Raw genomic sequence first — 57671 nt, forward strand, 5'->3', positions numbered from 1 at the left:
CGGTGATCTGAGTCGAGCGGCGCCGCCCCGGTTCACGGTTCAGTGGACCGTGACCAACGAGGGCCAAGAGCCGGCAACGGGAGGCTGGGTCGATCGCATCATCGCCTCGGATGACGACGTCATCGACGCATCGGATCCCGTGATTGCTGAATACCGGCATGATCCAGCGGCAGTGTTGCAGCCGCGTGACGTCGGCCTGCCAGAGAATGCCTATCGGTATCAGCGTTCGATCGATCTGGCGGCCATCGTCAACCGGTCGATTTTTGACGGACGCGTCAACGTGTTTGTCGTGACCGATGCCGCTGACTCGATCTACGAAGGCGTGGTGGCGACGAATGATCCCCTGCGACCGCTGGTTCCCGACGAGACGAACAATGCCGCCGCTTCGGATTCGGCAATCGATCTGGTCAAGGGCGTCTACGCAGATCTACAGGTAACCAGCTTCACGGCGCCATCTGCCGCACAAAGCGGTGTCCCCACCGCGGTCTCCTGGACCGTCACCAACGTCGTCCCGCCGGACGGCCAGGCGATCGCAGCGACCAGCGAAGACCTATGGACCGATACGGTCTCGCTGGTTCGCAACCCCGATCCGTCAACGTGGCGGGACCATGATAATTTTGTCGCGACCGTGGGTCAGGTCATCCACAACGGCGGACTGGGCGTCGGCCAATCCTACGCCGCGGCTGCGACGACAGACGTCACGTTGCCCGATGGGCTGGAGGGGACGTTCTATTTGGCGTTTGAGGCCAACAGCAATTCGAACCAATCGCGAAAGCCGTACGAGTTTGTGTTCGGACCTCGCAACGATGGCCGGTTCGCGAGTTTTAACAACAACGTCGTGTTCTCGGGGCCGATCGACGTCAGCTTGCGACCGCTGCCCAACCTTTCGGTCGACGCGGCGACGATTGTGACCCCCGACTTGCCGGTCGATTCGGGGACCCTGATTGACGTGAGTTGGGCCGAACGCAACGACGGCGCCGCTGCGACCGACAACGCCTGGACGACCGAAGTTTGGCTGCGCGAGGTCGTCGCCGCCGGTGAAACCGCCGAACGGTTTCGTTTGGGAAGCATCCGACAAACGTCGGTGTTGGCGATCGGCGAATCGGTTTCCCGGACGGAACAGTTTCGACTGCCGTCGAATCGATCAGGGGTTTTTCGCGTCGAAATCATCAGTGACGTTGGCTTCGGACACGGCAGCGTGTTGGAGTCGGCCGAAGACGACAATGTGACGCTGGATGATGATGTTTTGGAAATTCGACTGCCACCGCGACCCGATTTGTTTGTGCCGTCGGACTCCATCCTGGTTCCGAACGACGTGCGTGCCGGAGGCGAGATTGACATCAGTTTTGTCGTCCGCAATCAAGGAACGCAAGCCACCGGGAACACGCGTTGGTTTGACGAAGTTTACCTGTCACTGGATCCGACGCTTGGCGCGGGCGACGTTCTGTTAGGACGTGTCGAAAACGGCCGTGCCCTGCCCGCCATCGATGCGGGCAATCCGGCGCTCAGCGAATATCGCACGACGATCACCGGCATCCAGATTCCGCTTTCGCGTGGTGGCGATCAATACATTTTGGTCAAGACCGACGCCGACGACGTGGTGGGGGAATTTCCTCGCGAAGACAACAACGTCCAATTCAAACGCTTTGACGTCCAGCCGATCCCGCCGGTTGATCTGGTCACCAGTCATGTCGTCTCCCCCGATCAAGCCTTCGAAGGCAGTCAGATTGAAGTTCGTTACCGCGTCACGAATCGCGGTATCGCAGCGACCAGCACCGACACCTGGTCGGACAGCATTTGGTTGACGACGGACAAGGATCGGCCGAACTTCAGCCGGGATTACCTGCTCGAACAGTCGGTGCATGTCGGCACTCTCGATGTCGGTGAATTCTACGAGCGCGTCGTGTTGGTCACGCTACCGACCGGGCTGCCATCACTGCAATATTTCATCACGCCGTGGGCCAACTGGAGTGAATCGCCCGATCTGATCGAGCAGACGCGCAGCCAGTACGTCAATCCGGATGACCCCACCGAAAAGAACAACAACAATTACCGGGCGCGGCCGATCGCTGTCGCGGGTGTGCCGCTGTTCCACGATTTGCAAGTGACATCGGTATCGGTGATCGATCCGAACGGAATCCCGATCGATGATTTGGTCGGCGGGGAATCGGTCACCGTTCAATGGGAAGTGACCAACGTGGGTAACGGCCCAAGCCCCGTCAACCGACCGGCTTGGTTCGACACGATTCACTTGAGCCAGTCGGCCGATTTTGACGACCCGCTCGCCATGCGTCGGCAACTCGGCATCGCTCGGCACGTCGGCGTCCTGCAACCGGGCGAAAGCTACACGGGCAGCCAAACGTTCCGATTGCCTCCCAATGCAGAGGGCAGTCACGTCTTCGTCCAGACACCCCACTTCCCGGCTGATCCTGACCGGCAAAACAATCATCTCGCCGATCCGACGATCGTCACCCCACGCCCGCCGGCAGATTTACGCGTCACCAATGTGCAGGTGAACGCAACCAGCGGGGACGGTGTCATTCGCAGTGGCGAACCGGTTCGGGTTCAATGGACGGTGACCAATTTTGGTCACGACACGTGGGACGGCACGGAGTACTGGACGGATCAAGTTTACTTTTCCGGCGTCAATCCCTTTCTCAACTCCTTGGCCGAATTCTCAGGCAGTGTGCCACATCCCGGTGATCACGTCATCGCTGCGGGCGAGTCTTACACGACCGAGCTGATCGTCGATTTGCCCGCCGGTATTCCACTCGATCAAACGACCTTCGATTATTTCTTTCATGTTCGCGCCACCACGACACCGTTCTTGGTGGAGACGTACTCGGATGGGTATCAGAACGTCGCCTATCAAGCGCCCGATGACTACGCCAACGACTGGGGCAGCGTTGAGTTTACGGTGCAGTACGCCGAACCGGACCTGGAGATCACATCGGCGTCGTTGCAAGGGGTCACGGATCCGCAACCCGGCGAAGCCTCATCGCCGCGCGGTGGAACCTTGGATGTGCAATACCAGGTCACCAACACGGGCACTCGATCGGTCCGCGAAACGCTTTGGTCGGATCTCGTTTTTCTATCGCAGGACGCGACACTGGACCCAACGGATTTGCAACTCGGCGCGCTCAAGCAATTCAGTCGACCGATGGACATCGGCCAGTTCTATGACACGGGAATCTCCGTCGAGTTGCCGGTCGACCTGGTGGGTGAGTATTACGTGTTGATTTACACCGATGCACCGGGCCGTCGTGATCTGCAATTTGCCGATCGCGTGCCAGAGTTCTTGGACGAAGACAACAATGTCGTGGCGATGCCGCTGACGATCACTCAAGTCGTCGCGCCGGATTTGCAGATTCGCGATCTCGTCGTGCCCGCTCAAGTCACGCAAGCACAACCGCTGGAATTCAGCTATCGCGTGTTCAACGATGGGGGTGCGACAACGTTGCGACAGCGATCGTGGCAAGACGTCTTCTATCTTTCACGCGATGAGTTTTTGGACACCGCCAAGGACCGTTTCTTGGGAAGCGTTTCGCACGGAAACGGTCTCGGCGCCGGCCAGGGCATTGACGTGACCTGCGAAGTCAGTGACGACCAGATGGTGACTTGTGTGGCGCCGCGGCTGCCACGGGACCTCACAGGGGCCTATTACTTGCTGGTGGCCGCCGACTTGGGATCCTTTAACAACCCCCGCGGCCAGGTTTTCGAACTGGAAAACGAAAACAACAACATCACGGCCAGCGCCCAACCGATCATCGTCAACCCGCCCGCCCCTGGCGATTTGGTGATCCAACCGGATTCGATTACATCGCCCTCTGGAAATTTCGTTTCCGGGAACGAGTTCACGGTCGAGTTCACCGTGGCAAACGGAATCGGTGCCAATGCGATCACGGGACGTTGGGCCGACGCCGTTTATCTGTCGCCCGATGGTCAATGGGACTTGGACGATATTCGTCTCGGTCAAGTCCCGCATACGACGCGGCTGACCGGATCAAATAATCATGATCCACTCGATCCCGGTGAAACTTACACCGCGACGTTGACCGGCGTGATCCCGCCGGTCAGTGCGGGTGATTATCGGTTACTGGTCCGGACCGACATCTTCGATGAAGTCGTCGAGGGTGTCGGCGAAGGGAATAACCAAGCCGTCTCCGGCAACAGCTTCAGCGTTAGCACCAACACGCTGACATTGGGCATGCCGCACAACACAACCCTCAAGCGTGAGGGCGTCCAGTTGTACGAGATCGAGGTGCCACGCGATCAAACGATTCGGGTGACGCTGGAAAGTGACGCGCCCGACGTCTTTAATAACGTCTTGGTTCGTTACGACGACGTGCCGCGACCGGGGACCGCCCAGTTCAATCCGATCGGTCGAATTGGACCAGACGCCACGCTGTTGATTCCCAACACCCAGCCCGGACGCTACTACGTTTTGGTGCGAAACTCGTCGGCACCGCAGGGGAGCGTTCAGAAGATCCGCCTGTTGGCCGAGGCATTGCCGTTGTCGATCACCGAGGTCGAAACCGATCGCGGCGGCGACGGCAAGTTCGTCACCTTGAGCGTTCGTGGGACTCAGTTTGACCCCGACGCGACGCTGAAGTTGGTGCGGCCGTTGTTCGGGGAGGTTGAAGCGGAACGCTATGAGGTGATCGACAGCACGCACATTCGCGGCGTTTTTGATCTGACCGGTCAACCCCGCGGTTTGTACGATGTCAACGTGATCAATCCCGATGGCGAAACGGCGGTGGAGCCCTATCGGTTTTTGGTGCAGCGTGTGATTGAACCGGAAACCATCGTGGGTATCGATGGTCCGCGGGTTCTCAAGCCCGGTGAGACGGGGTTCTACAGCGTCAGTGTTGAAAACGCCGGCAACGTGGATGCGCCGTACACGGTATTCCAGTTCGGCGTGCCAGAACTCGGCACCAACGCCGCGGTGTTTGGATTGGACTATGTGACGTTCAGCAGCAATCTGCGCGGCCGGCCGCCGGCAGCAGCCGAAGGGCGAATCGCGTCCGAACCGGCAGTCCCCTGGGCCCGGTTGCGTAGCGAAGTCAACACCGATGGACAACAACTCGCCCCGGGCGTGATCCTGGATTTAGCCGCCGGAGATTTTTCGGCGTTCAATTTTTCGGCTTCGACGTATCCGGGGTTGTTGCCGTTGATCGATCCGCAGCAAGCGTTCGCGGCGCTTCGCGATGAATTGTATGCACGGTTCCCGCAGTTGGAGGGTGAACTGGAAAACGGGCCGGAAGACTTGGATAAGATCATTCCGGGATTGACGGAAACATGGCGAGCGATTCATGAGCGTCAGCAGAAAGTAGAATTTGATCCCTGCGACACGATCGCGTTTTCGTTTCACGGCGTCGCTTCCGCGACACCGATGACGGCCGACGAGTTCATCGCGTTTCAAACCGATCAGGCGGACCGACTGCGACAGGCGATCTTGGATGATCCGACGGCTGATGGCGCGCTTTCTTCTTTGGCCGCCGATGCCGAGACGTGGACGACGCTGTTCGTCACGGCGCTGGCCGACGGCGGCGTATTGCGCGATCAGGACGTCCCGCCGCCGCCCCGCGAAGACGCGTTTGTGCTGAGTCAACTGGCGGTGCTCAGCAGTGGAATCTTGATTGGTCCGGCCGGTCAAGAGATCATCGCCGACGGCGATTTGGTTGCCTTTTTCGATCACGTCCGCAGCTGGTACGGACACAATGAATCGCTGCGTGGAAACAACGCGTTGGCGGATTTCGAACGCTACGATCTGAATTTGAGTCACCCCACGGCGACCACCGGATTCAACATCTATGTGCCGTACGGAAAGTGCACGTTGCTGCCGGAGTTGGGCTTCAATCAAACTCCGATCGACTTTGAACGATTCTTTGGTCCGGTCGCTTCGGGGGCACAAGCCACGATGAACGGTCCGGTCGGCGTGGGAGACGAGCAGTTCGTTCCGACCGACACCGCACTGCCATACACCGTACGATTCGAGAACGCGCCGGGTAGCAACGCCACGGCGTCCGAAGTGCGTGTGGTCACGGAGCTCGATGACGATTTGGATCCCCGAACATTCCAGCTCGGCGATCTGCAGGTGGGAGAGATCATGGTGTCGATCCCCGCCGGCCGCTCGACATTCCAACAGGATTTTGATTTCATCGACAGTCGTGGATTTGTCTTGCGCGTCAGCGCCGGCGTGGACCAAAGTCAATCGATCGCGACGTGGTTGTTGCAGGCGATCGATCCGTTGACGGGCGAGTTGCTGCAAGACGTCGACCGCGGAATCTTGCCACCGCAAACGCTTCAAGATGACGGCGCGGGATTTGTCAGCTACACCATCGAACCGAAAGCCGCCACGCCGACGGGCAGCCGGATCGTTGCGTCGGCACGCGTGTTGACCGATGTCGCTCCGCCGCAAGATACGCCGACCGTGACCAACACGCTGGACGCCACCGAACCGGCGACGCGATTGTCCGTCGATTCTGTCGGAGGCAACTCGGGCGATTACCGGTTAAGTTGGAGCAGCAAAGACGATGACGCCGGCAGCGGTGTCGGGCGGGTCACGTTGTATGTCGCGACCGATGGCGGTGACTTCAAAATCATCGGCGGTGCAGACCTCAATTCTGTCGCCGGCGCTGGCGTGCTGGGTGCCGAAACGGGCAGCGTGACGTTTAACGGTGTCGTGGGCGCGAGCTATGAATTCCTGGCGCTGGCCCGCGATCAAGCTGGAAACCGTGAACGCCCCAGCTACCTGTCGCCGTCACAGGCCGGTGGCGAGACGAACTACGTCGCCGTTCCGGCCGGCGTGCCGGTCGACGGCTCACGAGGCATTCCTTCCGACGGCGGCCAAGCCAATTTGGGAGGATTGCCCAAGGTCGACCGGCCGACGTTGCAAGACTTGCCCGAGGCGATGGCTGATTCGTCCGTGCCGACCAACGCGTTGTTCCTCGAAGCACAAAGTCAACGCCGCTCGCGTGTCTCGTCGGTTCATCCACCGGAGCTACAAACGGTACTGCGTCCGTTCACGGCAGAGTCCTTTGCGACGGGGATTGATTCAAGCGGCGCGGGCATCGGTCCGTTGGCGATCGTGCAGATCAGCAGCGACCCATCCCTTGCCGGTGGCGGCGAGTTCCTGGTCAGCGGCGGTGCGGGACGCAATGAGCTGTATCGCGTCGGCGGCTTGGGCGTGACGGCGGAGTTGTTGACGGTCCTGGAACATCCGATCTATGACTTGCAACTCGACGCCCAAGATCGACTGTGGGCCGCGACCGGTGGTGGGCCGTTGTTGCAACTCGATCCGTCGACGGGCCAAATCCTTGCCGAGTATGGTGGCGGCGTGACTCAGTCGCTGGCGATCGATCCCGCGACGGGCGACATTTATGTGTCGACGGCGGCGGGCATCGAAGTGTTTGATCCGCAGACCGAGCGATTCCGCCCACACAGCGAAACCCGCGTCGGCAGTTTGGCGTTCTCTCCTGCCGGCGTGTTGTGGGCGATCAGTTGGCCCGGACGCGACCGCGTGATTCGTTACGACGCGTTGGCCAGACCCGAACGCGTGTTCAGCAGCGGATTGCCGTTGGACTCACTCGCCTTTGGTCAATCGGGCACCGATTTGGACGGGTTGCTGTTTGTTTCGACCAACGATCCGGCCGGTGTCGCGGCGGGCCGGTTGTTGATGATCGAGACGGCGTCGCTGCAAAGTGTTCTGGTGGCCGACGGCGGCACCCGCGGCGATGTGGTGATCACGACCGCAGAGGGTCGCGTGCTTGTCAGCCAGTCGAATCAAGTTGATCAGCTGTCGTTGTTGAAAGCTCCCCAAGTTATCGCGACCAATCCGCCGGCCGATGCCGCGATCGTGCTGCCGCTGGGCCAAGTTTCGGTCACCTTCGATCGCGACATGCTGGTCACTCTCCCGTCGCAAGCCGCTTCGTCGGAGTCGGCATCGGTGATGAACGCAGACAACTATCGATTGACCCATGACAGCGGCCGAACCTATCGGCCAACCGGTGTGGCTTACGACGTCACGAGCAAGGTTGCGACGCTCAGTTTTCCGCCGCTGATCGGCGGTGACTATACCTTGACCGTTCGCGAGACCGTTTCCGCCGCCGACTCGACGCCGTTGGGCACAGACTACACGTCTTCCTTTGAAGCACTCTCGGATCTGGGGTCGGGCACACGCCTGGACTTTTCCAATTCGCGGTTGCATCGCGGCAGCGGGTTGATCTCCTACGATGTTTCGATCACCAACATCACGACGCGACCGTTGTTGTTGCCGGTCATGCTCAGCTTAGATCCTTCGGCGGATACCAGTGCCGTCCCACAGGGTGCTGCTCGAGACGATATCGGTCGCTACCTGATCGATTTGTCAGACCAGTTGACCGACGGTCGGCTGGACCCCGGGGAAACGATTGCGGGTCGAACGGTGAGCGTGTTGCTGCAAGATGGACGACGCGTCGACTTTGACCACTCACTGATCGCGACCCCGTCGGCCAATGCGCCGCCGCAGTTCGAAAGCGACCCGCCGACGAGGGTGCCGCTGAGGTTGCCGTATCGCTACCGACCGTCGGTGAATGACGCCGACGATGATCCGGTCCGATTTGTGTTGTACGCCGGTCCCGCCGGAATGAAGGTTGACCCCGATGACGGTGAGGTCAGCTGGATGCCTGCCGGTGATCTGCCGCGGGTCGACGTCGTCTTGGCGGCGGTCGACGCGTTCGGCGCCGTGACCTTGCAGTCGTTCCAGGTGGAAATCGTCGGCGCCAATCAGCCGCCGGTGCTGGAGCCGTTGCCGCTGCAGATCGATGGACGCGAGGGCGATGCGATCCGTTTTCAATTGACGGCCAGCGACGCAGACGACGACCACTTGATCTTCTTTGCCCAAGATCTACCGGCCGGGGCGACCTTGGATGCGAGCGACGGCTGGTTCCGCTGGACGCCCGACGCGCATGCGGCCGGCAGCTACGACGTGCGGTTCGGCGTCAGCGATGGACAAACCGCGACGACCTCGCTGACGCGGATCGTGATCGATCAGGTCAACATGCCGCCGCGCGTCGTCCATCCAGGACTGCGTGTGGTCAACGAAGGCCAACGGATTCGAACGCAGATTGTGGCCAGCGACGTTGACGGCGACGCACTGCGATTTCAAAGTCCATTGCTGCCCGCCGGCGCCACGCTGAATCCGACAACCGGCCAGTTCGATTGGACGCCCGAGTTCTGGCAGGCCGGTCAATACGAGATCACGATCGTGGTGAGCGATGCGGTTGACGATGCAGCGTTGATCGCTTTCGACCCGGAGCAAGCAGACGAGCCGGTGGGCTCAAACCGCTTCGGTCAGCATCAAACCCGTGTCACACTCAATGTGGAAGTCTTGCCCGGCAACGGGCCGCCGCAACTGGACCGGATTGGAACGTGGCAGGTTGAAGAAGGCCAGTTGGTGACGTTCCAAGTCGCCGCCTTCGATCCCGACCATCCGCTTTCCGCTCCCCCGCAACGGGACTTGCAGGGCCAATTGATCGTCGTCGGGGACCAGCCGCACCCGGTGACGTATTCCGTGGCCGGGTTGCCCGACGGAGCCACCTTCGATGCAGAAACCGCCACCTTCCGCTGGCAGACCGCCGCCGACTCCGAAGGCACCTATGACGTTGTCTTTCATGCCGAGGACGACGGCGGCGCTTCATCGGGACTCACCGGCCCCATCCTCTCGGACACCACAACCGTTCGCATCATCGTCGATCAGCGTAACGTGCCGCCGGTGATTGTTCCCATCGGTACCCAGCAGCTCGATGCGGGACAGTCCGTGACGCTGGATGTTTCGGCGAGCGATCCCGATGGCGATGCCGTGACACTCCGTTTGGAATCCGAGGCGAGTGGTTTTGCGTTACCTTCGATCATCAGCTTTACTGACAATGGCGATGGCAGCGGCCGCGTCACGGCGGCGACGACGCGGCAAGACGGTGGCAATTACCCGCTGACTTTGGTCGCAACCGATGCGTTGGGAAACAGTTCGGAGTTCAGTTTTGTCGTCAGTGTTTATTCGCCTAACACACCGCCCGTGATTGCCCCCATCGGCGACCGTGTCGCGGTCGTCGGGCAACCGATCGTCATCGATGTCACCGCCAGCGACCGCGATGGTGAATCATTGACACTTGCCGCCGACGGGTTGCCCGCCGGTGCGTCCGTTGATGAACCCTCGCCGGGAAGGTTGCAAATCACGTGGGTTCCGACACCTGGCGATGTCGGTTCGCAGACGGTGACGGTGACCGCGATGGACGGCGGAAATGGCGACGGCTTGCGTATCGAAACGGCCAACTCCTCGTTCGAATTGATCGCGCGATCGTCCAATCAGTCGCCGACCTTGCAGCCGATCATTGACCAAACCGTCGCCGAGGGAGCTCTGTTGACCTTTACCGTCACCGGCAGCGACCCGGATGCGGATGCGCTCTTTTATCAACTCGATCCGTCGACCAGCGGTCTGCCCGGTGGGTACCAGTTCGATTCGCTCACCGGCACATTCACTTGGACACCCAGTGCGTTTGATAGCGGCAGCTATCCAGGTGTGATCCCGCGGGCAAGCGACGGGTCTGCAATCGCCGAACAAACGGTTTCGATCACCGTTGACAACGTGAATCAGCCGCCGCGGTTCGTGGGCGTGCCGCCGATCGTCGGCACCGAAAACACGCCGCTCGAGTTTTTCCTGACCGCCGCGGACATCGATCGCGACGCGTTGATCTTTCAGCCTGCGGCCGGGACGACGCTGCCGCCGGGGATGGTGCTCAATGCAACGACGGGGCGCGTGTTTTGGCTGCCCGGTTTTGTCGATGCCGGTTCCTACCTGATGACGTTTGAGGCGTCCGACGCGTTTGGAGCCAGCGCGGTCGCCGACGTTCGCGTCACGATCATTGATGCCAATCGACCGCCCGTGGTGACCGTGCCGGATCGGGTCGCGGTCGTCGGCCAAGCAGTCGACTTTAGCGTTCAAGTCAACGACGAAGATGTCGATGACACGCAGTTCTCGTTCGCCGCCGACACGCTGCCCGAAACCGCAACACTGGATCCCGATACCGGCCAATTCCACTGGACGCCGGGGCCGGGGCAGCTTGGCGAGCACGTGATCACGCTGAGTGTGGGCGATGGGACAGATCGCACGCGGAAAGCGATGGTGATCGAAGTTGTCGCCGAGTCGTCCGACCCCCAGATCAGTATCGACTTGACACCCTCGTTTCCCGTCCGTCCGGGTAGCCGCGTTGTGGTCAATCCACGCGCCTTTGGGCTTTCGGATATCGTCAGCCTGCAGATTCAATCCGCTGGTCAAACCCTGCCGCTTGACGCGCGGGGGCGTGCTTTTTTGACGCCGACGACTCCCGGTCGCGTGACCGTGACCGCGACAGCGACCGATGCCGACGGTCGTGTGGGCACGGCAAGCAGCGACATTCGTGTCTTCGACCCCAGCGACGACCAGCCGCCCGCTGTCACTCTGTCGGGATTGCCCGCTGATGGTCGGATCACGCAAACGGTGACCGTTATGGGCCAAGTGGCGGACGTCAACTTGGACCATTGGTCGCTGACACTTGAGCCGCTCGATGGATCAGCCGGGGTCGAAATCGCATCCGGTGTCGACGCCATCGACGGCGCATTGGCCGAGTTGGATCCGGCGACGCTGGCCGATGGATTCTACCAATTGGTCTTGGCAGGCGAAGACATGGGACGCCGTCAAACCGCTGTCAGTCGGTCGGTCGAAATTCGTTCCGCAACCAAGCCCGGTCAATTGCGCCGAACCGAAGTCGACTTGACGGTCGATCTGGGCGGCTACTCGTTTGACCTGACTCGCCGCTACGACTCGCTTACCGGCAATCACCTTGCCAGTTTTGGTCAGGGTTGGACATTGGCCGGTCAAGACATTCGATTCCAGCTGCGATCGACAAGTCACTCCGGCGATGGATCGTTGCGGCAAGGGGATCGCGTGTTTGTCAGCTTGCCAGACGGCGGATCGGGATGGTTCACGTTCCAGCCCACGCAAACCGTGACGACCTCCGCCGGAGGTGGCATTACGTCGCGGTTTTATGCGCCGAATTGGATTGCCGACCCGGGCGTGCAATACACATTCAAAACACCTGCGGCGACACTGACGAAGATCGGAGGCCAGTTTTTTGTTGCGGCAACCGGCCAGGCCTACGCGCCACTGCGACGCTACGTGGGCGGGGCGGCGACCGGAAACACGTTCGAGTTGATTGACGTCAACGCTGCGTCCTACCAAGTTGACGTCAATCGGGGAGTGCTTCGGCATCGAACGTTCGATGGTCACACACTGATCTATCGCGATAGCGGAATCAGCTTGGTCGGCGGAGCGACATTACGACTGACGCGCGACGCAGACGGCCGTGTCGTGTCCGCACAGACGGATGCCGGAAAGGTCGTCGACTACGTCTATGGTGACGACGGGACGTTGGCCGCCGTCCATACTCCGACGGGCTCGCGACACTACCTTTACGATTCGGCCGGACGACTGACGGTGGAACTCAGCCAGGACTCTGGGCTGATCTTTGACGACGACACCACGGTCGGCAGCGAAGCGATCACCGCCAATTTGGGATCGACGCGTCAGTTCACGACCCAGACGTATTCTGGAAACCTGGTTGCCGATCAGAGAGACACGTTCGCGCTGACGATTCCGGATTCGGAAATCGAGTCGCTGTCTGAAGGACGTTTGTTGCTGGGTGTCTGGCTGACGCCGGCCAACGCTGCGACCGTGGCGTTGGACGATTTTCAATTGATTTCCGGCCATCGCGGTACCGCTTCCATTCTCAGCCTGGATCCCCGTGCAGATGGCAGCCTGTTTGCGATCGTTGTGATGGAATCGGCCGGACCGTTGTTGATGCGAGTGGGCGCCAGTGACGGCAGCAGCGGCGACTACAACATGGCGGTGTCGGTGATCGGTGATGTCGATCAAGACGGCGTGGTGGATGGTCGTGACAGCCGGCTGATCGATCTGGCCAAGGGGTTGTCAGCCGGCCAGGCGGGCTTTGTCGCCGCAGCAGACCTGGATCGCAATGGCGTAATCGATTCAATCGATCGTCAGTTGGCGGAGCTGAATTTTGGTTTCGTCACCAATCAGGCTCCGTTGATCCGCCAGCTTTCGTCGTTGACTCACGTCGACTTGGCAACAACCATCGAACTGGGCGACGCGGTCATCGATCTGGATCTGGATCCGCTGCGGGCAGCCCTTTCGAATGTTCAAAATGGCAGTGCGACTCTTTCATCCGACGGCAGCGCGATTACATTCGCGCCTGACAACGGCTTCGTGGGTCAAGCTCAGTTTGATTTGACGGTCGCTGACCCCTGGGGGCCAGGCGTGACCGAAACGATCACGGTGAATGTCAGCGACGCTGCACTGATCGGAATGGACTTTGTCCACAGGTTGCCAAAACTGAATGTCGGCCAAACCGGGGCTGTTCAATTGATCGGTCAGTTCACGGACCAGGCCGATGTGCCGCTGCCGACCGGTTACGCGACCGTCTCGGTGATCGACACGGCCGTCGCCAGTCTTAGTGCTGCCGGACTCCGGGGCGTCGCCGACGGAACGACGCAAGTGACCGCCAGCCGCGGTGCAATCTCCGCCGCGACCGCGATCACGGTTGGCAATCCGCCCGATCCGATCGACCAGCGCATCCTGGCAAGCGGGCTGGACGTGTACCCACGGGCCTTGACTCTGGTCGCCGGCGATCGACGAGATTTCCTGGCCGGCGTGGGCGGCGAGTTTCAGCTAAGCGATTCATCGGTGGGAACCCTTTTCATTAGTGAAGATTCAAGTCTCGTGCGAATCGATCGAGACGGCTTGGCGACCGCCATCGGCGCCGGTCAAACGCGCGTGACCATCCTGCACGGGCCCGATGAATTCATCGTTCCGGTCACAGTCACCGCTTCCCAGGTCGGCACGGTGACGGTCGATCAGTCCGGCGCTGCAGTACAAAGTGCGACCGATTCTCGGCTGCGGCTGACGATCCCTCCGGGACAAGTGACAGCACCGACCAACGTCCAGATCTCACCGATCGCGATCGACCAGTTGGAGGCGACCGTGGGGTTCGCAACGGGTGTCGGCATGGAACCGGCCGGCGCGTTCCAATTGGATCTCGGTGACGAGGTCCTGGATGTGCCTGTGCAACTGCAGGTTCCCGTCGACGCATCCGTTGCGCCGGGATCACGCGTGCTGTTCCATCGTGCCGGCCGTGCGGTTGACGAAAATGGCGAATGGGCCGACGCCTGGATTCAAGTCGAAGACGGCATCGTCGGCGAAGATGGCATCGCACGCAGCGCGTCACCACCGTACGGCGGCGTCCGCGTCGGCGGCACGTACTATTACTACGTCGTCGACGAATCTGGCAACTATCGAATCAGGAGCCAGCCTGTCATTCCGACGGTGAATACGAACATCACCGCCGCGTTCCGGTCGCTCGGCGGGGGTGCGGCAGACGGCATCCTGTACGCCATCCAAATGGCGGTCGACGGCATCTTCGGCCTGTACACGGCGCCGCCCGGAAACAACAAAATGGTGATCGCCAGTATCTCTCCCGAAGGGCTACCAAGCGTGATCGCGACACGCGACATCGAAATCCGCGCCGATCGCGTTTCTTCGATCGACGTGATGATTCCACCGATCGAGCGTTCGACCGTGGAACCCTACGATCCACCCCAGATCACATCCGTTGCCTACGAATTCGATCCCAACGATGGTCCGGTTATAACGCTGACGGGCGACCGATTTGTTTTCGCCAACAACAACGCGCCGGCGAATCGGCGGATCGGGTCGCAGATCGATGATCTTGAAATCCATTTCCGAGAACACGACTCGGACTTGTCAGTCGTTGGAAAAATCCTTGCCGGTTCGACGTCCAATCAAGTCCGCGTCGCGGTGCCCGACAGAGTCATCTTGGGCCGCAGCCTGATCGTCGCGGTTCGTCCACAGTATCAGACCGACGAGCTGGATCGTTGGGAGACATTGGTTCGCAAAACGAGTGATGCGGTCCAGTTGCCAGTCTCCCCTGAATATGTGTTCGCACCGCTGGGGATCCAGGGCAGCACTCAATCACGCGTCGCGGTCGTCAATGCAGCTGCCACGATCATCGGTCCCGATGGAAATCTCCAACCGAACCCAAGTTTGAACGAATTGGTGGCTCGGATTCCCGTGGGCGTTCAGTCGCGCACGGGTTTTGTGGTTCAGCAGGGTCCCGGGCCGACCTTGTTAGGAACAAAAGGCCTTCCACAACAGCGCAGTGGCCCCGAATTCCACCGCGGCGATTTCCTCTTCTTCCTCAACTCCATCGGATCAACCAGCCGCGCGGCAATTCAAAACGCACTCGAAGGCGACCTGCGGACGCAGATCGACACCGCAATCTTGACCGGGCAACAAGACCACGCCGAAGCTGTCAATGCAACATTCGAGGACATCTCGCCGTTCCTGCAACACTTCCTCTCGGGCGACGGGAACGATATCGCGTATCCGTTCGCTGACCCTGCGATTGCCGATGACAATCGAGATGATTTTGTCACGAAGTACTTGCTTACGCTCGATGTCGTTCAAGCCGAAATCGATCGAATTCAAACCGAACTGGAACGCGAGTTCAACGATCAGGCGTTGCAAAACCGGATCAACCTTGGCGAGATCACGGTTGAACCCGAACTGATCGATTTGACCGGCCAGAACGTGCCGCCGACATTACAATTCATCCCAGCCGGCATCGAATCGATGCGGGTGTTCTTGGTCGATTTGGAAGTCAGAGTGGATGACGCCACCGGCAGGCTGACTTACAACGCCGATCTGGTGCTCCAACTGTACAACGACTTTGGCGTCGCCGAGGACGAGGTGACGGATTCCAACGGCTTGTACGCCGCCGCGTTCGCAGCGCTGCAAAATGGTGACCTGAATGCGTTTACCGCTTACGTCCAGGACCACGGCCGCGACAATCCCGAAGCGTTGATGCATTTTCTGCAGCGTGTCGGGCTTGTGCAGCCCTATTCGATGCGATTCGACGTGACGCGGCCGATCACGGGAATGCTGGATCGAACTTTCGACGGACCGATCATCAACGCCGAGGGCCGATCTAACCCGTATGGGTCGACGGTCTCGCCCGATCACGCTAGCGTTCTGGTAGTGATGGACAGCCCCGCGGGCATCGCAGTGTTGGACGCGATCACGCTGCAACAAAAAGACTATTTTCCGCTGCCTGCCGGTTCGCTTCCGTTCGCGATCACGACCGACGATGCCGGAACAGCGTATGTGTCCGACGAAGCCAACGACGTCATCTACGTCGTGAACACGAATCGATTCGCCGCCAACCGGGGTTTGATCCGAACGATCTCCTTCGCGGGGCTCGACGACGGCATTTCCGATCCCAATCGCGTCCTCGGCGGACGAGGCCTGGACGTGACCTCCGACCAACAGTTCTTGGTCGTCGCGGCGCCCAAGTCGCGACTACTGTTCGGCAAACAGGAACCGGGCAGACTGGTGGTGATCGATATCAATCCGCGCAGCCCGCACGCTTTCCGGCCAGTCAGCGTCAATGGAAAACCGGTGCTGACGGTTGGAAACGAGCCGTACGGGGTGACCGCGACGGGCCGTCTGGGCGAAGTCATGATCACCAATCGCAAGTCCGACAGTACGGGAGTCCAGTGGATCCAACTGATTCCCAGCGGGTCGGGGACCGTCGCTGCGACCGTCAGGGATCTGAAGAACGGTTTCCGATTGGGGGATTTTAAAGACGTCTTTGACGTTAACAGTGCCTCAGGCATTGCGATTCTGCCGGCAAACACACTGCAAGCCGCCCTTTATGAAGACTTGACCGGAGAAAGTTTTGGCGATCTGCCAGCGGTCCTGGCACAAGGCGGAACCGCTGCGGAATCCGCGCGCCGCGCTCTGTCGCGTTCACAGCACCCCGCTTATGCCTTCGTCACCGCGTTCAACCGACCCATTCGCGGCGTCGCTGCTTCGGATCCCAACGCATTTGACCTCTCGATCGTGGGCAATCGGCAAACGATCAATGTCGCCGGCGGGAATGTGGCGATCATCGAATTGCCCCCCACCGGCCAACCGAATGTTGTCGCCGCCACGCGACAAATCCCCTGGTCGTTTCCGCAAAACCTGGTGTTGTCGTCCGACAAACAATTTCTGCACGCCGCGTATACGGCCCAAGCAGCCATCTTCGTGTTCGACGTCGTCGAAATGATCAAAACGCTCAGCGATCCATCACTGGCGAATCAATTGACGCGTAACCCCATCGACGACTTCAATCCCAAGATTGTTTCCGGCGATGCACGGGCAAACTTTCGCTTCCAGATGTTCTGCAATCCAAACGGAACCCAACTTCCCGATTTGGGCGAGTTCCGTTTTGTGACCCAAGATCTTACGACGTGCGAGTTGCCCAGCAATGACGCCGAACGCCGAGCCCTCGGCGGTCCGATCGGCATCGACGGTCGCCCACGTGGCATTTCGACGAAGGACGGGTTTCGCATCTTGAGTCTGACCACATCGGACACGATCAATGAAAACGAACGCGCCAGCGTGACGGTGGTCGTCAACCGCGACGGACGCGGCGGAGACTTACCTGGAAAGATTGCATGGGGTCTGAACGATGCGGCGGGAAATCCGTTGGTTGCCGATTTCACCATTCCCAACGGCCAGAATCAAATCACGCTCACGCACGTCTACCTCGATGATCCCGGACCGGAACTGTCCGACACCCTTCAAATCAGCGTCGGCATCGGCGGCCAAATCGCGATCGCCGGCCTGACGGTCGAAAACGTTGCCCCAGAAATCAAATTGCCGACGGATCAATCACGCTATTCACTGAGCCCGATCACCGCTGCCGGCTTCGATTTCGGCGGCATGAATCCGGACAACACCTATCGATTGGATCTGCACTACGACGACGCAAGCAAAGAAGATGAGTTGCGGGCGACAATCGACTGGGGCGACGGCATCATTGAACAAGGCATTCGACTGCCTCGCGCCGACGGGTTGCCCACCACCAACGAACGCAAGATCATCGCGCACGACTTCACCGCGGCGCTTGCCGCGGGAGGTCTCCAACCGATCACGGTCACCCTTTATGACGATGACGGCGGATCCGATCGAATCGAATTGCTTCCGGGGTTGAACATCGATGGCCGCGACACCATCGTTCGCACGCGTGCCCATTTGCTCAACGGAACCAGCTGTCCGCAAGACGGCCGATTCACGTTCAGCGTGAACCAGGATTCCCGCGTCACGTTCACTCTGGCGAGTAACGTCGCACAAAATCTGACGTTGCACCAATTCGGTGACGCCAACTTCATGATGGCGGTCGACCGCTTCGAAGACATCGAACTTCAGGCCGGCGGGTACTACATCGACCTACAGCCCACTGGCCCGCTTTCCGATCCTGGCGAGTACACATTCGAATTGACCGCGACGGCCCTCAGCGATGGCATGGTCGACAGCGACGAAGGCATCATCGCCCACGAATTGGTCATCGATCACAGCCTGCCGCTGGGACACACGATCGTCAAGGGCGTCGACATCTGGGACGGGCATTTGGTGCACAGCAGCCAGGACGTCTCCGTCCCCGGTCGCGGGCTGTCGTTGGACTTCAGCCGCACGTACAGCAATAGCGGCTCCTCGTCGTCCGGACCACTCGGTGCCGGCTGGACGCACAGCTACAACATTCGGTTGGTCCAAGACGCCTGTGGTGCGTTCACGGTGATCGGCGGCGAAGGATCCGGCAACACCTTTATGGCATTGGCGGACCCGATCGACGTGGACAAAGCGAATCTGTTTGGATTGGATAAACCCGACGAAGCACAGTTTTTCACGCCGCAGATCGGATACCACTCCACGCTCGTCCGTCCCGACCCCGATCGACCCGCCGAATTCGATTTCTACACCAAATCGCACAACCGCTATCACTTCCAGCGCGTCATCGGTCGCGATCGGCCCGGTGAAAACCAGCAAATCGAGTCGACTCGGGAGTATCAACTTCGTTTCATTGAAGACCCCAACGGCAACCGGATCACGCTGCTCTACGATTCCGATGACACGCGTCTGCGACAATTCCCGGCGGCCATCGTCAACGCCGTCGATTTTGATGAAACCACGCTCGATGCCGTCGTCGATTCGTCCGGCAGGGCGCTGTTGTTTGAGTACATCACACAATCCGGCCAAGACGAATTCGGAATCCAACGAATCTCCCGTGTCAGCGGATTTGATCCGACCTCGATCCGACATGATCTGGAAAAACTGGAACTCACCTATGGCTACGATGACGACGGCAACCTGATCGACGTGACCCGCATCGGTGACACCCCCGATCACAACGACACGCGAACGGAAACGTACACGTACACCATCGGTGTCCCCGACGCCCAGAAGCATAATCTGCTCTCGTACACCGATCCCAACGGCAATCAGACGCGCTACGAGTATTACGAGGACACCGGGTTTGGCGGAATGCCGATCCCCGGTGCAACCGGTTTCTTCGGAGTTTACCCGTATGAATTCATCAAGCGAATCATCGAACCGGCCGGTCTGACACCGAACGACCAGGGCGAATCCGAAGCCGTCACCGAATTCGCCTATGACATCACAGCAAAAACGCGAACGGTCAGTGACGCTCGCTCGCCCCGCCGGACGATCGATCCGACGGTGTACACGCTGAACGACTACGGCGCGACCGAGCGGATCGTCGAACCGATGGGCCGGACCACCGAAATGACCTGGTGCCTGCCGGGATCGGCCGACGTCGTGGCTTGTCCGGGAAGCCCCACACGACCGGGAATTGACGTGTTGATGACGTCCAAGACGGATGCCCTGGGGCGGCGAACTGAGTACATTTACGACGATCTGGGCAACCTGATGAAGGAAACGATCGTTTTCGCCGGCGCGGAGACGGAAGATCACATCGATGGCGTGGTCAATTCGCTGGGTGGTTCCCAGTCCAGCGTTTCGACGTCCTACACCTACAACCGCCTGTATAGCAAACAAACCAGTCGCACCGATGCTGAGGACAACCCGACGACCTTCGTGATCGACCCTGCTAACGGGAATCTGCTGGAAGTCATTGACGCGATGGGGAACTCAACCAAGTACGCCTACTCGGACGCCATCGCCTACGACGGAACCTATGGCCCAGGAGACTTGAAATCGATCACCGATCCACGAGGCCGAATCACTCGTTTCGATCGATACGACGCGTACGGTAATGTCGTCCAGTCGACCGACGCCGAAGGAAACCAGACCACGTCGATGTACGATGCGCGTAGTCGTTTGCAGCATCAATTCGACACCTGGGGGCATGATGTCAACTACGGCTACGACGGCCTGGACCGTGTCATCAGCGAGAGCAAGAAAGACAGGTTGCACTCTCTGACGCCGCAAACAGTAGGTTACGTCTTTTCGGCCAACGGCGAACTGCTGGAAATGACCGATGGGCTGGGCCAGAAAACGATTCATCGATACGACGGCCGAAATCGGAAGATGGAAACCATCGAGTCGGACGTTCAGCAAATTGGCGGCCCCGCACTCAGCTACTCGCAGCGTTTTTTCTATGACGAAAACAGCAATCTGGTCAAAGAGATCGACCCACGCGGCGTCGAGCGGACGCACATGATCGATGACCTGAACCGGACGACCAAAACGGAAATCACCGACGGTCCTTTGTCTGAATCCGTCGGCAACAACGGTGTGATTTCCGAAACCCGATTTGATCTCGTCAACAACGTACTGGCCAAGACAGACCTTCACGGCAACGAGACCACGTTTCGTTACGACGCGCTGTACCGAGTTACCGAGACCATTCTGCCGTTCCAAAATGCGGTCATCGAAACCGATTACGATTTGGTCGGCAACAAGATCCGGCAAACCGATGCCAACGGAAACCCAACCACGTATCTGTACGACGACATCTATCGATTGCGGGTGGAAACCGATGCGCTCGGCAACTCGATCACGCGTGCCTATGACGCCAGCAGCAACGTCGTTCGGCAAACGCACGCCAGTGCAGGCACGACGACTTACGAAATTAAATTCGACGACGGGGCGGAAATCAGCGATGGACTCGGGCGACCGACGACCAAGACGGAAACGGTGTTCAACGGTGATCCGACCGTGCCGGCATCAACGGTGGAGTATGTCACCAGCTACATGTACGACGACACCCGCAATCGTACCGTCGTGACCTCGCCTCGTGGCAACGACGCTGGCGACCCCGTCGGTGGCAAAACCGAAATCCTGCTCGACGGATTAGATCGCCAGCACCAAATCACCGAAGATTTTGGCGGTCTCAATCTGGCGACCACCTTCGGCTATGACGCCAACGGCAACCAAACCACCGTCAGGGACCCGCAAAACGGCGATATCGATGTCCGCGTTGTGTACGACGGGATCGGACGTCCGATCTTTAAACTCTATCCGCTGTCATTGACCGAAACGTTTAACTACGACGAGAGCGGCAACCTGGTCGAACGAGTGGACCGACGCGGGATCGTTTTCCGCAACCGCTACGACAACTTGAACCGGCCCCTCGAGCACATTGTTTTTGAATCGATCACCGATCTCGGCGAATTGACGCTGATGCGTTACGAGTACGACGACGCGCCGAGCGGGGGAAACGGCCCCTACACCGTGACCGAATTCGACGCCAACGGAAACCGATACGTCAAAACCTACGACAGCCTCGGCCGCATCGAGCGGATCGATGATCCCGATCCGGGATCGGAAATCGTGATGACTTACGACGGCGTCAACAAATTGACTGAAACGGACAAAAAGAAACAGACCAATACGTTCCAGTACGACGCACTCAATCGCCCGATCTTGGTGAGCGAATACGACGTCGCTGGCATGATACAGTCCACCCTGACAACTGTGTATCAAGACGATCGATTGCGCGTCATCAACACCGATCGCCGCGGAATCCAAACCATCAGTCAAAACGACTCGCGTGGGCGGCAGGTCCAACTGTCACGACGCCACGCCGACTTGGCCGCGGAATACGGCAGCGAAGAGATTGTTTTGGAAAGCTATCGTTACGACGGCGACAACAACCCAACCCTGTTTATTGATGCTCTTGGCAATCAGACCCAAACGATCTACGACGGCGCGGGCCGGTCCACGTCGGTCATCGAAGGGCTTGGATCGACCGTCGCAGCGACCACACGGTTCACCTACGACAACGTGGACAATGTGTTGACCGTTCAAGACCAGCGAGCGATCGACGGTGGCTGGTTTGACGTCAGCAACACGTATGATGCACTGTACCGCAATGAGACCACGACGAATGGTGAAAAGGAGACCACTGAATTCGGCTACGACCAGAACAACAATCTGATTCGCGTGACCGAAGCGAAGGGATCCGAATACACGACGACGTATCGCTACGACGAACTGAACACGCTGATTTCCGTCAACGAACGACGGATCGACGCCAACAATCGCCCCATCGGTGGCGAGACGTACTATCTGTACGACAACAACCGGAACAAGATCGCGCAGCAAGACGCCAACGGCAATCTGGTGACCTACGCCTACGACGGGTTGAACCGGATGACAGATCTGTACCAGAGCTATTTGCCCGGGCCGCTCGGTCCCGGTCGACTGGGCGCCGGATTCGACGCCGCCACCGTAGCCGGACCCTCGGCACTGCACTGGAATTTCTCCTACGATTTGAACAGCAATCAGACGCAGGTGGTCGATGCGATGGGACAGACGGTGGACACGATCTACGACTACCTGGATCGCCCCGACCTGGTCACCTACGGCAATCATTTCGCTGCCGGGCTGGACTACCAAATGCAAGACGTCGACTACGACTACGACGCCAACAGCAACGTCACCAGCATCATCGAAACCAAACAGGTCGGCGGAAATGAGGTGATCGAGCAGTCACTATTCACCTATGACCATTTGGACCGCATGCGAACGCGGGTGACATACAACGGCAAAGACATTGAATACACCTATGACGTTCAGGGCAATCGCCGCAGCATCAAAGACCCGGACGACTTTACAACTCACTACGACGCTTACGATGCGCGGAACCGATTGACGAACGTCACGACCGAGGCCGGTCCGACGACGTACGAATACTGGCCGGACAATTTGCTCCAGAAGACGACGTATGCCAATGGCACGATCGCCGATCGCAGCATGGCCGACGCGTATGACCAGGCCGATCGACAGACTCGGATCGTCAATCACGGTGGCAACGTAGACGATCCGATTTCCCGGTTCGTCTACACTTACGACGACAACGGCAACCGCGACAGCCAGTCCGAATCACACCGCGAAATTCGCGGCGGAGCTGCCGAATCAACCTCCTATGACTACGATTTGCTGAATCGACTGACCGACGTCAGCTATGGTGTCGGCGGAATCAACGGCCGGACCGAATACACGTACGCCGCCAACGGCAACCGATTGACCGAGATCGGTGTCGATCCCGTGGATGCGACGACACAGATCGTCCGCAAGTATCACTACGACCGCATCAACCGTTTATGGGCGATCGAAAACGGAATCGACAAGGCCCAAAGCATCGCCTACGCCTACGACGACAACGGCAATCGGACCGACAAATCGATCGGTGAAGTCGTGGTGACCAAGACGAACGCCGACAATCCGATTGTGGCAGTGCTCTCCCCGAGCGCCAGCTACGCGTACGACTATGGAGTACGAGATGAGTTGCTGTCCACCGTTGACGTCGCCACGGGGTTGCCGGTTCGATTCGACTACGACCACGCCCGTATGCGAGTCAAAAAGATTACGTCGGACCTGGACGATGACACGCGGTTTTACACGACCCACTATGTGTACGACGATTCGGCGACGCTGCTGGAATACAACGAAAGCGGCGACACGACGATCAAATACAATTACGCCTACGAGTTGTTGTCACTGGTCGAAGTCCATCCGGCCGGCAGTACCAACGCCGCCGATCGCTCCAGCCAATTCTACTTGCGCGACGGGCTGGGCAGCACGTCCGACCTGACCAACGAATCCGGCGCGGTCCAGCGCACCTACATGTACGACGCCTGGGGCGACCTCCGCCAGCGCGATGCAACCGGCACCCCCTTGTCCTTCGGTTTTTCCGCCAACCCCAAGCAATACACCGGCCATTACAAAGACAACGAAACCGACCTGCACTACTTCAAAGCCAGGTACTACGACGACGACATCGGATTTTTCATCACGCAAGATCTCTACCACGGAGAGGTCAATACACCACCGAGCTTGCACCGGTATTTGTATGCGTATGCGAATCCGGTAAGGTTCGTCGACGGGCTTGGTTATGCTTCAGTCGACCGAAATACACTAGATTCACTGCGGGCAACGCTTGGCAGGATGCTTCCATACAAAGAGCAAAGCGCGATGGGGGCGGTCCGCAATTCTGCCAATCGTCTCCTGACGGAGTTTGAACATGTTATACCTAAGGGACTAGTAAAGATTGCCCTTGGAGATTCGGCCAATGACACAGCACGACGATCGCACCAAAATTAGGCTGCAAACAGGAGTTTCTCGAGGAATTCGCTGTTCCAGCCAGCGATTTTTCGCTTCCGCCTGAGGCTCTTATTCCGAGTGTCTCGCTTGAGAAGCGTCGTCACAAACCGACGAGCAAAGCTCATGTTCGATGTCGCGTTCTTGGTTCGGAGCCGACTGGAGTCCTCATGAAACACGACATCGAGGACCCAGTGCATGCTCTCTATACTCCAATGGCTACGAGCACAATTTGAGAATTCATGCACCCGCGCCGGTCGGCTCGAAATGTAGTAGCGAACATCGCTTGATTGCCGGTCACCACGAGTCGTGCAAGTATTCGCTTGGCAGATACTTTTTGCTCCTTTCCACTGGTCGGTCAGTTCGCGAAGTGCTTTTGGAATTGGGCAGGTCGCATAGAAGCGTTCCTCTTCACGCGCGGCCTGCTTTCCTGTGGTCGTCATTGCCCGAACACCGTGGGCTGTGAGCCCATCGTTATGGGCCATCTCAAAGTGATCGGCGATGGCAGCACAGAGCTTGGGATGGTTGTCTTTGACAGCGAACAGATAGTCGCCACCTCCCTCGACGATCTTTTCAGCAATCGACTTTTGGCATCCCATGGCATCGAGCGTCACGATCGAATTGCGTAAGTCGATTAGATCGAGCAATTCGGGAATTGCCGTGATTTCGTTGGACTTTGAGTCGACCTCGGTTTGCCCAAGCGTGACACCATTTGCGGTCGCCCAGGCACTGACGATATGAATCGCATCAGATTTCTCCGCATCGGTATAGGATCCGCGCACCGTCTTGCCATCGATCGCAACGTGAACGGGACGATTGTCGTCCTTGCTGGCGTGATCCCAATTAATCTCGCAGAGATGAGCGTGCCATTGAAGCAGCGCCTTCTGAAACTCGGCTGGTTTGATCAGGGACAACACTCGCGTGATGGTATCGTGAGACGGAATGCCGGCATCAAAGTCGGCGAATTTGGATAGCCAATCCAGTTTCTCACCACCGAAGCTTTCGATCTCATCAGGTCCGTCCGCGCCTGCGATGACCGCCGAGACAACCAAAAACAGAATCGAGTTAAGTGGATGGATTGTCCGGCCTGCGACTCGCGGGTCGCCGACCTGATCAAAACACTCGTGAAACACATCGATTTGGGAAGCCATTGCCATCTCCATAACAGGGCAGTGAAAAACCAGTCTGGCTGAATTTATTGGCAGAGGGGTTCACTGAGGCAAGGCTTCGACGAATACTGAAACCAGATTTTGGTGCGATCGTCGTGAATGACACAGTAGGATTTACGACACGTGGGAATGCGATTAAAAGAATAGAGAACTGGTACAAACGCACGACAACACTTGCTATTTCAAAGCGTGCAGCCGACTTTAAGACGAACAATGCCATTCAAACTGGCGACAAGGCGGTTATTGCTCAGGCGAAAGTTGCATCCAGTAATGGAACTGGCGTAAACGTTGTTGATGACCTGTTTCTTAACTCCATTGAGCGGACGAACGTCGCGTTGCGTGCGACAAACGCGTCTGTGCAATCCGGTAAGGTGACGACCACTGCGTTGGACAGTCTTGGTGACCTGATGGGGATTCATAACAACGTCGATTTGGGAGTGACAGATCGAGACCTCGCGCGGGCGTTGAGCTCCTGGGACGATTTCGATGATGTTACTAAGGGGCCTATTTCAAAGGTGTCGCCAGATCTCACCTTGAAAATGTATGATCCAGCTGATGAGCTGATCGAAAGCCTCGGGAAAATCGGCAAATCAGCGAAAGTCGTTGAAGAATCATCAGTGAGTGGATTTGGTCGTGCTTTCTCCGCTATTGGGACCATTGCGTCTTTGGCTGGCGCAGCTGTGAGTGGCTATCAAATTGGGTCTGGAATCGATGACATTTCGCAAGGGAACTACGGGACTGGGATAACTAGTGTTTTATCTGGCGGTGTGTCTCTTGGACTCGATTTGGCAGTGACGTCGGCAGTTGCGGCTGGTGAGTTGACTGCCGGCGCTGTAGCGCTGCCAGTTGTCCTGGCAGGTGCGGGACTGTATCTCGCAGATGAAACGGTCAGCGCAGCAGCCAAAGGGGAAGATACTCCTTTAGAGGTTGCTGACGAATTCTACGGTACACACTTTAGCGATATCCATGGATGGGCGACCGGCGTCTATGGAGAAAATTCAATTTCGACAGCGTACAAGTACTATTTTGGTGAGGACACAAATCAACGTGGTACAGTAGTCGGAGTAAGCCGAACGCGACCTGTCACCAGCGAGGAATTGAAGACTACTTTGAGTGCCGCGATATCAAATGTGTTGAACGACATATCGCTGAATCATTCGGACTCATTTAGTGTGGTGTTTGCAGATCTTCCCGGTAACCTATTGGCAAATGCGATTCCTGACTCTGCGAGTGCAAATCATGCATTGAGCACTTCAACGATTCTGGTGGATGAAGATGCAGCCGGAATAGGTTGGTCCACCGAATTAGAGGATCCAAAACCTTCGCAATACGATCTGTTAACGGTCTTGAAACATGAGCTCGGCCACTTGCTCGGGAGGCGGCATGTGACTGGGGATGATCTTATGGGGGAATATCTGTCGCCGGGCGAGCGACGCATGGAAGATGATGGTAGCACTTCAATGAGACAGCTTGGTTCGATCTATGGATCTGGCGACGAAATTCTGGAGAAAGACGATTATAGGGTTAAAAGGTTTTCAGTTTCGTCGCGTATGCCAGTGACGCACACGTCTACATGGAATGCTAACGACGCACGTGTCAGCCAGGTAGCGATTGGTGCGTTTGCAGAAGTCGCTGATCCGATAATACTTGGCGAAGCGATTGGGGCACGGAGCCGATTTGTTGAATTGAATTCCGTTCCTGCGAACGCAGACGCCCTAGTGTTCTCAGTTTCCGATATCGGTTTATTTCAGTCTCCATTGGTTCCCCAGGATGCATTTGAGGTTGCTTTGTTTGATTTATCAACTGGACTTCCAGAGCGCACTGTCAATGCACTTCTATTAGCCGATGCGTTGTTAAATGTGCAATCTGACGGTGCGTTGTTTGCTGCGTCTGGAGTGCAGGGAGTAGATAAAGCTGCACTGCAATTCGATTCCTTTTCGCTACCCACGACCGTGTCCATTGACATTAGTTCCATTCCTGTTGGCACGGAACTGTTGTTGTCCTTTGACTTACTGGGTTTCGGCGAAGCCGATAGCTCGGTCACGATCAGCGACATTCGCTTTGTGACGGAGACGCCGGTCGGTGAGGTCGTCGGTCGGCAGTTGTTTTACAACCATTCTCAGTTCGATGGGTTTGATGCCGCGGCCGACGCGTCGGATGATCTGGCGGTCGCTCCGGATAAGCTGCCGCTGGCCGCAGACCAATTGGCGAGCTTCGAGAATGTCTCGAACTATTGGCGGGGGATCAACGGGATCTTCGTCGATGTCGACAACTTGCCCGGCACCCCAACGGCCGACGATTTTGTGTTCCGGATCGGAAACGACAGCGACTTGGCGACGTGGTCGACCGCGCCGGCACCTAGCGAAGTCACCGTACGCAGTGGTGCGGGCGCAGCGGGATCGGATCGCATCAGCATCACCTGGCCACATCAGGCGATCGCCAACAAATGGCTGGAAGTCCGCATGCTCGCCAACGAGCGGACGGGGCTGGCAGCGGACGACGTGTTCTATTGGGGCAGCGCGGTCGCCGACACCGGCGACTCCGCCTTCAATACCTTCGTCAACTCCAGTGATGTCAGCCGCATCGAAGCCGGTTTCCGAGATAGTTCCGATCCCGCGCCGCTGACGGACGCCATGGATCTGAACCGCGACAGGATCGTCGATACGACCGATGTGATGATCGCACAGGCCAACCGAACCAGCTTTCTCCGAGACCTGAACATCATCCGACCAGGCGATTTGAGTTTCAACTACGACGTCAATGAAAGTGGTACGGTGTCGCCACGGGACGCATTGCCGATCCTTAATCATCTGGCTCTCGTTGCAGAGAATCCGCCCATCGTGGATCCGCCCGCTGCAGAACCACCGGACGACGACCGGATGGGCGTCGACGCCGTGCTGACGCAGCGAGACTACCTGGACACCTACGACGTCGACGGCAAGGGCACCTTGTCACCGTTGGACGCGCTGCTCGTCATCAACCGCGTCGCACTCGACGAGGAATCGGAAGAATCGACCGCCGCGGTGGACGAATCATTGAGGCAACTGATGGTCGAAGACTTTTAGCGGCCACATGACCGACCGTTGCCGGGGGTAACTTATGGGGGCGCAGCCTGACGCCAGCGAAGTGTTTGCGGTATTGCACGGGAAACGTCGGCCATCAGGTGTTGCGTCCACTCAATGGCAGGCTAACTTGAGCAGCATCAGGCTACGCTGTGAAGCATTTTTGTTAGCGGCAGGGCGCGAGCCCTCCGGTCTTCGACGGTGTTTCCAAGCTGAAACCGGACGGCTCGCGCCGTTCCGCTACGACCCCCAGCGGCAAAGTAAGTGTCATTGGGCGCGAGCCCTACAGTGTTTCGTGAACGATGAGGGACCGGAGGGCTTGCGCCCAATACCGCTCAATCGACATTGAGGGGCGCCCGGACGCTGGCGCGAACCGGCTGATATCAATTGATAATCAGCCGTTTGGCGCGAGCCTACGGGCCCTTCGCTGGTCAATACCTTGTCGATTGAGCGGTATTGGGCTTGCGCCCTGCCGCTAACACCTCGTAAAACGCAGGGAATAAAAGCTTCACAGCATAGAACGTCCGAGCTGCGCGTTGGCGTGAAAATCTGCGCCGGCGGGTTGTTCCTCCACCACCGACACGCGTTCAACGAAAACCTCTCAAAATGCAGTTCAGATTGCGACACGCGACGGCGACGATCTTCGGTCTGTTGCTAACGACAACCCTGATGGCTCAGGACCGCACGTTTGTCACAAGCGATCGTCTTGCACTGGGGACTGACGTTTATCGCTCCGCTTCGGTACGGCTGGGTGATGTCGACAGCGACGGCGATCTGGATGTCGTCGTTGCCAATGGACGGCATTGGCCGGAACAAAACTTTCTGTTTCTCAACGCCGGCAGGTCGACGTTTTCGATCATGCGTCCCTTGGGCAGCGATCGCAGAACGTCCTACGCGTGTGAGTTCGCCGATCTGGATGGCGACGGCGACCTGGACATCGCCACCGGCAACGACATGGCGCCGGGCCGCATCTTTCTGAACGATGGAACCGGCACGTTTTCAGCACACGGGGAATTCTCAGACGTCTCCAGCCTGCGAAGCCTGACCGTCGCCGACATCGACTCCGACGGAGACATCGATCTGATTTCCACTTGTCGCGGCCGGGCCAACCGAATCTATCTGAACGACGGCGCGGCCGACTTTCGGCCGGGGCCAACCTTCGGCCGCCGCGATGATTCCACCATTGACGTCGCCGTGGCAGACATCAACGCCGATGGTTATCCTGATTTCTTGTTGGCAAATCGCGACCGGCAGGCGAACGAGATCCTGTTCGGCGATGGCACGCTACAGTTCAATCAACGCACGTCCTTTGGATCGGGAAACGATCAATCCAGAGCCATCGCGGTCGCCGACATGAACGGCGATGGCAAGCTCGACTGGGTTGTCGGCAACATTCGGCAGAGCAATCAGCTCTTTCTCGGCGACGGCAAGGGTGGCATCCAGGAAACCTATTCTTTCGGTCCCGCCGATAGTGTGACGTATGCGATTGCCGTTGCCGACACGAACAACGACGGCAACATCGACGTGATCTGCGGCAACGTCGGCCAGGCGAATTCGGTGTTCTTCAACGGCGGCGACGGCAAGTCATTCGTCGAAGCTTCCTTCGGCGATCCCGCCGCGGCAACGTACGGACTGGCCGTTGGTGATCTCGACGGCGATGACTTTGCGGACATCGTCGTGGCGAATTCCAACAGCATGAATTTTGTTTTCCTGAATCGACCTCTCCGAACGCGGACGGCCCACTGATGAGATCTTTCCCCGCAACCCTGCTGCTGGCTTTCGGTCTGTTGGCTTTTGGTTTGCTGACGCAGTGGGAATCCCTGCACGCACAATCCAACACCGACTGGCCGGCGTTTCGCGGGTCTGGCGGCCGAGGTGTCGCGGAGGGGTTTCCTGTTCGCACCACATGGAACGCTGACCCGGCGGCCGGAGCGCTCGACGGGGTGCTCTGGCAGACCGAGGTTCCTGGCCTGGGGCATAGCAGCCCCGTGATCTTCGGCGATCAATTGTTTCTGATCACCGCCATCGCGGATGAAGGGAGTGCAGAACTTGAAATCGCCGCCGGAGGAAAACCGACCGCCGCCGACGACAACGGCCGGCAGCAGTGGGTGGTTCTGTGCTATGACAAAACCAGCGGCAAAGAATTGTGGCGTCAAACGTTGCGAACGGGCGAGCCGCGGGCCACGCGGCACGCGAAAGCGACTCATGCCAACACAAGCGTGTGTGTCGACGGCCGACATGTGGTTGCGTTTCTCGGGTCGGAAGGGCTGTACTGCTACGACATGGAGGGCAAGTTGCTTTGGCAACGCGATTTGGGCGTGATCGATATCAGCAAGTACGGGATCGGCTGGGGCTACGCCAGCTCTCCCGCGATTCACAACGATCGCATCGCGCTGGTGTGCGACGATCCGACCAATCCGTTCGTCGCGGTGCTGAATTTACAGACCGGCGAAGAAATCTGGCGAGCAGCCCGGACCAGCGATTGCGAACGCAGTTGGGGAACCCCGCTGATCCACGCCACCGATGACGCGACCCAAGTTGTCGTCAACGGCTGGCCGTGGATTGTTTCGTACGATCTGGAGTCCGGCAAAGAGCGATGGCGTTTGGAAGGCGGAGGCGACAATCCCATCCCAACTCCGTTTGAAGCGAACGGCTGGATTTACATCACGAATGCGCACGGAGCAAAATCGCCGATTTACGTCGTTCGTCCCGACGCCCGCGGCAATCTTTCTGCAGACGAATCGGCGGCTTCAAAAGACGCCGTCGTGTGGAGCGTCGAACGAGGCGGATCCTATCTGTCGACGCCCGTTGTTTACGGTGACTACCTGTATCTTGGAAATTCCAACGGCGTGGTGCGTTGTTTCCACGCGAAGTCTGGCGAGAAAATCTACGAAGAGCGTCTCGGCAGAGCAGCCGGAATCGTTGCCTCGCTGGTTGCCGCCGACGGAAAAATCTACTGCGCATCGGAAAATGGCAACGTGTACGTGCTTCGAGCCGGGCCGGAATTTGACATCCTGGCGATCAATCCCATGTCCGAACCGGTCCTGGCAACACCCGCCCTTTCGGAAGGCGTGCTCTACATCCGGACGACGCGACGGCTGATCGCGATTCAGTAGACCTACGCGGGCGAGTTCATCTTTTCAGAACGGTAGCGATCGTAGGAACCGTTGCCCGAAGCGGCCGTAGTCTTGGCCGTCGATGTCGCCGTCACCGTCGCTGTCCAAGGCTTCGTTGTAACCGGGCTGGCCCTCGCTGGTCAGGAATGCAAGTCCGAATCGTCCATAATCTTGGCCGTCGACGTCTCGGTCGCCATCGGTGTCGCCGTAGAGTGCGAAAAAGCTGTCTGCTTCTGTCGCACCGAACTGTAATGCGCCTCCGGCGACGCCGTCACCATCGCCGTCAAACTCGGCCGACGTGCCGGCGCGGCGAACCTTGGAAGGATCGACGGTCAATTGATAGTTCCCATCGACCAGCGCCCCTCCGGATCGCGTGGAATCGCCGCTAAAGGAGAGCGTGACAACCGTATTGCCATCCAAGTCCGTCACGACGGTATGACTGGTGTCGACCGCGACGGGCTGATCACCACGTCGTTGCACCAGGAACGCGTCTGCGTCGATGTCGACGGCACCGTCAAAGATCAATTCAAGTTGATTCACTGTCGATCGCTGCGCCCCGGTGCCGAGCGAACGAGACATCACGTCCACCATGTCCACCAGTTCCAATCGCACCTGTTCGGTCTGGCGAATCACGTCCCAAGCCAAGCCGGCGGGAGCGGGCGGCAGCGTGTCGACGGTGAAACTGTCACCGACCGCGGCGATCGAAATCGATTCGATGTTTTCAAATTCCGTTTGAAACCCGGCCGTTTGTGTCGAGGTCGAATCGAAACCGGTGCGACGGATTCCCGAGTGGGTTGCCAAATACAGGTCGCTTTCGCTGACCGCCAGGTCCGATGTTCCGATGGAAACGTCATCGCCGGCCATTTCGACGGTCACGGCATGAAGCATCGACAGTTCGCCGGTCGCTGGATCGATCGCGTAGGTAGCGATCGTATTCTGATCACGACTGGTCAAGACCGCGACGGAGGCATCAGTCGATAGTTCGATCTGGTCAACATCGAGCAGACCACCAGCGCCCGCGTCGCCGTCGCGAATCGTTTGTACGGCTTGAATCTGACCGGATGTTTCGTCGCGGCGATACACGCGGACTTCATCAGCGACCGGGGACGCGGTGTAGATAAACTGTCCGGTGGCGGATGCGGTGACCGCCAGATCGGTCACGCCGGCTGAGGTCGCGACGGCCAACTCGGTCAGGTACTGAAGGTCCACGCCTGAGCTAAACGAGACATCTGAATAGACGGTTCCGGCGAACGTGAACCCGCTGCCGATCGTCAGGTTGGGATTTTCCGAAGCCACGAACACCCGGCCGAATTGGGTGGTCGCGCGCAGACTCCATGACCGGAAAAACGTCCGGGAAAAATCGGCGGAGTTGTCATCGTCGGTGACGATTAATCGCCAATTGCCGTCGAGCGTCAAGCCATTCAAGACAGACAGCGACTGTTCGGGGCGGTAGGTCCCGCTGCCGGTGTAGGCCAGAATCGAACGCGAGGCCTGGTCGCTCAGCGTTACCGTCCTGGAATCACGGGAACCACCGACGTCATCGAACAGTCGCACCGATCGACCATTCGGCGCGATCAGGAATACGTCCAGCTCATCCATGTCCGCATTGTCGATCTGGACCGTCACATCAAGATCGGTGATCACCGGAACGGTCAGGCGACTGACCCGCAGCGTCCCGGTGGAATCGGTGGTCAAGACCCTTGACTCTGAATCGGTCGAGTCGGTGACGAAGGCGGCCGCGGTTTCGGAACCCAAGGGCGTCGTTTCAATGACGGTCGTCAGGGATCCATCGGCAGCCCGCGACAGTGTGACAAACGACCCGCTGCCGACGATAATCGTTTCACCGTCGCCGGAAATTTCGAAGATCGGGTCGTCAAGTGACACCGACACCGCGATCGAGCCGACGAGTGTGACCTGTCCCGAGGCGGTGTCTCGATTTAAGATGGCCACTCGACCCTCGTCTGCAGCCGTGACATAGAGGTTCTGGCCGTCTGGACTGATCAAGACATCCGATGCACCGCCCAAAATGTTGATGCCGTTGACGCCGTCGCGGAGAGATTGACGAAGCGTCCCGTCAACGGCATCGATCACGAACAGCGAGTCGTCTGCAGCGCTGACCGCATACAACGTGTCGCCGTTGGGGCTGAGTGCGATCGCATCGAACTGATCGGTGACGTCATTGACGCGCAGGACGTCGCCGGACAGGGTCGCCATTTGACCGGCGGCAAGGATCTGGTTGTCGACGACGTTGCTTGCCCCTGCGACCGAAGCGGTCAGGTCGACGTCGCCTTCGGGGACCAAGGTGATCCAGACGCTGCGGGCGGGCAACGCGTTGAGAACATGCGCCCCACCGGGGCCGGTTCCAGCGGCACCACCGAAGGCCGGATCGATCTGCCGTCCGCCGAGGGCTAACGGCACGGTCGTCGCGCCGGCTCCTCCGTTGACGATCAATCTCGGATCGGCCAAGTATTGATGCGTCAGGTTGGCGACCACCAAGACATCGTAGCCGACGAAATCTTCGTTTGTCGTTTCATCGCGGTCGGTATCCAACTGGTCCAGCCGCAGAATTCCGACGATGGCATCGGTGCCGGCGAGATCACGGAAGGCGTCAAAGTCGTCTGCGTTGAACTCAGTCAACAACCCGAATGCCTCGGCACCACCGAGCACATCGGGAATGCGAGGAGTCAACGGGCTGCCCTGGACGAAGGGATTGCTGCGCGAGATCAGACCGGGCTGGGCGGTGCCGTCGAAGCGGCTGATGGTGCCATTGCCGCTGACCAAGACCGGATCGACGACGGCGGTGTTGCTGCCGATCAAGATTCGTCCGTGGTCGGACGGGACACCGCGGCCGTTGAGTCCGCCGCTGGCATCGATCAAGACATCGGCGGTCAGGTTCAGCGACGAAGCAAACCATTTGACGCTTCCGGCGGCTCCACCGGAGCCTGCCCCGCCGTCGCCGCCCTTGCCGCCGTTGCCGCCTTTCCCACCATCGCCTCCGTTGCCGCCATCGCCACCGTTGCCGGGCAAGAATGGGATGCTGTCGTCTTCGTAATTGCCTTCGAAGCCTTCATCACCCGAATATCCGACTTCGCCGAGATAGCCGACTTGAATCGCATCGGCCAACTCACCGGGCGTGCCATCACTGCCGGCGATCGAGACGGATGTTCCGAGCTGATTGGCATCGTGATCGGGGGCGAAGACCACACGGCCGGCGGCAATGATCTCCAACGCCCCGCCGCCATTTCCGCCGTCGCCACCGTAGCCTCCCTCAGTGCCCTCGCCGCCGTCACCGCCGAAACCACCGTCGCCTCCATATCCGCCTTCGCCACCTTCGTTATAGGGGTATTCGATTTCGCCTTCGTCATCGAGGAAGCCGCCGACGGCTCCACCGCCGCCACCGCCGCCGCCAGCGCCACCGCCTCCACCACCGCCTCCGCCACCCGCTCCCCCGCCTCCTCCGCCGCCGGCTCCGCCACCACCGCCGGTGATGATCAAAGCATCCAGTGGGACGGTTCGGGCGAGAGTTGCGTCGACACCTGCCACACCGTTCTCTCCATTGAGTCCGGCTTCGCCAGCGGTGCCATGGAAACCGTTCCGGCCATCGAACGCATTCCGTCCGTCGCTCCCCTCGACCTCGACCGAATCTCCGCCTTCCCCGCCATCACCTTCCGTACCGGCGATTCCTTCTCCGCCTCCGAACCCATCTCGGCCACCGGCGCCGAACAGTCCGGGATTGCCGCCGTTGATTCCCGCTTGCCCCGATTCACCTGGTTCGCCGGCGGTTCCCTGGAATCCGGGGTCACCGGCGAAGGCGATTTTCCCAAATTCGCCTTCTTCGCCCGGCGTGAAATCATCAAATAAAGCACCGAAGCCGCCACCGCCGCCGTACCCGTTTTCACCGCCAAAGCCACCTTCGCCGCCGAACCCGCTGCTGCCTGCCTCGCCTCGCGTTCCGCCACCCGGGCCCGGGGAATCCTCCGTCGCGGCGAATTCGAAGACCACGTTGTCGCCGATATAAATGTCTCCGGCGACGTAGAACGAAACGCCTCGGGCGCGACTGCCGACGACGCGGACGACCGAATTGTCGGGCAGGTACAAGTCGCCCGCGAAACGAAACTGGGCGATCGTGCCGTCGGCAATGTGTTCGGCGTAGAACCTCGTTCGATTGAAAATACTGGACGATCCCGCCAGCGTTAACGCCGCGGTGTCGATGTCGACCTGCCGGGAGCTCGCGATCGGGGTCAGCATCGGCGTGATCGGCAGCGCGTACGACTCAGGGACGATGGCGTATTGCAGGTTGTCCATCGTTACGCCGTCGGATTGCAATTCCAGCGACTTGAGTCCGGAGAAGCTTGACGGCAGCGACTTGCGAACGAACCCTTGGCCCGCCGGAATTCGCATCTCGGAAACAACCAACGACGAGTCGATCGTCAATCCCGCCCAGCGGATCAATTGTTCGTGATCGGTTTGCCAGACATCGACGGCGAACACTCCGAAACCCATCCCGTCGGTCGGGTTGGTGATGGTGACGTTTTCGACCAGCGCGGCATTGCCCATTCCAACCGCTGCGCCAAGGGTCGGACTTGTTCCGGACGCCGAAAACTGCAATCCGCCCTCGGTGTATTGCGTCACGTCGGACACCAGCGAATCGAACCCGATGCGCTGACCGACCGAGGGATAAACCATTCGGGCCGAGTCACCGATCAGCAACGAGACCGGATTCAGATCGATCGTCGGTCCCAGCAACCGACCGTCGGGGGCGGCCGCCGAATCAGCCGCTTCGACCGCGAGTGTGTCCGCCGCTGCGCCTCCAGAAATTCGAATCCGTGTGTCTGGATCAGCGTGGAACACCGTGACGGCCGGATCGGTTGTGTCCATCCGCCGCGCCGAGACGCTGCCGTCGCTGTGGCGCACCCAAGCGGTCGGTTGTGAGCTGGTTTGGTCATCCAGTGCCACGGTCTCGACACCGAACCAAACATCGTCAAATAAGTCGGCCGTGGGCAAGGGATTCATCCCCACCGACACCACGTCATTGCCAGCGTCACCGAACAACTGCAGCCCGGTCGGATGCGACGACGTGATTCGGAACTCGTCGTTTCCTTCGCCGCCGCCAAATCGAACGGGCGCGTCCAATCCCGACGCAAAGTGAAACACATCATCCCCTGTTCCCAAGCGGCCTTCGTAATCTTCAAAGTCAGCCAATCTCACTTGCGATGTCCACCCACCGGCGAGTTGTCCCCAGCCGACAACGACCTGTCCGGCATCAACATCGAACGACCCGTCGGTGATGGCGACGTCCAGTTCGCTTTGATCCAACACGAACTGATCGCGGCCCCGTCCGCCCTCGACGGTGATCGAAGCATTGACTCGGTCGGCAACGAGTCGATCGTCTCCGTCGCCCAGGAAAAGCTGCAACAACTCGTTGGGGTCGGTCAGTCGGACGTTGTCGCGACCCTGTCCCAACTGGATCGATGAAGCCAGAAGAGGAGCGTCAATGATCAGGTCGTAATCGATTTTGTCCGCCCCCAGGAACGTCACTGCAGGCGAGGGGGCCCCAGCGGCGCTGCGAATCGTGACGTTGGAACCGCCGAAACCGCGGAATGTGTCACCGCTGAACCAACCCACTTTCGTCGACCGTGCGTCATCGTGTCGGTCGTCCAAGAGCACCGTTGCCGGCAGACTGCCGGAATCGATGATCAATGGAGAATCGATGTCGGACAGCGAGCTAGGGAACCAGGGAATGTTGGTCAGTCCCGGCGTGCCGACGGTGGTTTCGGCGGTGTCGCCCGTGAATCGAACAGTGGTTTCGCCCCAATAATCCGGTGTTTGAGGAACGTAGACCTGGGACGCCGGAGTCACCAAGGTCATCGACGTTGCCGAGGACGACGCAATCAGTCGTCTCGAAGGGCGAATCGTTTGAGTGATCGGGACGGCAGAGACACCCGATCCGGTAATCAACCACGGGTGCCGTGCTTCGACCGGAACGTTCGTTTGGTTGACTTCGATGGCAAAACCATTCGCTTCGATCCATTTGTAAGCTTCGTTGTCGGCGACGAACGCACCGTCGACATCGATCGTCAGTTGATTGTCGCCCCCACCTCCCTCGACGAAATACTGTTGTGTCGAAAGATCGATGGTGTTCGGCACGGCTCCGACCGACAATTGAACGTGGTCAGCCGGCGATCCGGTGTGGACGCGAACACGCTCGACTGAGCTGTCGTATCGGACTCCGTCTGCATCGAGACCGCTGACACGATCGGACTCGATCCTGACGTCCGATGGCAATGCGGACAGCGCGGCGTCAAAGAAGACTTCGTCGTCGACGCCTGTCGCTTGGATGGTGAAGGCTTCGGTGATGTCCGCCCGTTGGCCTTCCTTTCCGATCGTCCACAAATTCACGCCGCCGCTCGTGGAGAAATCGACCGGACCGCTTGTCGCGTGAACGGTGAACTGATTCGTGCCACCGGAGTCGGTCAACGTGTTGCTGACGCCTTCTGCTGTATCGCGAATCAGCAGGTTGTCTTGTGATGCACCCAGCCGCAATTCCAAACTGGCGATTCCGGTGTAGTAAACTCCGAACGCCGATGCCAATCCGTCGATCGCGTCGAACTCCGTTTCATCCTCCAACAAGAACCCCGTGACAAACGCGTTGGGCAGATTCAGATCAAATCCGCTGGTGGTGAACAGCCGGATTTCTTCCACGTCGCCATCGACCGCGTAGTCGACTTCAATCATCACGCCGATGCTCGACGACAACATCGCATCTTCGGCGATCGAGACCACGCCATCGGTGACCACCACATCGAACGGATGGTTCGTCGCAAACGACTGGAACTCCGCCAGGGATGCGAATTCTTGAATGGCAACGCCCGGTAGAAAACGGAGTGATGTTTCTAGACCGGGGTTGGCCAGCATCTGGTCGATCAGACCGGTTTGTCGAATCCGATGTAAATCGCGGATCTTGTTGCTGACTGCGTTTTCCAACAACGCAGCAGAGATTCCGACGGGCACAATCGGTTCCAAAATGGCCAGGTTGGTCGTCAGCGATCGGGTCTCGATCACCTTGCGTTGCAGCACGCCGAGACCGCTGCCGTCGACTTGGCCATCGTTGTCTCCGTCGAGGTGGGACAGGGTGTTGTCGATGATCAATTGATCGCCGCCGGCGAATCGATTCCCATCGACAATCACCGGCCCGTCGAGACGTCCCAAGTGCCGTGCCTCGGGCATGGTGATCGTTTCCGAATACGCCGGAACGGTGATCTGTTCGGGCACCAGTAGGTCAGCTTGCGGGGTCCGAATGGTCCGGGTGCCATAGCGGGCGGACACATAGACTCGCGTATAGATCGGAAACAGTTTGAACAGGGGAATGCCGTAACCGATGATCTTGCTGTAGGAATAGGCCGGCCGAATCAGGTAAGACTCGGTCGTGATGATGTCCGGCTGCGGGATACGATTGATCCGCGTGTATGTGGATTCGGGAATCAGGATATCCAAACCTCGTTGGCCACCACCGAGGAACACTTGATCGTCGCCGCTACCCGTGTTGATCTGGATTTCCAGTTCAGCCAGCGTGCCATACACGTAGATCCTGTCGTCGCCGGCGCCGGTCAGGATGATCAACCGTTCGACGTTTTTAATTTCGGGGACGACCAGTCCGGCGCCGAAGATCCGCTGAACCGGTTCGCCGTCGATTTCTTCGGTAAAGACGATGAACTCGTCGTCGACCTGTGTGCCCAAGATGACCAGCGTGTCGATCCCGTCGCCTCCGTCGACGTTGACTTGTGCATTACGAACGTAGGAAAGCGTGTCATTCTCACCGGCGGCGGAAATCACATTGACGGTGTTGAGCGACAGCGGTTGGCCCTCGTCACCGGCTTCGTTGGTCGTCAGATGTGCTTGAATGAAAAAGATGTCATCACCGGCTTCTCCGAACAATGAAATCTCGGCAAGGTTGTGGTTGACTTCGAAGTAGTCGTTGCCGCTGCCGCCATAAAAGCTGGTGGGGAACGACACACCGTCGGTGATCTGGTCGACGACGTCGATCACGCCCAGCGTCGGATGGTTGAAGGTTTTCGTCGACAGGATGTTTCCGATGAAGAAACGGTCACTGCCGTCGTCCCCGTAAATCGACATCTCCGTTGCGGTGTCGTCGGTGATGAACAGGTCATCGCCCGCGAGGCCACGCAGCGTGACCAACTCCGTCGTGAAGTACTGAACCTCTTGCCGATAAAGTGTCGCCAGTTGAGGGCTGCGGACGACCAAGTCCGTCGTGAACTGCGTCAGCACTGCGAACAACGAATCCAGCGAATCGCCTTGTTGTGGCAGGTAACGTTGGATCGCTCCGCCGCCCAGTCGTAAGACGTCGTCGTCGTGTGTTCCGACGACCGTCAACTCGTCCAGTCCACTCGCACCGGTGTCTTCGATCCGCAAGATCGAATCGCTGGTGCCGGCGACCGTCACATTCAGCGAGATCTCATAGATGTCGCTTCCGATTCCCCCGTCGAACGTCGCGTCGCCGCTGAATCCGTCCACGACGAAGCGATTGACGTCGGTGGGTTCATTGCCGCTGACGAGATCAAATCCGAACAAGGAGACCGATGAGAAGATCGCCATCGGTTCGGTTTCTTCCAAAACGACACCGCGTTGGGTTTCTCCGACAACGCTCGGCGCCAATTCGGCGATCGTCAACGAAGCGTCACTGAGTATGAAGTTGGCGTCGCGTGATTCAAACAGCGTGTTTGCACCCCCGGCATCGAGGAACACGTCGACGCCGCGTCCGCCGGTGTACAGGTCGTCTCCCAAGCCGCCGTCAAGCGTGTCAACGAAGGGAGTCCCGATCAAGACGTCGTGACCGTCACCGGCGAACATGGAAAGTTCGACAAGCGAGGCGGAGATGTCGCCGGCGTCGATTTTGTCGTCACCGGCAAACGTTTCGATGATCAACTGATCGCCGCGTTCGACGCTGGCGTTGCTGATCGAAAACTGAATGCTGTTTTCGATCGAGCCGGAAATCGTTTGGTCATCGCTGCGAACGGTGATTGAATCTTCGCCCGCAGTGCCTCGCAGTCGCAGTGTATCGGTGTCGAAGTCGATGCCATACTCCGGCGTGATGAAGACCTCTTCGATCGCGTTGCCCTGGCTATCCAGAAGCGGATTTCCGTCTGGGTCGAAGACGGGAATGGATCGCTGGCGCGACCGTTCGACGTTGCGAAGTTCAAACAACGCCGGGATCGATTCCGAGTCCATTTCCCAGACCGGTTGGCCCGCCTCGTCGACGACTCCGTCGCCATCGATCTCTTGGAAGAAGATGAGCGTGCTGTCTTCGGTCAAACTTCCCAGGATCGGGGCGCCGCCGGCGTCGTATCGGTAACTTGCCCCTGCGGATAGCTGCTGGCGACGGAATGGCTCGGTGGTGGCGTCTGTCGACATACCTTCGTCGAGCGTTTGCGACGCATCGAAGACCCGGCGCACCTGGCGATAATCGATTTTCGCCCTGGTTTCAAAGGTCACGAAAATCGGCTCGCCATTGGACAGCACCGCGGTGCCGCCGCTGTGCGATTGGACCAAGGCGACCTGGCCATCGGGAAGTGTCTGTTCGGTCAACGTTGGCGTGCCGTCCGCTTCGAAATCGTACGATCCACCCTCGAAGGTCCGACGATAAAAGCTTGTCGCGGTTGTGGTGTCGGCGTCGAAGGGATCGTCAAGGGAAAAGATCTGTGCAAGATTCGATCCATCCTCGATCAGCGTTTCCCCCGTCTTGAGTGGTTCGGTCACCGGGACGAATTCCAGAATCTCGCCCGTACCGAAGTCGACGTCGACGTTCTGCAGGGTGGTCGAGGTCACATCATCAAGCGTCACCGAATCGGCGCCAGCTTCCAGGCGGATGATCACTCGTTGGAATTGTTGCAGCAGAAACGTGTCGGTTTGGAATTGATCCGGCAAAAGCTCCGACTGATACGACAGCATGACGTCTACCGGATTCGCCAACGACGGAGCGATGGTGACGGTATCGTCGATTCGATCTTCGATGGAAATCAGCCGGATCGTATCGAGGTCTTCGACGATTTCGCCGTCCACCGTTTTGGTCGACTGGCCGCCGAGGATCAATGCATCGGTACCGTCGCCGACCATCCATTCGAACGTATCTTCGCCGTGATTGCCGCGGAGCGTATCGACGTCAGGGCCACCGGTGATGGTATCCGGGCCGCCCTGGCCCCAAATCACGTCGTCGCCGCGACCGCCGAGCAGAAAATCTTGTTCACCGGCTGGTTCAACGGTGGTGGTACCGTCGCCGGCAATCGAGATCACATCGCCATAGATCTCGTCGTTTCCGTCCCCACCGTCGATGCGGTCTTCGCCCTCGCCACCGACGATGAAATCTTCACCGCCGTCACCGGTGATCGCATCATCGCCACTGCCGCCATCGAGGGTGTCATCGCCTTCGCCGCCACCGATCAAGTCGTTTCCGCTGCCGCCGCTGATCGAATCGTCGCCGCCCATGCCGCCCAGAACGTCGTCGCCGGCACCGCCGTCAATCAGATCGGCTTCGTCCGAGCCGATGATCGTGTCGTGTCCGGCACCGCCGAACAGCGTTCGGCTGGCGCCCAACGACGAATGAACTTCGATCGTGTCGTTGCCTGCGCCGCCGTGAATCTCGATCGCCGCGGTGACATCGGCCGAGATGATGTATTCGTCATCGTTGGGTGTACCGGCGATGAAGAGTTTCGACACCGTGGCAGGGTCAAATTCTTCGCGATTACCACGTGAGCGAACAACGATCCGCAAGTGTTGTGTGTTGTCGGTCGGATCACCGGGTGTGGCGTCGACCATCTTTTGTTCGACCAGATACTTTTCGCCCCGATTGGGATCGACCGGTTCTCCGGGACCGGGTTCGTACTTCAGCGTGACCACCTCATCGGTCTGCGAAGCGATCGTGGCATTGGGATTGGGGCAGCTGAAATTGAACTCCGCAAGCACGGCGCTGAAGAACGTCTTGCGTGCTTCGAACACCGTGACTTTGCCAAAAATCCCCAAATCCAGTCCGACCCAAAAGAAGGCATCCAAGAACGTCGAGAGCCGTCCCGTGGTGTCGAACAGACATTGAACCCCTTGGTCGAGTCGTTGATCCAACTCGCTGAATCGCAGTTTTCCGTCGTAGACGTCGACTCCCGCGATCGCTGGATCGGGAACGTCATTCAAGTCAAAACCGACATCTGCGCGTATTCCGCCTTCGACCCCAGCCTCAATCAATCCCGCGATACCGACCGACGCTCCGGCAGTGATCGTGGAGCTGAGTGTGACTTCCGGCAAATCCGAACGAATGGAACCGTCGCCGTTGAACGTGACCTGATCGTCGACATAAAACCCTTGAAAGATCGTTTCGGCTTCCGTGATCGCATAGTTGCCTTCTTCTTTCCACTGGCGAATGCCCGAGGTGTCAAAACCGAAGATGAAATCGGTGTCCGCCTGAACCCGACCGCCCAAGCGTGCGTTGAGGCCGGCGAAGATTGGAAACGATTTGCCGTACTGGAAGTTCAGGTTCAAACCCGGCATCTCGTACTTGAATAAATCGACGTCTTTGCCCAGCAGCAACCCGAACGCGGCAAAGGGATCGGTCAGCAGCGGAAACTCAATCGACCCCTTGGTGGTGCCGATCTTTTCGGTCACCCGTTTGGTCTTGGGGTTCGTCGACTGGTCCAGTTGCGATGTCGTGTCTTTGGCGCGATCGGTTGACGGTGTGCCGCTACCGCCGGGTGATCGGACTTCATCACCGATTTTGAAACTGCCGAAATCAATGATCAATGACTCACCCTGGGAGTCGTTGAGAAAGGCCTCGACGCTGTCGACCAATTCGACGACCGCCGCAATCGCCTCGACGCCCTTGGCGACCGGAGCAAACTTCGTCGGTCCCAAAACGACTTTCGCGATGTCGAGCAACGAGGTTTGGGAGGCGCCCAAACTTTTCAGCAACGGGATGTCATCAGTCAACACCGACATGATCGGCTCGAGCGGTTCGGTCACCCGAGCCACTTCGGAAATGACCGGCCCGACGAAGCCGGTGATGAATTCACCCAAGTCCAATTTCACGTCGGCGAATTCAATGATCGGCGAGCCGCCAAACGTTGCCGAGGATCCGCCGGTTCCGAATTCGATTTCGGCGAACAATTGGTCGTAATGCAACGTCGTCGTCAGATTCGGCAATTGCAATCCGTTGGCTTCGGGCAATTGCACGGTCGCGTCTAGATCGACGTTTGCATCGGCGACCAAGCGGCCTTGAATGCCAAGACTTTCCAGTTTCAGGGGCGCCCATCGTCCGTTGCCGTCTCCGTCCTGCAGGTCGATTTCGAATCGACCTCTCAAACCGCTGGAACCATCGGCGTCATCGATTTCGTCGATTTGAACTTGCAAGAAACCGAGTTCACCGGTCAGTGATGCTCCGGGGGCGAGTGTTGCCGAAAGTTCGAGAGAGAACTCCGCGCCGCTATCGGTCACGCCGTTGGTGTCGACGTAAAACCAATCGCCGCTGGAAAGGCCAAACCCGAACCCGAACACGTAATCCATCTGGATGGTGATCGCGCTGTCGTCTTCCGAGCGGAGCCCCAGACCGGGCACGCTGGCATCGAAGGTCAGCGGCACCGTGATGTCTTCAAACACTTTTCCCGAAAGGACAAGATTGAATTGGACGGCGTCGTCTCGGATCGTCAGGCCGATGTCTTCAGGCGTTTGGATGTGCTTGAGCAGCAGCCGTCCTTCGCCGTCGAACTGCAAACGTCCTTTCGAATCCAAGTCCGGCACCATCAGCGCGCCGTCCCCCAGCTTGCTGACCAATTTGAACAGCTCCGCACGAACCAAATCCAGGACTGTTTCGTCGTTCGCGATTGCCGATTCCAACGCCGCCCCCAATCGTGCGTCATAGCCGGCATCGCCGTAGTAGTAGAATCCGCCGGCGTTGGGCACGCCTTGCTTGATTCCCAACAAGTCGTCTTCGAGCGCGGCGACAAACGACGCGGCATCTTTGAGTGCATCGCCGGCCAGTGGCAGCCCGAGTTCGGCGAATTTTGCATCCAGATCGGAATTTAGACCCGCGAACAGTTGCTCCAATCCATCCAGCAGGTGTTGCGGATCATTGATCATTGCCCCCAGCCCGAACAGTTCCTTCACACCCGGGCCGGACAGGTCATAGTCAAAATCGCCGCCGCTGAAGCCTTGGCTTTCCATCGAAACACCGACGTGCAGCACGTTGTCGCCGAAGCCGTTGTCGTCGTTGTCCTCGGTCGTGCCTCCGACGGGAATATCGTCACCCAGATACACCGGCAGTGACAGATCGGCCCGTCCAGCGACGGAGATCTCTAGATCGTCCGCACTGATCTGGCCGACTTCGTGACGCCCCTCGTCGTTGTCTTGGAGTCCGTAAGACGCCCGAACATCAATCTCTGCGGTGGCCTGTTTGATCGAGAACCCGATGGTGCCCAGCGACGTGTTTTCACTCTGGCCGATCAAATCCGCCAAATCCAATCGGACATCCAAATCCACCGGCTGGGAAAGACCTGCGGTTGCGGAGACAAACACTTCTGACGCGTCGGTGAAGTACGACACCGGATTCAAGACGTCGCTCAAATCGTACCCGAACCCGAATCGGATTCCGCCCGAACCCGTCACATCCAATTTGATTTGCCCGTCCGAATCGCCCAGTCGCACATCCAGAGCGTCCAGGTCCACGGTGACTCCGTCCAGCAGCGGGCTGTTGTCGACGAAGTCTTGGATTTCATCTTGGAACAATGCATTCAGATCCACCGAGAAATCGAACTGCTTGTCGACCAACAGTCGCTCCAGGGCAAAATCGATCAAGAAGTTTGAATCTTGATAGGTGATCGTGAACGGTTCGACCGGTTCTCCAAAGAATTCGCTGACGGCGTCGTTCAGATCGTCGGCGACGCTGGCCAGATGGCTGCCTGCATTGTCCCGCACCCCTTCGATCGCGTTCTTCAACCCGACGATGAAGTCGTCGGTGCCGTCACCGAACAATTCCATCGCACTTTGGTTCAGCCCGGGAATCTTGCGGCCGATCAAACTGCCGTTGACGGGATCTTCGTCGACCAGTTTGTCCAGACCGGCGATGATGCCATTCAGGATCGCATCCAGGCTGACACCGCGGAGCTGAAGAATGTCGCTCAGCTCGGGCACATCAAAGCGAATCCCCGAGACCAGGCTGTCCAACGTTCCGACCGTTTCGCCGAACGTGCCGCGGGCTTGGATCGCAAGTCCGTCGTCGTTGAGTCCGGAGAGAAATCCGTTCAATTGGATCGGCAAGTTGATGTCGACGATCGAATCACTTCCCAGTCGGGGCAACAATTGACCGGCGAGCGAGGTGCCGTTGATCAAGTCGCGGTAGGAGAGACGTTCGTTGGTTTCCAAAATCATCCAGCCACCGATCTCTGCCGTCCCTCCGACGATGCTCAGCCCGATCGGTCCCAGGCTGACGCCCAAGTCAAAGGGCACCAGGTTCCCATCGACGTCGCGCCCGGTGTCAACTTGCAGTTCGGCCACCAACGAGGGCGAATCGACATAGAACTGCCCGCTCGAATCGATCCCGAACTGAAACGTCAAATCAATGCCGGCGCTGACGTTCAGCACCGGAGGCGTAGCACTGTTGACATTGAAACCGAAGTCGGAGGGATTCAATCCGCCCAGCCGTAATTCGTCAAAGTTAATTGCAATCGTTTGGTTGAAGTCAAACGTGGACAAGTCGACGGTGGCGATGAACGACATCGGATTGTTGCCGGCGGCAAAATCAATCTGGTCCAATCCGGCGAGTGTCACGTTGGTGACTTCGTTGCCAACCGTCGCGTTTGCAAATGCATTTTGGATCGGAGTCAGGATGTCGTTTCGCAATCCCGTTTGCAGGTCGCTGGCAAAGGCGGTTCCGTCCAGATCGATGCCGAACACATCAGCCACCGACAGTGATCCCAGCAACGGAATCGAGACGCGTGGGCTGAGCGCTTCGACGAAACGATTGGCCAGACTTTCGCCGTTGTTGGCACCCGCGACCCAGCCCGCAAAGGCCTCCAGCCCGATTTCCAGTTTCGCTTGATCGGCGGTGGCGGCCGAGACGACGTGTTGGTCCGTCGGCGGATCGATGCGTGTTCCCGGCGAAATCGTTTCGTGCATCAACGCGGCTGTGCTGGCATCGCTGCCCAGTCCGATCGACCTGCCCATCTCGTGCATGATGACGTGCAGCAGATCGATGCGATCGCTGTCCAGGACGACGTTGGTCGTGGGGCTGGGATCGACAAACCATCCGTGACCGGCCGCCGTGGGATCGATCTGGATCGTGCCATCGGGAAGCGTCCGCGAAAGCTCACCGAGCGGAAGATGCCCGATGACAACCGTCGGCGTTTCGACAGAAATCGTCGCTCCGCCCCCGGCGATCACCGTGTAGCCGCCGACCACGTTTTGCCATCGCGAGACGGCTTCGGCGATGATCGGGGTCAGATCGGTTGAATCATCCAGTTGCGTCGCAGGGGCTTCGCTGGCAACCAATGGCGGCTGATCGTTGGCCAGCGGATCGATCGTGATCGTGGCACCCACATTACGACTGGCCACACCGGGGGCCAGTTCAGTTTGCGTCGGCGTGTGCTGCAACAGCATGCCGATCTCGTGAACCAACACGGAAAGCAAATCCATGCGGCCGGCTTGGACGGTTGCTGAACCGGTGACATCCCATCCAAAATCGCCTCCGGTGTGATCGATCAGGACATCGCCCGAGTGGTTGCGGTCGGACAGTTGGCCATCGGGAAGATCCCGGATCAGAAACGGCAGATTGTCGCTGACCAGCAAAACCTGTCCGGAGTCCGATCTGATTTCAGACGTGTCACTTGACTCTGCCAGGCCGGCGGTCAGGCCGACCAAGGTTTCGCCGCCGTCGTTGTCCACCAGTCGCAGCGTTTTGCCGTTAAACGCGAGTAAAGCTTGATGGACCAACTCGGAAGGCAACGCACCGATCGGGTTGGCGATGGCCGTCGATAGCCGCCCGGAAACGCCGACGGACGACAACGGTCCAGAGACGCTTCCTGGGGTAGGAACATACACCTGAATCGGCCATTGATCCGCCGCGATCGTTCCGTTCTGGTCACGGATCCGAAGGTCAAACTTTTGGTTCGGTTCGATCGTGATCGTGTGCGGAAGCGTGGTCCCACCACCGTCGGTAAACTGAAAAACAACGTCAGCACCCGACGTCACGATTTCGTAGGTCCAGTCACGCGGAATGCGGGTCAGATCGATCGTGTCTCGTCCGACTGCATGATCGGTCTGCGACGCCGTCGCATTGGAACGCAAGACATCGTGTCCCCATCCTGCCGAATCGGTGGCGGCAAAGTAGAACACGTTGTCGCCGCTGGAGCCGATGAGGGTGTCGTCGCCTTGTCCGGAGACGACGTCGAAGCCGTCGTCCCACGTCAAAAAGTCTTCGGGCGTCGCAGCCGGTTGGTAGGTGACGCTGTGGGTATCGATGTCGATCGTCAAATTTTTGTCGACGCCGCTTTCGAACAGATTCAAAACTCCCTTGACGGTGTCACCCTGGGTGGCAACGAACTCAATTTGAAGGTTGTTGCTGATCAAACTGTCGCCATGCTTGCTGCCGATGACTTTGGTCAAACCTGAGACGCCGAAATCTTCGATGAAGCCCGAGACCGGATTGTCGTATCCAAAGACTTTGGTGACGTCAAAAACCGTTGTCAGACCTTGCAGCCGATGGCCGCCGACACCACTTGCACGGCCCGATGAGGTTGCCGCTGCGGCAAAGGATGGCGGAAGAATGTCACCGTCAAGGGAGTAGGTCTGCACCTTGTTTAATAACTCCTCGAGGAAGGGATGACGATCGCCGTCGACAACGCTGCCCAAGACCTTCTCATCGGCCAGAACATCGACGGTCGGATCCAACGGCGGCCCCGCATCGGGCACGTCGCCGGTGTAATCCGAATAGTCCAGGGTCACGGTTCCGTTGTTGCCAGAATTGATGGTTCCCCTGAGCGTCGCGTCACCGTGGAACCGAACCGTCATGTTGCCCAGTTCCGGTCCTTGCAACGACTCGATGTCCATTGCGAACAGGATGCTGGCTTTGTCGCGCAAAAAGTCCGTGATCGGACCCGTTTCAGGGTCACCGAGCCATTGATTCAAGACCGCGTCGGGCGTCACATCACGCACGACGACAAGATTCGTGTTCAGATTGGGGGCGACGGGACCTTCGAAAAACGGTTCATTTGCACCCGAGATCGAATCACGAGTTGCATCAAAGGCATCGACAGCGCGATCGTAGGAGTAGACGTCGACGACCAGGCTGCCGACCATCCGAGAGAAATCCAACGTGTCGATGGATTCCGGGATTGGCTCGCCGTTGATTTCCAAATCGGGATAGTCAACGATCGCACCGGCACCCCAGAAATTGGTGAAGCTGTAGGTGTCCGGCCCTGCTCCGCCGGCGATCATGTGAAGCCCCGGCAACGGTCGCTCATGGACGAAGCGATTCGACTGACTGTTGCCGTACAGCTTGTTGAAACCGCCGACGTATTCGACGCCGGTGATGCGTCGGGTACCGGCAGGATCCAGTTGCAGATCCAGACCATTGACGGTCCCCGTACGCAAATCGGCGAGATTGCTGAGGTTGTAAATTCCATTGGTGATGTCGACGGTGTGACCGACGTTGAGCCCGTTGGGAATGGACAACTCGGTGCGCGGGATGGGACGGTATCGGAAACCGTCTTTCAGAACGAGGTTCCCCGGGAAGTCGACATCGATCTCATGGAGGTAGGTGTTTTCATTGACGCCGCTGATGATCGTGGTGTCGGCGTCAACGTGGGAAATCCAGATCGAGTCGGCGTACCGGTCGAAAAAGTAATCGTCGATTTGCGTGGGAAGAATACTTTCAATCGTGTCGGTCAGCAGTTGTCCTCGTTTGACCCGCATGCCGACGCTGCCGTCTTCGTTTTTGAAGGGCTCGAATTTGAGCGGAATGGCCGAGTCGGAAAAGTCAAAGGTCAGCGTCGAACCGGATTGTCGTTCCGTTGAGGTGTCAAAGTGCAGGTCTTTCCAGCGATTGCCGATCTGGACGGTTTGGTTGCCCGTTCCCGTGACCACCGTCTTCACCGCCGTCCCCAATCCGCCTTCGGTGTGGAGCTGATTGCCCACGTGATCGCTGGCCGCGATTTGTTCGGATTTCACCTCGAACGTGAAATCAGTGGTCGTGCGGCTGAAGTCGAGTTTATCGGTGCGGAAATCCAGCAAGCCGGTGGTGAGGGTGTCGTTGCCAAATCCGTCTTCGAATTCGAAGGTGTCTTCGCCACCGTTGCCGGCCAACGTGTCATCGCCCGCGCCGCCGACGATCGTGTCATCACCGCTTCCGCCGTCGAGACTGTCGTCGCCCTGGCCGCCGAGCAACACGTCGTCACCGGAGTCGCCACGGATTTGGTCGTCGCCAGCTTCGCCAGACACATAGTCATCATCATCGCCGCCGTGGAGCACGTCGGCACCGGCATCGCCGATGACGGCATCGTTGCCATCGCCACCGTTTAGATCGCTGCCAGTCGTCTCGGCAAACAAAAAGTCTTCGCCGCTTCCGCCGGTGACCGCAACGACGTTGTTGACCGTTCCGCCGACGGCCGGGAAGTCGCCCGCGTCGGCCCCGATCGAAAACCGCACGCCCGAGGGATTCGTCGAAAACAACTGGGGAAACGCGGCGGTGATCGCGTCGATGGCCGCGGCGTCTTGGGGATCCAAGTTCCCGTCTGCCTCGCTGCTCGGCGGATCGTCCGGGACATACAGGTATTTCGCGCCGCCGGTTCCGCCGTCGAAGTCACCAGCCAGCCGGGCGTCTCGTTCCACCGTGACTTCGTCGCGAGCTTGGGTGCCGATGATGCTGCGAACATTCGTCACCCAGAGCTTCTTGCCCGACTCAAACGTGACCGTAACGTTGTTGTGCACGGGGCGACCAGAATCGTGTTTGGCGAGCGTGATTTTGACCTTGCTGGTCAGCCGGGACAGATCCAACACCGCCGTCGGATCCTCGCTGGGCATCAGCGGATTGCCGATCGTGAGCGTCTTGTTGAAGAATCCGTCGACGGCCAGTGAGTCACCGAACGCGTCAAGCACGACGATGGTGTTGGTCCCCGATCCGGCAATGATCCGTTCGATGTGGTTGCTCGCTGCAACTTCATGAACCTGGCCATTTTCTGCCGGCGTGGTGACTTGGATAAATTTCAACGGATTGCCAAGTGTGATCGCTAGGTCCGTCGTGACTTTCGAGAAGTAGAGGGTGTCGCTTCCTTCGCTGGCAGCCTCGTCGACTCGGTCTCTGCCCCAGCCTTCGGCGGGTGAGTTGGCTGCGAAATAGTAATTGTCATCGCCGGGGCCTCCTTCCAAGGTATCGTTTCCGACACTGAAGTCGGCCGCCGGATCGGACGAATCGTGGTCACCGAAGAGCTTGTCGGCCCCGGGACCGCCGTACAATTCGTCATCGCCCGCATCTCCGAATAGCGCGTCGTCCCCGTCGTCACCGGAGGCGATGTCGTTTCCGGGACCTCCGAAGATTTGGTCATTCCCGGCACCGCCCAACAGCGCCGCGGCTTCGAAACCGAACAGTCCTGGAATCCGATCATTGCCATCGCCGCCCAGTAGGGTGTCGTCACCGGCGTCACCACGCAGACCATCGACGAGGTCACCGCCGACGATGCGGTCGTTGCCCTTGCCGCCGCGCAGATCATTCTCGTTGGTATCCGATCGCGCGGTGAGCGTATCGTTTCCACGCCCACCGACGATTTCGATGTTCCCATCCAAGACGTCAAATCGAACGCCCGCCGAACTCGTGGTCGGGCTGGCATTCAGGTCCAAGGTCACCGGCTTGTTCACGCCGCTGGCAAACAACTTGTTCGGGTTGGCATAGTCGCTGGTGTAAGCCAACACGATCCGGTCCGGCGAAACCGGAAAGCCCTCGCGGCCGTTCCCCAGAATGGCTCCCTGGTCCAGTGTCGCGCCCTGTTCGACGATGAAAACGTTTTCCATCGGGCCGGGCACAAGATGCTCGACGTGGGTCGCTGTGGCCTTCTTGCCGCTGGCGCTGGTCACTTCCACGCGGTTCTTGGGCTGAATCCGGAAGGTCAGGTTTTCTGTGACGTTGCGAAAGTCCAGCGTGTCCAGGGACCCGGCCGCGGCGGCGAACTCGTTGATGTTCGTTCCGCTCCAGTCGGCGGTGCCAAATTCATAAACGTCGTTGCCCGCGGCGGGTGCGAAGATCTTGTTCTCCGGGCCGACCGCATTGACCGCCAGCAGTCGCCGAGGTTCAAGCGACTCGATGCTGCTTTGAAACACGCGTCGCCGCTGATCCGTCGCGCGCCTGCGTTGCACACGTCGCCTGGTTGTTGCTCGTTGATCCATCTTCTTGGGGGGGGTGTGTGTCTAGGCTGTGTGGATTTCCCGGCCCGGAGTCTAGTGGTATGCCTCCCACCAAGGTGAGGCAGGTTGGTCGGATCAACCCCCATTTCCCGTGTGTTTTCGCGTGATCTCGCCATCATGTGGGACGATCGCGTAAGGTTGTGGTGAAGTGGGATTGGTCGTGGGAGGGGGTTGGCCGCCGGTCTCGATGGCAGGACCGCATTGCACGTCTGCACCACTCCTGCGAGATCCCGGTGGCAAGCCCTTAACGAAATTTGGAAAAAGAAAACGGCTCCGTTGAACTACTTTCCCTTTCCCGTTTCGCTCCGCGCGGGCGGTGCGACGAGGGAACAACATTTGCACGCGATAAGCCTCGCTCGACATCTCTGCCCCCTAGACTGAGTGAGGTGAGTCATGCGTGCTTATTCTGATATGAACACCCACCGTCTTGAGAAGCTGGCGCGTGAGAAAGGAGTCGACTGTCAGATCAGAACGGTGGAGGCCCAAGAGGACGGTCGGTTTTTCGTGTTTGCCGTAGACGGTGTCCCGCTTCGACGTCCCGTCTCGCTCGGTTTCACCGTGGACCGTGCGATCCACACCTTGAACGTCGGATCGTGGCGGCGCTACGCATTGGTCGGCGAGCCCACGACGCTGGCTTCTGCGTGACGATTGGGTGTGCGACTTGGCACGGGCGTGGTGGCATTTGAGTGCTGTGATCGCTGTGGCTGAGCGAATGGGCACACTCTAAAGCCGAAATGCTTCTCCGTTTCGGGACAAAATGCTTGGGAACAGGAGTTGCTATCGGTAGGCCTCGGTTAACCGTTCCTCTGCTGAGTGGTGAGAGCCCATGCATGAGAGGTGCGATCGAAACATCCATCGTGTTGAGAGGTCGACACTGAGAATGAATCCCGACAAGGCAACTCGACCGATGGAGCGAAAACGATGTTGATGGACCGTCCGGGAACCGAACGAACCGCCGTGGTCGCACCACCTGACGACGATAAACGTTGGAAGATCATCGATGTCACGATGCGGCGCAATGGCTATTCGGGACATGCGTTGATCGAAACGTTGCACGCCGTGCAAAGTTGTTTCGGGTATCTGGAAGACCGTTCGCTACGCTACGTCGCGGTGTCGTTGCAACTGCCGCTGAGCAAGGTCTACGGGGTCGCGACGTTCTACCACCTGTTCACACTCAAACCACAAGGCGAGCACACCTGTGTGATTTGCACCGGAACGGCTTGCTACATCAAAGGGTCTCGCGGTTTGGTGTCAGCGATCGAAGCGCGTTATGGCGTCAAGCCGGGCCAGACGACCGACGACAATGTGTTGTCCGTGTTGAGCGCCCGCTGCATCGGTTCGTGTGGCGTGGCTCCGACCGTCGTCCTGGACGGAAACGTGTTGGGGGAACAGACGCCAGATGGCTTGATCGCCGAGCTTCAGGAGGTCATCTGAATGAACCTGGAAGACCTGGCGGAGATCGCCGAGCGATCGGCCGAAGCTGAAAAATCACAACGGCATTGTGTCCGCGTCTGCATGGCGGCGAGTTGCCAGTCCAGCGGCGCCGGCGCGGTGCTCGAAGGCCTCCGGCAGCACGCCAAACAGGACGCCGATGGCGGCGTTCACGTCAAGCCGGTCGGATGCATGGGACTCTGCTCGGCCGGACCGTTGGTCAGCGTGGACGCGACCGAGACGAAAACAGACGTGATGTACAAAGACGTCACGCCGGACGACACCGGGGACCTGTACGCCAGCCTTGGCGGCGCCCCGCTGGAGCGGCTGCGATGTCCGACGGACATCCCGTTCTTTGCCTGCCAGCAACGCATCGTGCTGAAGAACTCGGGAATCATCGATCCGGAACACCTTGACGATTACATCGCCGCCGGCGGTTATTCGTCGCTCGTGCGGGCGGTGACCGAGCTGACTCCGGCGGACGTCCTTCGCGAAGTCAAGCAGAGCGGTTTGCGGGGACGCGGCGGCGGTGGTTATCCGGCGGGACTGAAGTGGTCCACCGTCGCGATGTCGCCGGAGCCACACAAGTTCGTGATCTGCAATGCCGACGAAGGCGATCCCGGTGCTTTTATGGACCGAGCGGTGTTGGAATCGGATCCCCATCGGGTGCTCGAAGGGATGGCGTTGGCCGGGTACGCGATCGGGGCCGAGCACGCTTACGTCTACATTCGTGCGGAGTACCCGTTGGCCGTCGAGCGGCTGAAGAAGGCAATCAAACAAGCGACCAAGAAGGGGTTGTTGGGTCGCCGCATCAGTGACACGACGTTCAATTTCGAAATCGAAATCCGTCTGGGAGCCGGCGCGTTCGTGTGTGGCGAAGAAACCGCGCTGATGGCGTCGATCCAAGGGCTGCGGGGGCAGCCGCGACCCAGGCCTCCGTATCCGGCCGAGGAAGGGCTGTGGGAGTGTCCGACGTTGATCAACAACGTCGAAACGTTGGCCAATATCCCCTCCATCTTGGACCGCGGCGGAGATTGGTTCAAGGGCATCGGCACCGAGACGTCGACCGGGACGAAGGTCTTTGCGTTGGCCGGACGGATCGCGAATTCCGGCCTGATCGAAGTCCCGATGGGAATCCGGTTGCGCGAGATCGTCGAACAGATCGGCGGCGGTATCCCCGACGGACGACGGTTCAAAGCGGTGCAAACCGGTGGCCCGTCCGGCGGCTGTCTTCCCGAACAACATCTCGACATGCCGGTCGAGTATGACACGCTGCGTTCGGCCGGTTCGATCATGGGGTCGGGCGGGATGATCGTGATGGACGAGACCTCGTCGATGGTCGATGTCGCGCGCTACTTCATGGAATTTTGTATGACCGAATCGTGCGGCAAGTGTGTCCCCTGCCGCGCCGGCACGGTTCAGATGCACGGGTTGCTGGACAAAATCGCCGAAGGTCTGGCAACGCAAGCGGACCTCGATCTACTCGAAGAACTATGCGACGTCGTCCAGGCCACCAGCCTTTGTGGACTCGGGCAGACCGCACCGAATCCCGTGCTCAGCACGCTGCGCTACTTCAGACACGAGTACGATGAAAAACTGCGTCCCGAGTCCGAACGCATGCCACGTTTACCAGTCGTGACGGGAGACAATTAAATGCCTGGACCTCCCGTTACCACCTCCACCGGCGTAAAAGTCCGCGTCGTCACGTTGAAGATCAACGAACACGACATCGGTGCCCGCGAAACGGACTCCATTCTCGACGTCGCTCAGGCGAATCACATTCGCATCCCCTCGCTGTGTTTCCTGGAAGGACTCAGCACGTGGGGCGCCTGCCGGTTGTGCGTCGTCGAAATCGAAGGCTACCCCAGGCCGGTTTCCGCCTGCTCGACGACGGTCAGCGAAGGGATGGTGATCACGACCCACAGCGACCGGCTGAAACGCTACCGACGCACGATCCTGGAATTGTTGTTCGCCGAACGCAATCACGTTTGTTCGGTCTGTGTCTCCAACGGCCATTGCGAACTGCAGGATCTGGCAGCCGAGTGCGGCATGGATCACGTCCGCGTTCCCTATCGCAATCAGCCCTACGCGGTCGATTCAACGCATGAAATGTATCGCGTCGACCACAACCGTTGCGTGCTGTGCACCCGCTGTGTGCGCGTCTGTGACGAAATCGAAGGCGCCCACACGTGGGACGTGATGGGCCGCGGCATCGAATGCCAGGTGATCACCGATTTGAACCAGCCCTGGGGTGACAGCAGCTCGTGCACTTCGTGTGGAAAGTGCGTTCAGGTCTGTCCGACCGGGGCGTTGGTCAAGAAAGGAACGGCGGCCGGAGAAATGGAAAAACACGACGAATTCTTGCCGTACCTGGCGCAGATGCGGGGCAACCGATGAGCGATTCAGCCAAAATCACGTTGGCGACCGCGTGGCTGGACGGCTGCTCGGGGTGCCACATGTCGTTCCTGGATCTCGATCAACGGTTGATCGAACTGGCCGCGAAAGTCGACATCGTTTACAGCCCGATCGTCGACACCAAAGAATTACCCGTCGACGTCGATGTCGGAATTCTGGAAGGCGCGGTCAGCACCGAAGAGAATTTGCAGATCGCCAGGATGTTCCGCGAGCGTTGCAAGTTTCTCATCAGCCTGGGCGATTGCGCCGTCAGCGGCAACGTGCCGTCGATGCGAAACACGTTCGATTTGGATGATGTTTTCGATCACGCCTTCGTCGAAACCGTTCAAGCACAACCCGGCCGGCCCACCGAAAGCTTGCCGACGCTGCTGCGGACCGTCGTGCCGATTCATCATGTCGTGAACGTCGACCTGTTTGTCCAGGGTTGTCCTCCGTCGGCCGACACCATCTGGTACGTGTTGACCGAACTGATCGCCGGCCGCACACCGGATCCCACCCAAATCACCCGCTTCGGAGCCTGAAGTCCGCCATGGGACGTACGATCAAAATCGATCCCGTTTCTCGCATCGAAGGTCACGCGCACATCACGCTGCACCTGGACGATGACGGCAACGTGGATGATGCAAAATTCCATCTGACCCAGTTCCGCGGCTTTGAAAAGTTTTGCGAGGGACGGCCGTTCCCCGAAATGCCCGCGTTGACCGCCCGGACCTGCGGCATTTGTCCGGTGAGTCATCTGGTCGCTTCGTCCAAAGCCTGCGATCACCTGTTGAGCGTGACGATTCCGCCGACCGGGGCCAATTTGCGACGGTTGATGAACCTGGCTCAATTGATGCAATCCCACGCACTCTCGTTCTTTCATCTCTCCTCGGCCGACCTGCTGTTGGGCATGGATTCGAACCCGAAGTCGCGAAACATCTTTGGCTTGTTGGCCGTCGATCCGCAATTGGCCAAAGATGGAATCCGATTGCGGCAGATCGGTCAGACGATTATCGAGATTTTGGGTGGCAAGAAGATTCATCCCGGCTGGATGGTCCCCGGTGGCGTCAGCGCGCCGATCACCGAAGAGAAACGTGCCGAAATGTTGGCCATGCTTCCCGAAGGCCTGGAGATCGCCCAACGCACCTTCGAATCCTTCAAGGGTTTGATCGGAAAGTTTTCCGAGGAGATCGAACACTTCGGCAACTTTCCGACGATGTACCTGAGCCTGATCAAACCGACCGGCGGGCTGGAACACTACGACGGCTACTTTCGGATCAAGGACGCAGCCGGCGCGATCGTCGAAGACATGGTTCCGCTCGAAGAATACGAACGCGTCATCGGTGAAGCGGTCGAACCTTATTCGTACATGAAGTTTCCGTATTATCTGCCGGCAGGCTACCCCGAGGGGATCTACCGTGTCGGGCCGTTGGCGCGGTTGAATAACTGTGATTTCTGCGGGACCAAACTCGCCGACGCGGCGCTGGACGAGTTTCGCGCCCTGCAGCACGATCGTCCGGTCAGCAGCAGCTTTCAC

12 protein-coding genes (2 of these 12 only partly in view) are annotated in these 57671 nt (G+C 58.8%); 10 read left to right on the plus strand and 2 right to left on the minus strand.

Annotation, left to right across the window (positions count from 1 at the left end; all coding sequences use genetic code 11):
* Positions 1-24523, plus strand: the 3' portion of a protein-coding gene (locus tag TBK1r_RS30795; RefSeq protein ID WP_145219132.1) for an Ig-like domain-containing protein. Its footprint begins 5486 nt before the window's first position; only the last 24523 of its 30009 coding nucleotides appear in the window; its start codon lies off the left edge, out of view; the stop codon is at positions 24521-24523.
* On the opposite strand, the gene TBK1r_RS30800 is transcribed toward TBK1r_RS30795, so the two are convergent.
* On the minus strand, positions 24520-25683 hold the full coding sequence (locus TBK1r_RS30800; protein WP_145214698.1) for an ISAs1 family transposase: 1164 nt from the start codon (positions 25681-25683) through the stop codon (positions 24520-24522). The two genes, TBK1r_RS30795 and TBK1r_RS30800, sit on opposite strands and share 4 nt — an antisense overlap.
* A gap of 101 nt (positions 25684-25784) precedes the next feature.
* Here TBK1r_RS30800 and TBK1r_RS30805 point away from each other — a divergent pair, with 101 nt between their 5' ends.
* The 3 genes from TBK1r_RS30805 (at position 25785) to TBK1r_RS30815 (ending at position 31867) form a co-directional block, all read left to right on the plus strand.
* Positions 25785-28754 carry a dockerin type I domain-containing protein gene (locus TBK1r_RS30805; RefSeq protein WP_145219134.1) on the plus strand — a complete coding sequence of 990 codons (2970 nt, stop codon included), beginning with the start codon at positions 25785-25787 and terminating at the stop codon, positions 28752-28754.
* 603 nt (positions 28755-29357) lie between these two features.
* The gene (locus tag TBK1r_RS30810) at positions 29358-30497 is read left to right on the plus strand and encodes an FG-GAP repeat domain-containing protein (protein WP_145219136.1); all 1140 of its coding nucleotides are present in this window, start codon (positions 29358-29360) and stop codon (positions 30495-30497) included.
* Positions 30497-31867 carry an outer membrane protein assembly factor BamB family protein gene (locus tag TBK1r_RS30815; protein ID WP_145219138.1) on the plus strand — a complete coding sequence of 457 codons (1371 nt, stop codon included), beginning with the start codon at positions 30497-30499 and terminating at the stop codon, positions 31865-31867. The genes TBK1r_RS30810 and TBK1r_RS30815 overlap by 1 nt, the downstream gene beginning before the upstream one ends.
* A gap of 24 nt (positions 31868-31891) precedes the next feature.
* On the opposite strand, the gene TBK1r_RS39245 is transcribed toward TBK1r_RS30815, so the two are convergent.
* The gene (locus TBK1r_RS39245; protein ID WP_419580565.1) at positions 31892-52291 is read right to left on the minus strand and encodes a beta-propeller fold lactonase family protein; all 20400 of its coding nucleotides are present in this window, start codon (positions 52289-52291) and stop codon (positions 31892-31894) included.
* A gap of 411 nt (positions 52292-52702) precedes the next feature.
* On the opposite strand from TBK1r_RS39245, the gene TBK1r_RS30835 reads away from it, so the two are divergent.
* The 6 genes from TBK1r_RS30835 to TBK1r_RS30860 form a co-directional block, all read left to right on the plus strand.
* Complete coding sequence (locus tag TBK1r_RS30835; RefSeq protein ID WP_145219140.1) at positions 52703-52954, plus strand: hypothetical protein; 252 nt, start codon at positions 52703-52705, stop codon at positions 52952-52954.
* A gap of 276 nt (positions 52955-53230) precedes the next feature.
* Complete coding sequence (gene hoxE, locus TBK1r_RS30840) at positions 53231-53743, plus strand: bidirectional hydrogenase complex protein HoxE (RefSeq protein WP_372897227.1); 513 nt, start codon at positions 53231-53233, stop codon at positions 53741-53743.
* Complete coding sequence (nuoF, locus tag TBK1r_RS30845) at positions 53744-55393, plus strand: NADH-quinone oxidoreductase subunit NuoF (RefSeq protein ID WP_145219142.1); 1650 nt, start codon at positions 53744-53746, stop codon at positions 55391-55393.
* Positions 55394-56137 (plus strand): bidirectional hydrogenase complex protein HoxU, encoded by a 744-nt coding sequence (gene hoxU / locus TBK1r_RS30850; RefSeq protein ID WP_145219144.1) that lies wholly within the window; start codon positions 55394-55396, stop codon positions 56135-56137.
* Positions 56134-56676 carry an NADH-quinone oxidoreductase subunit B family protein gene (locus TBK1r_RS30855; protein ID WP_145219146.1) on the plus strand — a complete coding sequence of 181 codons (543 nt, stop codon included), beginning with the start codon at positions 56134-56136 and terminating at the stop codon, positions 56674-56676. The genes hoxU and TBK1r_RS30855 overlap by 4 nt, the downstream gene beginning before the upstream one ends.
* 8 nt (positions 56677-56684) lie before the next feature.
* Positions 56685-57671, plus strand: the 5' portion of a protein-coding gene (locus tag TBK1r_RS30860; protein ID WP_145219148.1) for a Ni/Fe hydrogenase subunit alpha. Its footprint extends 447 nt past the window's final position; 987 of the gene's 1434 nt are visible here — the first part of the coding sequence; its start codon is at positions 56685-56687; its stop codon lies beyond the right edge, outside the window.

The organism is Stieleria magnilauensis, assembly GCA_007753675.1.
Lineage (GTDB): Bacteria > Planctomycetota > Planctomycetia > Pirellulales > Pirellulaceae > Stieleria > Stieleria magnilauensis.

What these genes read in the sequence shown, in the direction of transcription:
- TBK1r_RS30800 (WP_145214698.1), bottom strand. Translation starts at nt 25,683, where the DNA reads ATGGAGATGGCAATGGCTTCCCAAATCGATGTGTTTCACGAGTGTTTT.
- TBK1r_RS30810 (WP_145219136.1), top strand. Translation starts at nt 29,358, where the DNA reads ATGCAGTTCAGATTGCGACACGCGACGGCGACGATCTTCGGTCTGTTG.
- TBK1r_RS30815 (WP_145219138.1), top strand. Translation starts at nt 30,497, where the DNA reads ATGAGATCTTTCCCCGCAACCCTGCTGCTGGCTTTCGGTCTGTTGGCT.
- TBK1r_RS39245 (WP_419580565.1), bottom strand. Translation starts at nt 52,291, where the DNA reads ATGGATCAACGAGCAACAACCAGGCGACGTGTGCAACGCAGGCGCGCG.
- TBK1r_RS30835 (WP_145219140.1), top strand. Translation starts at nt 52,703, where the DNA reads ATGCGTGCTTATTCTGATATGAACACCCACCGTCTTGAGAAGCTGGCG.
- hoxE (WP_372897227.1), top strand. Translation starts at nt 53,231, where the DNA reads ATGTTGATGGACCGTCCGGGAACCGAACGAACCGCCGTGGTCGCACCA.
- nuoF (WP_145219142.1), top strand. Translation starts at nt 53,744, where the DNA reads ATGAACCTGGAAGACCTGGCGGAGATCGCCGAGCGATCGGCCGAAGCT.
- hoxU (WP_145219144.1), top strand. Translation starts at nt 55,394, where the DNA reads ATGCCTGGACCTCCCGTTACCACCTCCACCGGCGTAAAAGTCCGCGTC.
- TBK1r_RS30855 (WP_145219146.1), top strand. Translation starts at nt 56,134, where the DNA reads ATGAGCGATTCAGCCAAAATCACGTTGGCGACCGCGTGGCTGGACGGC.